General features: G+C 69.1%; 49 protein-coding genes (1 of these 49 cut by a window edge). 24 read left to right on the top strand and 25 right to left on the bottom strand.

What is annotated here, in order from left to right; genetic code table 11:
* The 10 genes from IBL26_RS09720 to IBL26_RS09675 form a co-directional block, all read right to left on the bottom strand.
* Window positions 1-627, bottom strand: partial view of an ATP-binding protein gene (locus IBL26_RS09720; RefSeq protein ID WP_187784278.1) — the beginning only. The gene continues 855 nt to the left of window position 1, outside the view; 627 of the gene's 1,482 nt are visible here — the first part of the coding sequence; it begins with the start codon at window positions 625-627; its stop codon lies beyond the left edge, outside the window.
* A complete protein-coding gene (locus IBL26_RS09715; RefSeq protein WP_367615401.1) occupies window positions 624-1,442 on the bottom strand; it encodes a substrate-binding domain-containing protein in 819 nt (272 codons plus the stop codon). Before IBL26_RS09715 ends, IBL26_RS09720 begins: the two co-directional genes overlap by 4 nt.
* 142 nt (window positions 1,443-1,584) lie before the next feature.
* A complete protein-coding gene (gene arsJ, locus IBL26_RS09710; RefSeq protein WP_187784276.1) occupies window positions 1,585-2,811 on the bottom strand; it encodes an organoarsenical effux MFS transporter ArsJ in 1,227 nt (408 codons plus the stop codon).
* Window positions 2,811-3,860, bottom strand: coding sequence for an ArsJ-associated glyceraldehyde-3-phosphate dehydrogenase (locus IBL26_RS09705; protein ID WP_187784275.1), 1,050 nt, complete (start codon window positions 3,858-3,860; stop codon window positions 2,811-2,813). Before IBL26_RS09705 ends, arsJ begins: the two co-directional genes overlap by 1 nt.
* A gap of 1 nt (window position 3,861) precedes the next feature.
* Complete coding sequence (locus IBL26_RS09700; RefSeq protein ID WP_187784274.1) at window positions 3,862-4,722, bottom strand: metalloregulator ArsR/SmtB family transcription factor; 861 nt, start codon at window positions 4,720-4,722, stop codon at window positions 3,862-3,864.
* Window positions 4,723-4,769: 47 nt separating this feature from the next.
* Window positions 4,770-5,591 (bottom strand): phosphonate ABC transporter, permease protein PhnE, encoded by an 822-nt coding sequence (gene phnE / locus IBL26_RS09695; protein WP_187784273.1) that lies wholly within the window; start codon window positions 5,589-5,591, stop codon window positions 4,770-4,772.
* Window positions 5,591-6,418: a phosphonate ABC transporter, permease protein PhnE gene (phnE, locus tag IBL26_RS09690; RefSeq protein WP_187784272.1), complete on the bottom strand. Its 828-nt coding sequence runs from the start codon at window positions 6,416-6,418 to the stop codon at window positions 5,591-5,593. The genes phnE (IBL26_RS09695) and phnE (IBL26_RS09690) overlap by 1 nt, the downstream gene beginning before the upstream one ends.
* A complete protein-coding gene (phnC, locus tag IBL26_RS09685) occupies window positions 6,415-7,281 on the bottom strand; it encodes a phosphonate ABC transporter ATP-binding protein (protein ID WP_241749205.1) in 867 nt (288 codons plus the stop codon). Before phnC ends, phnE (IBL26_RS09690) begins: the two co-directional genes overlap by 4 nt.
* Window positions 7,282-7,290: 9 nt before the next feature.
* A complete protein-coding gene (gene phnD / locus IBL26_RS09680; protein WP_187784271.1) occupies window positions 7,291-8,262 on the bottom strand; it encodes a phosphate/phosphite/phosphonate ABC transporter substrate-binding protein in 972 nt (323 codons plus the stop codon).
* 27 nt (window positions 8,263-8,289) lie between these two features.
* Window positions 8,290-9,435, bottom strand: coding sequence for a substrate-binding domain-containing protein (locus tag IBL26_RS09675; RefSeq protein ID WP_187784270.1), 1,146 nt, complete (start codon window positions 9,433-9,435; stop codon window positions 8,290-8,292).
* 680 nt (window positions 9,436-10,115) lie between these two features.
* On the opposite strand from IBL26_RS09675, the gene IBL26_RS09670 reads away from it, so the two are divergent.
* The 3 genes from IBL26_RS09670 to IBL26_RS09660 all read left to right on the top strand — a co-directional run bounded on the left by IBL26_RS09670 (window position 10,116) and on the right by IBL26_RS09660 (window position 11,687).
* Entirely contained in the window at window positions 10,116-10,649 is a 534-nt protein-coding gene (locus IBL26_RS09670) for a hypothetical protein (protein WP_187784269.1), read from the top strand.
* 77 nt (window positions 10,650-10,726) lie between these two features.
* Window positions 10,727-11,245, top strand: coding sequence for a hypothetical protein (locus tag IBL26_RS09665; protein ID WP_187784268.1), 519 nt, complete (start codon window positions 10,727-10,729; stop codon window positions 11,243-11,245).
* A 148-nt stretch (window positions 11,246-11,393) separates the two neighbouring features.
* Complete coding sequence (locus IBL26_RS09660; protein ID WP_187784267.1) at window positions 11,394-11,687, top strand: hypothetical protein; 294 nt, start codon at window positions 11,394-11,396, stop codon at window positions 11,685-11,687.
* Between the two features lie 444 nt (window positions 11,688-12,131).
* Here IBL26_RS09660 and IBL26_RS09655 read toward each other — a convergent pair whose 3' ends face one another.
* Both IBL26_RS09655 and IBL26_RS09650 read right to left on the bottom strand, forming a co-directional pair.
* Window positions 12,132-12,479 (bottom strand): hypothetical protein, encoded by a 348-nt coding sequence (locus tag IBL26_RS09655; protein WP_187784266.1) that lies wholly within the window; start codon window positions 12,477-12,479, stop codon window positions 12,132-12,134.
* A 102-nt stretch (window positions 12,480-12,581) separates the two neighbouring features.
* A complete protein-coding gene (locus IBL26_RS09650) occupies window positions 12,582-14,441 on the bottom strand; it encodes a competence protein CoiA family protein (protein ID WP_456316406.1) in 1,860 nt (619 codons plus the stop codon).
* 286 nt (window positions 14,442-14,727) lie between these two features.
* Here IBL26_RS09650 and IBL26_RS09645 point away from each other — a divergent pair, with 286 nt between their 5' ends.
* The 8 genes from IBL26_RS09645 to IBL26_RS09610 all read left to right on the top strand — a co-directional run bounded on the left by IBL26_RS09645 (window position 14,728) and on the right by IBL26_RS09610 (window position 26,536).
* Window positions 14,728-15,054, top strand: a complete 327-nt coding sequence (locus tag IBL26_RS09645; RefSeq protein WP_187784264.1) for a hypothetical protein — start codon at window positions 14,728-14,730, stop codon at window positions 15,052-15,054.
* Window positions 15,055-15,227: 173 nt separating this feature from the next.
* Window positions 15,228-16,703 carry a serine/threonine-protein kinase gene (locus IBL26_RS09640; protein ID WP_241749203.1) on the top strand — a complete coding sequence of 492 codons (1,476 nt, stop codon included), beginning with the start codon at window positions 15,228-15,230 and terminating at the stop codon, window positions 16,701-16,703.
* Window positions 16,704-17,368: 665 nt separating this feature from the next.
* On the top strand, window positions 17,369-17,740 hold the full coding sequence (locus tag IBL26_RS09635) for a DUF6634 family protein (protein ID WP_187784262.1): 372 nt from the start codon (window positions 17,369-17,371) through the stop codon (window positions 17,738-17,740).
* A gap of 4 nt (window positions 17,741-17,744) precedes the next feature.
* Window positions 17,745-19,925: an AAA family ATPase gene (locus IBL26_RS25900; RefSeq protein ID WP_187784261.1), complete on the top strand. Its 2,181-nt coding sequence runs from the start codon at window positions 17,745-17,747 to the stop codon at window positions 19,923-19,925.
* Between the two features lie 259 nt (window positions 19,926-20,184).
* On the top strand, window positions 20,185-20,985 hold the full coding sequence (locus IBL26_RS09625) for a BAR domain-containing protein (protein WP_187784260.1): 801 nt from the start codon (window positions 20,185-20,187) through the stop codon (window positions 20,983-20,985).
* A complete protein-coding gene (locus tag IBL26_RS09620) occupies window positions 20,982-23,210 on the top strand; it encodes a DDE-type integrase/transposase/recombinase (protein ID WP_187784259.1) in 2,229 nt (742 codons plus the stop codon). The genes IBL26_RS09625 and IBL26_RS09620 overlap by 4 nt, the downstream gene beginning before the upstream one ends.
* Window positions 23,203-24,126 carry a TniB family NTP-binding protein gene (locus IBL26_RS09615; protein WP_187784258.1) on the top strand — a complete coding sequence of 308 codons (924 nt, stop codon included), beginning with the start codon at window positions 23,203-23,205 and terminating at the stop codon, window positions 24,124-24,126. The genes IBL26_RS09620 and IBL26_RS09615 overlap by 8 nt, the downstream gene beginning before the upstream one ends.
* A gap of 1 nt (window position 24,127) precedes the next feature.
* A complete protein-coding gene (locus IBL26_RS09610) occupies window positions 24,128-26,536 on the top strand; it encodes a TniQ family protein (RefSeq protein ID WP_187784257.1) in 2,409 nt (802 codons plus the stop codon).
* A gap of 47 nt (window positions 26,537-26,583) precedes the next feature.
* On the opposite strand, the gene IBL26_RS09605 is transcribed toward IBL26_RS09610, so the two are convergent.
* From IBL26_RS09605 to IBL26_RS09590, 4 genes are all read right to left on the bottom strand, one after another.
* Window positions 26,584-28,119 carry a YaaC family protein gene (locus IBL26_RS09605; RefSeq protein WP_206684182.1) on the bottom strand — a complete coding sequence of 512 codons (1,536 nt, stop codon included), beginning with the start codon at window positions 28,117-28,119 and terminating at the stop codon, window positions 26,584-26,586.
* 166 nt (window positions 28,120-28,285) lie between these two features.
* Window positions 28,286-29,668 (bottom strand): nucleotide-binding domain-containing protein, encoded by a 1,383-nt coding sequence (locus IBL26_RS09600; protein WP_187784255.1) that lies wholly within the window; start codon window positions 29,666-29,668, stop codon window positions 28,286-28,288.
* Window positions 29,669-29,676: 8 nt separating this feature from the next.
* Window positions 29,677-30,792 carry an SAVED domain-containing protein gene (locus IBL26_RS09595; protein ID WP_187784254.1) on the bottom strand — a complete coding sequence of 372 codons (1,116 nt, stop codon included), beginning with the start codon at window positions 30,790-30,792 and terminating at the stop codon, window positions 29,677-29,679.
* Between the two features lie 552 nt (window positions 30,793-31,344).
* On the bottom strand, window positions 31,345-32,274 hold the full coding sequence (locus IBL26_RS09590) for a LysR family transcriptional regulator (RefSeq protein ID WP_187784253.1): 930 nt from the start codon (window positions 32,272-32,274) through the stop codon (window positions 31,345-31,347).
* A 92-nt stretch (window positions 32,275-32,366) separates the two neighbouring features.
* Here IBL26_RS09590 and IBL26_RS09585 point away from each other — a divergent pair, with 92 nt between their 5' ends.
* Together IBL26_RS09585 and IBL26_RS09580 are read left to right on the top strand one after the other, a co-directional pair.
* Complete coding sequence (locus tag IBL26_RS09585) at window positions 32,367-33,515, top strand: mandelate racemase/muconate lactonizing enzyme family protein (protein ID WP_187784252.1); 1,149 nt, start codon at window positions 32,367-32,369, stop codon at window positions 33,513-33,515.
* A 32-nt stretch (window positions 33,516-33,547) separates the two neighbouring features.
* Window positions 33,548-34,528: a tripartite tricarboxylate transporter substrate binding protein gene (locus tag IBL26_RS09580; protein WP_187784251.1), complete on the top strand. Its 981-nt coding sequence runs from the start codon at window positions 33,548-33,550 to the stop codon at window positions 34,526-34,528.
* Window positions 34,529-34,780: 252 nt separating this feature from the next.
* Here the strand turns inward: IBL26_RS09580 and IBL26_RS09575 are convergent, their stop codons facing one another.
* Window positions 34,781-35,077 (bottom strand): hypothetical protein, encoded by a 297-nt coding sequence (locus IBL26_RS09575; protein WP_187784250.1) that lies wholly within the window; start codon window positions 35,075-35,077, stop codon window positions 34,781-34,783.
* Between the two features lie 245 nt (window positions 35,078-35,322).
* A complete protein-coding gene (locus tag IBL26_RS09570; RefSeq protein WP_187784249.1) occupies window positions 35,323-36,276 on the bottom strand; it encodes a LysR family transcriptional regulator in 954 nt (317 codons plus the stop codon).
* Between the two features lie 148 nt (window positions 36,277-36,424).
* On the opposite strand from IBL26_RS09570, the gene IBL26_RS09565 reads away from it, so the two are divergent.
* The 3 genes from IBL26_RS09565 (at window position 36,425) to IBL26_RS09555 (ending at window position 40,123) form a co-directional block, all read left to right on the top strand.
* Window positions 36,425-37,078: a hydrolase gene (locus IBL26_RS09565; protein ID WP_187784248.1), complete on the top strand. Its 654-nt coding sequence runs from the start codon at window positions 36,425-36,427 to the stop codon at window positions 37,076-37,078.
* 547 nt (window positions 37,079-37,625) lie between these two features.
* Complete coding sequence (locus IBL26_RS09560) at window positions 37,626-38,531, top strand: dihydrodipicolinate synthase family protein (protein WP_187784247.1); 906 nt, start codon at window positions 37,626-37,628, stop codon at window positions 38,529-38,531.
* Window positions 38,532-38,647: 116 nt separating this feature from the next.
* Window positions 38,648-40,123 (top strand): phospholipase D-like domain-containing protein, encoded by a 1,476-nt coding sequence (locus tag IBL26_RS09555; protein WP_187784246.1) that lies wholly within the window; start codon window positions 38,648-38,650, stop codon window positions 40,121-40,123.
* Between the two features lie 296 nt (window positions 40,124-40,419).
* On the opposite strand, the gene IBL26_RS09550 is transcribed toward IBL26_RS09555, so the two are convergent.
* The 3 genes from IBL26_RS09550 to IBL26_RS09540 form a co-directional block, all read right to left on the bottom strand.
* Complete coding sequence (locus IBL26_RS09550) at window positions 40,420-42,021, bottom strand: ABC transporter substrate-binding protein (protein WP_187784245.1); 1,602 nt, start codon at window positions 42,019-42,021, stop codon at window positions 40,420-40,422.
* Between the two features lie 103 nt (window positions 42,022-42,124).
* The gene (locus IBL26_RS09545; RefSeq protein WP_241749202.1) at window positions 42,125-43,393 is read right to left on the bottom strand and encodes an MFS transporter; all 1,269 of its coding nucleotides are present in this window, start codon (window positions 43,391-43,393) and stop codon (window positions 42,125-42,127) included.
* A gap of 303 nt (window positions 43,394-43,696) precedes the next feature.
* Window positions 43,697-44,452 carry an SDR family oxidoreductase gene (locus IBL26_RS09540; protein WP_187784244.1) on the bottom strand — a complete coding sequence of 252 codons (756 nt, stop codon included), beginning with the start codon at window positions 44,450-44,452 and terminating at the stop codon, window positions 43,697-43,699.
* Between the two features lie 132 nt (window positions 44,453-44,584).
* Here IBL26_RS09540 and IBL26_RS09535 point away from each other — a divergent pair, with 132 nt between their 5' ends.
* From IBL26_RS09535 to IBL26_RS09520, 4 genes are all read left to right on the top strand, one after another.
* Entirely contained in the window at window positions 44,585-45,529 is a 945-nt protein-coding gene (locus IBL26_RS09535) for an AraC family transcriptional regulator (RefSeq protein WP_187784243.1), read from the top strand.
* Window positions 45,529-45,867, top strand: coding sequence for a hypothetical protein (locus IBL26_RS09530; RefSeq protein WP_187784242.1), 339 nt, complete (start codon window positions 45,529-45,531; stop codon window positions 45,865-45,867). Before IBL26_RS09535 ends, IBL26_RS09530 begins: the two co-directional genes overlap by 1 nt.
* Before the next feature lie 117 nt (window positions 45,868-45,984).
* Complete coding sequence (yghU, locus tag IBL26_RS09525; RefSeq protein WP_187784241.1) at window positions 45,985-46,863, top strand: glutathione-dependent disulfide-bond oxidoreductase; 879 nt, start codon at window positions 45,985-45,987, stop codon at window positions 46,861-46,863.
* A 212-nt stretch (window positions 46,864-47,075) separates the two neighbouring features.
* Window positions 47,076-48,284, top strand: coding sequence for an MFS transporter (locus IBL26_RS09520; protein WP_187784240.1), 1,209 nt, complete (start codon window positions 47,076-47,078; stop codon window positions 48,282-48,284).
* A gap of 118 nt (window positions 48,285-48,402) precedes the next feature.
* Here IBL26_RS09520 and IBL26_RS09515 read toward each other — a convergent pair whose 3' ends face one another.
* Window positions 48,403-49,395, bottom strand: coding sequence for a GlxA family transcriptional regulator (locus IBL26_RS09515; protein ID WP_187784239.1), 993 nt, complete (start codon window positions 49,393-49,395; stop codon window positions 48,403-48,405).
* Window positions 49,396-49,530: 135 nt separating this feature from the next.
* Here IBL26_RS09515 and IBL26_RS09510 point away from each other — a divergent pair, with 135 nt between their 5' ends.
* From IBL26_RS09510 to IBL26_RS09495, 4 genes are all read left to right on the top strand, one after another.
* On the top strand, window positions 49,531-50,424 hold the full coding sequence (locus tag IBL26_RS09510) for an MBL fold metallo-hydrolase (protein ID WP_241749200.1): 894 nt from the start codon (window positions 49,531-49,533) through the stop codon (window positions 50,422-50,424).
* Between the two features lie 21 nt (window positions 50,425-50,445).
* A complete protein-coding gene (locus tag IBL26_RS09505) occupies window positions 50,446-51,339 on the top strand; it encodes a nitroreductase family protein (RefSeq protein ID WP_241749198.1) in 894 nt (297 codons plus the stop codon).
* Between the two features lie 202 nt (window positions 51,340-51,541).
* Window positions 51,542-52,825, top strand: coding sequence for an MFS transporter (locus tag IBL26_RS09500; RefSeq protein WP_187784238.1), 1,284 nt, complete (start codon window positions 51,542-51,544; stop codon window positions 52,823-52,825).
* A gap of 126 nt (window positions 52,826-52,951) precedes the next feature.
* On the top strand, window positions 52,952-54,634 hold the full coding sequence (locus IBL26_RS09495) for a coiled-coil domain-containing protein (protein WP_187784237.1): 1,683 nt from the start codon (window positions 52,952-52,954) through the stop codon (window positions 54,632-54,634).
* Between the two features lie 387 nt (window positions 54,635-55,021).
* On the opposite strand, the gene IBL26_RS09490 is transcribed toward IBL26_RS09495, so the two are convergent.
* From IBL26_RS09490 to IBL26_RS09480, 3 genes are all read right to left on the bottom strand, one after another.
* A complete protein-coding gene (locus IBL26_RS09490) occupies window positions 55,022-55,456 on the bottom strand; it encodes a chemotaxis protein CheD (RefSeq protein WP_187784236.1) in 435 nt (144 codons plus the stop codon).
* Window positions 55,453-56,535, bottom strand: a complete 1,083-nt coding sequence (locus tag IBL26_RS09485) for a protein-glutamate methylesterase/protein-glutamine glutaminase (RefSeq protein WP_187784235.1) — start codon at window positions 56,533-56,535, stop codon at window positions 55,453-55,455. Before IBL26_RS09485 ends, IBL26_RS09490 begins: the two co-directional genes overlap by 4 nt.
* Window positions 56,536-56,537: 2 nt before the next feature.
* The coding region (locus IBL26_RS09480) for a CheR family methyltransferase (RefSeq protein ID WP_456316405.1) at window positions 56,538-57,384 on the bottom strand (847 nt) is incomplete at its 5' end.

Genomic DNA, 57,384 nt, shown 5'->3' with positions numbered 1-57,384 from the left:
GATGCGCCGGACCAGCAGCGCGCCTGCGGCGGCGAACAGCGCCGCAATGCCCATGTTTGCCAGGACCAGCGTCCTGACCACCGCGTCTCGCTCCGCCAGCAGCGCGCCGATGTCTGCCTCGGCCACCAGCCGACCGACCGGCACGCCACCTTCCAGCAGGACCCGCGCCACGACAGCCCGCCCGGCCCGCTCGTCGATGGCGGGCGACCCTGAGGCGATGGCCCGGTCAGCCTGGCCGGAGAGGGACTGCGGCAGCGCGGCGCCGGTGCGCAGCACCCGCGGATTCGAGGATGCCAGGACCGAGCCGTCCGGCAGGACCACAACCGATAGGGTGGGACGGAGGGCCTCGTACTGCCCGCTGGCACGGTCCAGGGCATCGAAAGCCTCCCAGACGTCGGCCCGCACGGCGGCTGGCTGGGCGGCTGTCGCCAGCCCGTCGAGGAAGGCCGCCCCCAGCGCCGCCAGGTGGCGCCCCTGATCCGCCTCCATACGCGACAGCACCGCCTGCCCGGTGACGGTGGCCACGCCAGCCACCAATGCCGCAACCGTCAAGGGAACGGTGAGCAGCAGCGGCCAGTGCCGTGGATCCAGCTGACTCCGTAGCCGCCGCTGTGCCGCATGCTTCATGCCCGGCTCTCCAGGTCTTGGGACATCGCGCGGATGCCGTCGTAGAGGCCGGGGCTCTCGGGCATGAAGCCGTCCAGGCGGAGCGCGCGGAGGATCTCGGTGCCCGCCGGGGAATCCGCCATCGCCAGCAGGGCCGCCTCGATGCCGCGCGCCGCGGCGCCCTGCCGCGACGCGGTGAGGCAGCAGATCGGCGGGAAGCCCTGCCACGCGGAGCGGGCGACGACATCGGTTGTCGAGGTGAGCCCAGGCTCCGTCTCGGCCATGGTCTCCCAGACGTAGCCGTCGACGGACCCGCTTTCCGCCAGTCCGCTGCTCACGGCCCGTATCACGTTCCGGTGGCCGTAGGCGAAGAAGTTGGTGCCGAAGAACGTCGCCGGGGAGAGATCTCGGCCCGCGAGCAGCCAGCGGGTCGTCAAGCATCCGGAGTTGCTGTCCGGGTCCGAGAAGGCGTGGCTGCGTCCCCTGAGGTCGGCGAGCGACCTGGCCCGCAGGCTGGGGTCCGCGATGAGGTAGGACTGGTAAAGGGGGTGCCCACGGTGCACCGGCACGGCGAGAACCGACAGCTTGTCGGCGTGCCGGACGTAGGGGAAGCCGCAGATCCAGGCGGCGTCGAGCTGCCCGGCAAGGAGCAGGCCGACGACCTCCTGGTAGGTTCGCCGCTTCACGAGCTCAACAGGGGTACCGAGCGCCGCCGCCATGTGGCTGGACAGCGCCCGCAGCAGGGCAAGGTCGGATTCGAGGAAGACTGGGGTCAGGCCGAAGCGGACCGGGGTCAGAGAGGTCGCACGGGCCCTGCGCGGCCCTGCCAGGGCCACGGCGGCCAGGACGGCCCTCCGGCCTGCGGGGCACGCTGGAGCCATTCGTTCCACCCCTAGGCGACCCACTTACGGGTTCTACCTGTACCCCTGCATTCGGCGCTCCTTTCGCCGGATTGTCACGTGCTTTGCGAGCGGGCCGTCAGACGGGGGCGTGACGTGCCACAAGGCCCTTGGGGAGCAGGAAGGTCAGGAGGGCGCAGGCGGTGAGCATCGCGGCCGACCCCCAAAGGCACCCTTCCAGACCGGCGTACTGCGTCAGGACGCCCGAGAGCAGGATGCCGCCCAGCCGCCCGGCAGCGTTGGCGGCGTAGTAGAAGCCAACGTCCTCGGCCGCCTTCTCGGAACCCGCGTAGGCCAGGATGAGGTAGGAGTGCAACGACGAGTTCACGGCGAAGGCAAACCCGAACACCGCCAGCCCGGCGACCACCACAAGGTCCGGGCGGCCGACAGTGCCCATGGCCAGCGCGATGCCGAGGGCAACGGGGACAATGGCCAGCCCGACGCCCCAGAGGCGCGCCTCCGGCACCTCGCGCGACAGCCCGTCGGGGCTGCGGCGGACCACCTGCGGCGCCAGGGCCTGCACCGCGCCGTAGCCGATGGTCCAGGCAGCCAGGAAGGTCGAGACGCCGACGTAGTTCCAGCCCTGGCTGTAGAGGAAGACAGGCAGGCCCACGACGAACCAGACATCGCGGGAGCCGAACATGAAGACCCGGGCGCCCGCCAGCAGGTTGACGCCGCGATTCTTGGCGAAGAGTTCCTTGAAGCTCTTGGATGACTTGGCCTTGCCCAGCTCGCGGGGGAGCGACAACAGCACACCCACCAGGGCCACCGCCAGCAAGGCCACCAGTGTCCAGAGAGCCGGACGGAAGCCCACGGCCTGGAGCAGGAAGCCGCCCAGGAAGAAGCCGAAACCCTTCATGGCATTCTTGGAGCCGGTGAACCACGCGACCCAGCGGAAGAGCTGTCCGGCACCCTGCTGCGAGGATGCCTTGATGGCCGACTTCGAGGCCGTCTTGGTCAGGTCCTTGGCCACGCCGGAGATGCCCTGGGCGCAGACGACCCAGGCAACCGACGCGGCGGCGCCCCAGGCCGGATCCAGGGCCGACAGCATCAGCAGCCCGCCGATCTGCAGTGTCAGGCCGATCGCCAGCATCCGGGGGATGCCGAACCGCGCCGCCAGCCACCCGCCGCCGAGGTTGGCGAAGATGCCCGCCGCCTCGTAGAGCAGGAACAGGAAAGCCAGGGTGAACGGCGTGTAGCCGAGCTGGTAGAAGTGCAGCAGCACCAGCATCCGCAACGCGCCATCAGTGAGCGTGAAGCCCCAGTAGGCGCCGGTCACGATGAGGTAGTTGCGGACGGCGGACATCAGACGCCCCGCTCACGGACAATGCAGGCCAGGTCGACCATCCGGCAGGCGTAGCCCATCTCGTTGTCGTACCAGGCGTAGACCTTCAGCATCGTCCCATCGGTCACCATGGTGCTGAGCGCGTCGACAATGGCGCTGCGGGTGTCGTTGGCATAGTCCGCCGACACCAGAGGCCGCTCCTCATAGCCCAGGATGCCCGCCAGCGGCCCGGCGGCAGCCGAGCGGAACAATTCATTGATCTCGGCCGCTGTGGTTTCGCGCTGCAGCTCGAAGACGGCGTCCGTCAGCGAGGCGTTCAGCACCGGCGCCCGGACGGCGTGGCCATTCAGCCGCCCCTTCAGTTCCGGGTAGATGAGCGCGATGGCCGTGGCGCTGCCGGTGGTCGTCGGCTGCAGGGACAGCATGGCCGACCGCGCGCGTCGCAAATCCTTGTGGGGCGCGTCCACCACGACGTTGGTGTTCGTTGGGTCGTGGATCGTGGTGATCTGGCCGTGGCGGATACCGATGGCCTCGTGGACCACCTTCACCACCGGCGCCAAACAGTTCGTCGTGCAGGACGCCGCCGTCAGCAAGCGGTGCTGCACCGGGTCGTACTGGTGGTCGTTGACGCCCACCACGATGTTCAGGGCGGCCGCTGCCGGGTCCTTCACCGGCGCCGCCACGATGACGCGCTTCACACCGCGGTCGAAGTACTGCTGGAGCTGCTCCTGCTTCAGGAACTTGCCCGTGCACTCCAGCACGACGTCGCAGCCGAGGTCGCCCCAGGGGACGTCGCCCGGCGCCGCCGCGGCGCTGAAGCCGATGCGCCAGTCGCCGACGACGATGGCTTCCTCGCCTTCAACGGCAATCCGCTCCCGCCAGCGGCCATGAATGCTGTCGAACTCCAGGAGGTGGGCCGTCGCGGCGGCGCCACCCTTGAGCTCGTTCACGTGGACGATGTCGAGGCGGTTCGCGCCACGCGGGTCGCTCGCCTCCCGGAACACGCCACCCAGGGCGGCCCGGAACGCCAGCCTGCCGATGCGGCCCATGCCATTGATACCGACGCGCATGTCAGTGCTCCTTGGCGACGGTGAGAGGGGCCTCGCTCAGGTCGTCCAGCCGGTGTCGCAGCGACATGCGATCCAGGGCTTCCATCTTGAGGCTGGTGAAGATACCGAGGCGCCGGTACAGGCTGGCATAGAGCTCATTGAGCATCAGGGTGCGCTCGTGCGAGCCAGACGCGAACTGGCCGGGCCCGGGAAGTGGCCAGGAAGCCGTGATGGCATGGCCGCCAAAGTCCGGGCAGTTCTGACCCTGAAGCTCGTCGCAGAGCGTGATGACGAAGTCCATCCGGGGCGCGTCAGGCTTTTGGAACTCCCGGTACGACTTGCTCCGAACACCAGAGATGTCGTGCCCCAGGCTTTCCAGTTTCTCGAGCACCTCTGGCATCGGCTGCGGCGCCGGATCCGACCCCGCCGAGTAGGCTCGGAAACGCTCGCCGCCCAGCTTGTTCAGGATGGCCTCGGCCATCAGCGACCGAGCGGAATTGCGCGTGCACAGGAAGAGGACATTGTAGGCCGGGGTCATGGGACCGTTCTCCGGAGGGCTGGCGGGCCAGGCTTGCATCAGGTCGCCGCAGAGCTCAGGGCGTCCGCCGCAGCAGTCCTGCGACAGGAAGGTGACCAGGTGGCGCAGGCGCTCGATCTGCGCGGCGTAGATCAGGCTGCGGCCCTGCCGGGTCGGGCGGACCAGCCCAACCTGCTCCAGCGCCCGCAGGTGGAACGACAGGGTCGAGGGGACGATGCCGAGGGCCGTGCCGACCGCGCCCGCGGAAAGGCCGGTTGGCCCCGCCTCCAGGAGGATGCGGAGGAGGTCCAGGCGGGACTCCTGTCCCAGGGCGGCAAAGACGGCAGCAGCGTCATTCGATTCCATGATTCCAGTTTAATCGAAATATGTATGTGTGTCGCGTGACATCTTGCTCAGGTGATGGCCTTTCGTACTCGGGCACTGACCCATTCGCTGACGACCACGGTCGCCAGGATAAGCAGGAGGATGACGCTGACCTGGGGCCAAGCGAGCGTTGCTACTGATCCTTCCAGTTGAAGGCCAATGCCACCAGCACCGACCAGACCCAGCACGGTGGCCTCACGGATGTTGATGTCCCAGCGGAAGACCCCGATGCCCGCGATGGCGGGCGCCACCTGGGGCAGGATCCCCCAGCTCAGGACCTGGGCGCGGGTGGCGCCGGTGGCTTCCACCGCCTCGACCTGGACCGGATCGATTTCCTCGATGGCTTCGTAGAGCAGCTTGCCGATGAAGCCGACGGAGCGCAGCGCGATGGCCAGGGTGCCCGCCAGCGGCCCGGGGCCGATGATGACCACCAGGACCAGCGCCCAGATCAGGCTGTTGATGGACCGGCTGGCAACGATGACGAACAGGGCCAGGGGCCGGACGAGCAGGACACTCGGCGTGGTGTTGCGTGCGGCCAGCACGGCAACGGGAATGCCGAGGATGACGGCCAGCAGGGTCCCCAGCGTGGCCATGTTGACCGTGTCCCAGAGCGGCTTCCACAGCACGCTGGCGTAGCTCCAGCGTGGCGGCACGGCGCGGGAGAGCAGGTCGGCACCCTGCTGGGGCGCGTCCCAGACGAAATCCCAGATGGTCGCGTCCGAGATCTGCCGGAACGAGAGGACCGTCGCCAGCACGATGGCGAGCCAAGCGCCCCAGGCCAGCAGATCACCCATCGGTGTCCGCCGACGCCACACCACATCCTGCGTCCGGGCTTCGGTGTTGGCACTCATCAGAGGGCGGCCCTGCGAATGACACCGCTGGCGTACTCGCACGCCATGACGATGAGGATGATGAGCAGAAGGATGGCGGCCGCCGTGTCGAACTCGTAGCGGTCCAGCGAGGTGTTCAGGGTCGCCCCGATCCCACCCGCGCCGACGATGCCGAGGACGGCCGACTCCCTGAAGTTGATGTCGACGCGGTACAGCGAGAGGCCCAGGAGCCGCGGCTTGACCTGCGGCAGGATGCCCCAAGCCAATCCTTGCAGCCATGAGCCTCCGGTTGCCCGCATCGCCTCAAGCTGTGCCGGATCCGTGGCCTCGATGTCCTCGGCCAGGAGCTTGCCCACGAAGCCGATGGTGGCGAAGGCGAGCGTCAAAGTGCCAGCCAGCGGGCCGAAGCCGAACATCGCGACGAACAGGATGGCGATGAGCACCTCCTGAAAGGTGCGGCTGACCACCAGGACCGCCCGGCAAAGAAGGTAAACCGGGCGTGGTGCCAGGTTGCGCGCGGCTCCGACGGCCACCGGCACCGACAGCACGAGACCGAGCACCGTGGAGACGACGGTCATCATCACGCTTTCCAGCAGCCCCTCGGCGATGTCATCCCATTTCGAGACGAAATCAGGAGGCACGAAGGCCGCCAGAAAGCGCGCCCCGCGCTGCCATCCCTCGGCCGCCCGGGCCCAGTTGATCTCCATGGTCACCAGGGCAGCCACGAACCAGGCCAGGCCGCCCAGCAGCAGGGCCCAGCGCAGCGCCCGGCTGCCGATGAGAGGCGGCGGGCGCCAACCAGCGGCCTGCGCCGCGTATGGGTTGGACGTGGCGTGGGAGGCGCTCATGCGAGCCCCGCGAGACGCTCGACGTCGGGGACGGTCGAGTGGTGCTCCTCCTCCTCGTCCGTGGCCTTGCGGCCCTGGCCCAGCGTGGCCGACCAGTCCTCGTCGCCGTAGATCGCGGTCAGGGCGGCGGCGTCCAGGCTGTCAGGCGGGCCGTCGAAGACAATGGCGCCCGCGCGCAGGCCGACGATGCGCTGGGCGAACTGGCGCGCCAGGGCGACGTCGTGGATGTTGATGATGGCCGCCAGCCCCCGCTCGGTGCAGAGCTCGAGGATAAGCCGCATGATCTGACGGCTGGTCTTGGGGTCCAGGCTGGCGGTGGGTTCGTCCACCAGCAGGAGTTCCGGGCGCTGCATCAGGGCGCGCACGATGCCCACGCGCTGGCGCTGGCCGCCAGACAATGCATCGGCCCGCTTGTTCGCCATCTCCTTCAGGCCGACCCGGTCGAGCAGCGCGAAGGCTTCCGCAACGTCGGCCTGGGGAAAGCGGCGAAACCAGGAACGCCAGAAGCCGGTGTAGCCAAGGCGGCCGGAGAGCGCGTTCTCCATCACGGTCAGCCGCTCGATGAGCGCGTATTCCTGGAAGATCATGCCCATGCGCCTGCGCTCCCGGCGCAGCGCCGTGCTGCCGAGGCCCGTCACCTCGGCACCATCCAGGCGGACAGAGCCGGATGTCGGCTGCACGAGCCGGTTGACGCAGCGGATCAGGGTGGACTTCCCGGCTCCCGAGGGACCGATGAGCGCCACCACCTCCCCGCGGCCGATCCGGAGGTTGACGTCGCGGAGGGCAAGGTCGCCCGTGGGGTAGCGCTTGACCAGGCACGCCACCTCCAGGACAGCCGCGGGCAAGACTTCCGGCATACTCATCCCGGGCACTTAGCGGCAGGCGTAGGAGACGTTGGTGGCCTGGTCGATCTGCCGGATGACGCTCCACTGCTCGCTGTAGGTGATGGGGATGAACTTCTCCTGCGGCGGCTCGGACTTGCCGAACTCCTCCAGGAGAGCCGAGCCTTCCCAGTTGAAGGAGAAGAACGCCGCCCGGATCTTCTCGGCCAGCTCGGGCTTCAGGTTGTGCGCGATGCCATACGCCGTGGTCGGGAAGCTGTCGCTCTTGTAGATGGTGCGGATGCGAGCGGCATCGATCGCGTTGCGAGCGATCATCCGGCGCATGACGCTGTTGGCGACGGCGGCCGCCTCGTAGTCCCGGTTGGCCACCCCGATGACGGAGTTGTCGTGGCGACCCGAGAAGTTGGAGCGGTAGTCGGTGCCCTCACGCAGATTGAATTGGCTCTGCAACAGGGCGACCGGCGCCTTGTAGCCGGAGTTCGAGGTCTGTTGCGAGAAGGTCAGGGTGCGGCCGCGCAGATCCTCGAGCTTCTGGATCGGGCTGTCGGAGGGTACGATGACCTCCATCTCGTAGCCGAACTCGCCGGACTTGGAGGCCATCATGGCGAAGGGCACGAAGCCGGAGCAGTTGACCGCCAGGGGAGTGGATCCGGTGTTGAACCCGGCGACGTGCAGGCGCCCGGCGCGCATCGCCTCGATCTGGGCGGCGTTGTTCTGCACGGCGAAGAACTGGACCCGCTTGCCCGTTTCCTTGGCCAGGTGCGCCAGGAAGCCGTCCCAGACCTTGCGGTAGACAGCGGGGTCCTCCACCGGCGTGTAGGCGAAGATCAGCGTGGACGGGTCCACCTGCTGGCTGGCGTCCTGTGGGGTGTCTGCGACCATGTCACCGCCGCGGTCCGTGTAGCGGGAGTCCAGGGACGTCGCCGCGGGTGCCTGCTGCGCGGCCACCGGCGAGGCGGCGAGGCTTGCCAGAGCCAGAAGCGACGTGCGTCTGCTGATCATAGTCCAGTCTCCTGTCATCGTAGAAATTCAGCCGTTCGGCCGACGGGTCATGACGGCGCGCTCGCGCACCGCATCCTGGATCGCGCGAAGCCGGTCCGCTGGTGGCGGCACCAGCCCGATGCGGGCCAGGTAGCCGCCCTGACCCAAGGCCCGGTCGGACACGTACTCGGCGAGAAATTCCTTGAGGCCGGGCACCCGGTCGAGGTTCGGCCGCTTCACGTAAAGGAAAAGCGGGCGGGAGAGAGGGTAGCGCCCGGAGGCGATGGTCTCCGCCGTGTCATCGACGCCGCCAACCATGGAGCCCTCGATGCGGTCGCGGGCGGCGTCCAGGAAGCTGTATCCGAAGATGCCCAGCGTTCCGTCCTCGCCTTCCACGATGCGCCCGACGATGGCCTGGTCGTCCTCACCGGCGTCCGTCCACCGTCCGTCCTCGCGCACGGTCGAGCAGACCCGGGTCCGCTCGGCGGCATCGGCGATGGCCTGGATCTCGGGAGCCGCACGGCACCCGGCCACCATCGCCATGTCCGTGAAGCTGTCCCGGGTGCCCGACGTCGGCGGCGGCCCGATAACACGGATCGGCCAGTCCGGCAGCTCCTGGGAGATCTGGCGCCAGGAGGTGTACGGATTCGGCACGAGGCGCCCGTCCTTGGGCACTTCTTTGGCCACGCCGAGCCAGAGCTGGGTCAGCGTGAAGTTCGGTGAGGCGAGGCCCTTCCGGTGAGCGACGACGATGCCGTCGAAGCCGATGGGGATCTCCATGACCTCGTTGACGCCGTTCCGTAGGCACAGCGCGAATTCACCGCCGGTGATTCGCCGGGAAGCATCCTGGACATCCGGGCTGCCCATGCCGTTGCTGCGGCAGAACTGGGCGAAGCCGTGCACCGTGCCGGTGCTGGCCACCTGCACGCGCTCGCCGCCCGCAACCATTGCGACCGCCGCCGCGACCGCCCGGCTGAACGGGGCCACCGTGGAACTGCCGGTGACCTGCGTGACTTCACGCGCCTGCGCCAGGGCAGCGCCGGGCGAGCCAAAGGCGGCCAGTCCTGCTCCGGCCAGCATGAGCAGCCCACCGGCACGCGACGCCAAGCCTCTGGCTGAAGCTCGCCCCTTGCTACCTGCCAATGCGGCACCGGATGTAGGCTTGAGCACCATCGCCGTGAACTCCTGCTCCACGCATATCGAATATTATTTCGATACTTGCAGAAAGGCCGTATCAGCTTACCGCGACATAGTCCCGTTGCAGTTCCGTGAACTTTGCTGTCCCGGCTCGGCCAGGGCTGTCATCGGCTCCCTTGCTAGCCGGGGTGCTCCTCCTGGCCATACGGCGACGCCCCATCCCGGCACAGTATTGCGGGCGGGCAGGTGCACCCCCCCAACGAGCCGCGACGGCCTGGCGGCCACCGTGGCTGCCGCTGTGATCGAGCCGACCAGGGCTGCTCCCAGGGGATGCCGACAGGCTACAGACGTTACCCGCCTTTGCTCGCAGTTGGACGGTGCCCAGTTTCCAGGGATGAACGCCGCTGCCCTGCCGCAGGACTGCGCAAGCGGGCAGCGCCACGTCCCCCTGGAATCTATTCAAGATTCGGAGCCAAATCAGCACCTGAAATCAGCAGGTTACGAGGCTCTTCCCCTACGATTCGCGCGGAACTTCACTACGGAACGCGCCCGGAACGGCGGACCTGCCACGCTGGCGCGGGACGGCACATGCAATCGCTCCAGGAACCAGTTCAAGCCAAGCATTTACCGTGGAACTCCACGCCAAATGGTCGTACCCTGGATTGGCCGTGGAGTTCCACGGTATTTTTGTCAGTCCTTTGTCACTTGGATGCGGACGAACAAGGATTGGACGCCGCATGGCCACGCGACCGACCGATGATCGAGACAAGAACCTGCTGCGGCTGCTTCGGTCGGAGTTCGGGCGCGACCTCGAGGGCTGGCTGCGGGCGCACGGCGCCATGTTGTACTCGGACGCTCTCAGAGGCGTCCTGCACGCGTACTCGCGCTTTCCGGCTGCTGGCGGCGGCGGGTCGGAGCCGATAAGCGAAGCCACCAAGCAAAGATTTCTCCGGTCGCGCCAGCGCCACGAGGACGACTGGCTGCTGCGCCACGTGCTGGACCCGACGTCCCCTGACTGCCTGCTCCCGCCGGTTAGGGCAAAAGTGTTGCGCGCCCGGCTGCTTGCCAAGCTCCGCGACCGGGCGCGGAACGCCCGTGGCCCTGTGATGACGGTCCGCGTTTCCGAGGAGACGGCCCTCGGGCTGGACGAGATCGGCCGCAGGCTGTTCGGGTGCACGAGCCGTTCCGAGACGGTGAAGGCGATGGCCCGGGTCGCGACCACGCACCTCCGGGCAACGGAAGGAAAACCGGATGGGTGGGGCGCCGGGTAGCCGGGGCTGCCCGCCGCCACGTCATCTGGGAAAGGACAACCACCATGGGTCGCCGCACTACGCCGAGGCGCGAGAGGATGGCCGCCATGCTGCTCCAGCGGGAGGTCGGTGACGAATGCTTCGCGTGGATGGTAAGAGCTGGCGTGTCCGCCCGGCATCCGATCTTGGCAAGGCGCGTCCGGCAGTACCAGGAAGCTGGCGGCCCGGAACCCGTGCTGTCCTTCCCGCCCGAGGCGTCCGACGAGGAGCACGAGGCGCTCGCGGCCGGATTCCCGGCTCGGCGCGCGGAGTGGCGCGGCCGCCGGAGCGCTGCGCAGGCGGAGTGGTTGATCCGGCACGTGCTGGATCGATACTCGCCCGACTTGCTGGTGACCGAGAAGTTCGCCGCGGCCACGCGGGCACGGATGCTGGCGAAACTGCGTGACGAGGTCCGGCGGGCAAAGGATTTCCGCACGATCCGCATCGACGTCGAGTCGGCCGGATGGCTGGACGCGCTGGCTCGCCACAACGGGCTGGGCAGCCGGTCGGAGGCCGTCGAGATGATGGTCCGTGTTGTCATGGAGGTGTCCGGCGGCAAGGCGGCGGCGAAGGATTGACGCGCGGCCGTCGCTGCCGTCGCCCTGCGCGGCGCCGTTCCTGTGATTGGACCGGCGATCGCGTCGGCGCCACCTTCGCCGCCGCATGCCAGCAAGGCTTGGTCGTTGGTCACCAAGGACGGCGTGCGCGGAAGCAGAAGGAATGCGCATGCCCGGCAAGGACACGACGTTCATCGGCCACACCCCTGCCCCGCTGGCACGCCCGGAGGGACAGCCGCCGATGGTGCAGGGCGCCGACGCGTCCTGGATGCTGGAGCTGGCGCGTGGGGCCAATGGCACGTTCGCCTTCGCCTACGAGCGGGTCGGCGGCATCGTCCGCGTGACCGGCCAGGCTGTGCTGCGTCACCCAGCCGGTCATGTGCTCCAGCCGGTCACCGTCGTTCTGCGCGAGGAGGACGCCGGGAAGCTGGGAGCCGGAATCCTTGGCATCATTGGTTCATGAGGGCCGCAGTCAGCCATGGCAGCCGGTTGGGGCGCTTCGCTGGTCTGGGCTCGCCAGGCCGGGGGCATTGCGGTAGTCGAGGATTTCCAACTCGCGGTGAACTGATGCAGCCTGAACTCAGCGATGCTGGCCAGCCCAGCTACCTAGAAGAGGATTACCTCCTCCAGGCGGAGGTCGGCTCTGAAGCCTCCGTCGTGCAGTTTTGCGACGCAGGCGAAGGCGTCGTCGTCGTCGCCGTCACCCCACCGGCCGGTCGTGGGCCGACGCGCTACATTGTCTTGGTCGACGGCCGCGCGGAGCCCCCGTCGCATTCGGACCCGGGCTCCGCCCGGGGGGCGTCGGCCCGCACCGCCGCCAGAAGCAGGCTCGCGCGAGGAACGCAGGAGCCGGATGAAACGCCGGAAGGCCCGACGGGACCAGGTGGACGCCGCGGCTGACCACGCCTCAGTCGTGATGCCAGCCCCGATCCATGTTCCACCGTGGGGCGGGCAAATCCTTCGGCGTCATGTGCTCACCAGCCGCTTGCCGATCCAGGATAGGCAAGAGCTCGCGATTGAAGCGGTGGCTTGGGTCAAGGAAAGCCCCCTCCCCGTGCTCGGCCTCATGAGCCTCGGCCCTTGCCAGCCAAGCAGAGAGGGTCCCATCCGGGAACAGCCGCTCGCATTCGGCCATCCCATGCCGGTCGGCCAGGTAACGCACGACGAGCAGATCACCCCGCTGCATGGTGAACTCAAGGTCTTCCCGCTTCTCCTCTTCTGTAGGTGCTGGTGCTGGCTTCATGACTCTGGTCATTGCGCGCTCCCGACCGGGTGACACCGCGACGGTGCGGCCTCGTCCATGCTGGATCGCAATGCTGCGAATTGGAGCCCGTCAGGAGGCCAACGGCAACCGCGCCTAGCGCCGCCTGCCCTTGGGCCGCGCCGCGTCGAGCAGGCTCCTGCAGCGTTCGAGCGACCGTTCGTCGACGCACTGTTCCCAAGGCGACCGACCCAGTGCGGGGTGCTTGCCGCGCAGCCACATCTGCGCCCAGTCCGGCTGGCCGGGGAAGCGCGCGATCACCTCCGCCTCGAGCCTGCTCCGGCAGCCTGCCACAACGGCGGCGGCCTCCGCCTCCCGGTCCAGGCAGCGCCGCTCGGCTTCCCGGGCCGCCATGATGCGGCCTCGCTCACCCGCCATCGCCTCGTTGATGCGGTTCCTCGCCTGCCAGTCCAGCGCGAACCGGCCCTCGTCGAAAGGCAGCCCGGTTGCGGCGCCGACCGCTTCCCTGACCCAGGCCGTGCCCGCGTCCTCGCCCATCAGGGCAACAGCGTCCAGCACCAGGGTGGCAACGAAGTCCCCTGACTCCTTGCGGCGGCGTTCCGCAGCCTGCCGCGCGAACTCCTCGCGCTCGAGGCGTGCGGCCTCCTGCCGGGCACGCGCCTCGTCCCGGCGCCTCAGCCGCACCGCATCCAGCGGCAGGCTCAGCAAGCCGCCCTCATACGGGCTGGCGTGCGGCTGGGCCATCCTCTCGAGCTCATCGAGCCTTCGCATGAGCCGTTCGAAGCCCTCACCGCCCTCCTCGGCCAGCACACGAGGCGCCACACCGAACTCGGGGACAGCCCTGTCAAGCCAGCTTGCCGTGTCCGTCCAGGGCAACTCGGCCGCCCGCAGCAGGGTGCCCAGCTTGTCCTGGAGTTCACCTTGGCGGCGCCTCGCCTCACTCGCCGCCTCCATCCGTTGCCTGGCTTTCCACCCAACGGTCTGGGCGGCCACCCAGCCATGGCGGACGCGCATCAGCAGGCCGCGCTCCGCCAGCCAGTCGGCGTAGTCGGTGATAACCTCATGGGGCGGGCGGAAGCCCGGCACGCGCTCCTGAATGTGCGTGACCAACTCCGGCTCCCAGTTCCGCCGGATCTGGAACGGCGCCTTGAGCATCTGGCGCTTCTGGAGCGTCCGGAGCGCGGCGTCACCCGTCACCAGGTGGCCCGCGGCGCTGATGGCGACATGGTCCAGGAAGGCCGCCTGCCACGTCTCGGCCGCCACCGAGAAGCACCCGGCCCCGGGAACGCTGCGGCCGACGAACCCGCCGAAACCGGCGTCGATGGCCCTGATGCGCCAGCTGGAATGGCCGGGACTCGCGGGCTCAATCCAGGCGCCCGCTACCTCGTCGGCGATCCGGCCATGGAGCCGCTGCAAGCGCCGCTTTTCGACTGCCGCCCGCTCCGCCGCGATGCGCCGCAGGCGCGCCTCCTCAGCGACAACCTTGGCGTTGTGCAGCCAGTGGCGTGGCGCCCCGCGCAAGACCAGCTCGGTGTGCTCGGCACGGGACGCGTGCCGGGGAACACGCGAGAGGTCGATCTCGACCGAGGGCAGGTTCCGCTCCCGCAGGAGGACTAGCTTCTCGGGGCCGCAGGGATGGCGGACGTGGAACTCGAGGAGCAGCTCCCTGCCCCGGCCGCGAATGATGGCATCGGGACGCAGGCCACCCATGTTGACCTCGGCCTCCGCCGCCTCGTAGGGGAATACGGTGGCGAAGGCGACGTCGTGGCGCAGGCCGTCGACCTCGGCCACCGCGTCCGGCAGAAGGATGTCGCGGGCCTCCAGCACGATCTCCTTGGCCAGCCGGTGCAGGGTGGTCTCCCAGGCGCCGACGCAGGCGCGGTCCACGTGGTGGGCGAAGTGGTGGACCTTGATGGCACCCTTGCGGGCCACCAGCCGCTCGCCGCAGCCGGGGCAGCGGCACCGGCACCCCAACCCCGAGGCCACCTCCGACACATGCGCCAAGCGGCCGTCCTCGGCGAGGCCGTAGGGGAGCTTGGTGCCGTCCCCATCGGGGGGCGGCGGCGTGGAAGGGTGGCAGCTGGCTGGTCCGTCCATGGCGCCGGTGAGGTTCAGGAAGGCTGCAGCTTAGCATCAACTTGCTGGCTTGGAGCCCCGCCGGACGAGCAGGTCGGCCCCCGCGATGGCTTTGGTTGCCTCGCGGCGGCCATCGTTCAGCCCAACAGCCGACAAGCTGTCCTGCGACTTTGCCAGCCTCGAGGTTCCCACCCCGGAGGTTCAGATGCGTCGGATCGTAGTGGCGGCAGCAGCCGCAATGACAGGGAGCCTGCTCACGCTGGCGGCGCACAACGCGTCCGCTGCCCCAGCCGCCACTTCCGTCGCCGCGCCGCCAGCGGTGGCGCAGACTGTGCAGTACTGGGACCAGCGGCCGTACGATGGCAACTGGGAGCGGCGCCAGCAGTGGCGGGAGTGGCGCCGGGAGCGGGACGAGGCCCGCATCGCCGAGGCCGCGCGGCGCGAAGCCTGGCGCATCGAGCAGGAACGCGAGCAACGCCGGGCGTGGCGGCATCAGCAGGGGTATGGCCCGCGCTACGAACGTGGCTGGTGACGGGAGGCCGTAGCGGCTGGCGATCTTCCGACCACCAACATGGCACCGGATCCTTGGATCCGGTGGGCCGCGCCACACGTGCCGCGAGGCGTAGCCGGTCCGGTTTGGTCGGGCTGGTCCCCTTCGGCAGGCGCCGCGCTATGATGCACCCCGCCATCGGCTGGAGATCGAGGATGCGGCTGCGCCTGAATCACGAGTGGATGCTGGGAGATCGGATCGGGGCCGGTGGCTTCGGGCAGGTGTTCGAGGCTCGGTGCATCTCCGGGGACGTTGGCCCCGCCGTGGCGAAGCTCGTTTCAAAGGCGTCGGGCGCCCAGCGCGAGATGCTGTTCACGGACCTGGACGGGATCCGGAACGTCGTCCCCATCATCGACAGCGGTGAGACCGACGGCCACTGGGTTCTGATTATGCCGCGCGCGCAGGCGTCATTGCGGCAGCACATCACGGACGCCGGGGGTACGATGCCCCTTGAGGATGCGCTGGCCGTGATGGCCGACATCGCCCTGGCGCTATCCGACATGAACGGCAAGGTCGTGCATCGTGACCTGAAGCCAGAGAACGTCTTGCTTCTCGAAGGCAGGTGGTGCCTCGCAGATTTTGGCATCTCCCGGTACGCCGAAGCGACCACGGCGCCGGACACCCTAAAGTACGCGATGAGCTTCGCGTACGCCGCCCCGGAGCGGTGGAGGGGAGAGCGTGCCACCGGAGCGGCCGACGTGTATGCCCTGGGCGTCATCGCCCAGGAACTTCTGTCCGGCTCCCGCCCGTTCCCGGGGCCTGACATGCACGATTTCCGGGAGCAGCACCTGCACGCCGATCCGGTGCCGCTGGCAGGAGTCTCCACTGCCCTGGCGTCCGTCATCGCAGAATGCCTCTACAAGTCGGCCGGTACCCGGCCCAGCCCCGCGAACCTCCTCGCACGCCTCGAGGCAGCCCAACGTGTCCCGGCCTCCCAGGGCAGGAGCCGCCTGCGTGAAGCAAACGGGATGAACGTCGCGCGCATGGGCCAGGAAGCCCGCCAAGCGTCATCCGCGCGTTCAGATGCGGACAGGCGCCGGGAGCTCGTCCGCGACGCGCAAGCTTCCTTCAGGCGGCTGAGCGAGCAGGTGCGCGACGCCATCAAGACGGATGCTCCGACAGCTACCATCCGCCCTGCACGGGACGGCGGTTGGTCCGCGTCGCTTAACGGGGCGACCCTGTCCTTGAGCGGCCTTGTCGCCGTGGCCGAGAAGCCGTGGGAAGGCTGGGAGGCGCCCGCCTTCAACGTGGCTGCCGCTGCCTCCATTGAGGTGCGGGTGCCCTCGAACCGCTACGACTACGACGGCCGCTCGCACGCCCTTTGGTTCGGCGACATCAAGGAGGCGGGCCGGTACGGCTGGTACGAGGCCGCCTTCATGCTGAGCCCTTTCTCACGCCAGCGTTCCCGGCTCGCGCCGTTCTCCCTGCCGCCCGGCGAGGCAGCCGCGAAGGCGCTGTGGACCGGGCTGGCGGAGTATCAGATGGCCTGGCCGTTCACCCCGTTCTCCTCGGAAAGCCTCGAGGACTTCATCGACCGATGGCTCGGCTGGTTCGCCGACGGGACACGCGGGAGGCTGCACCACCCGAACACCATGCCGGAGCGGCCTTCAGAGGGATCCTGGCGGCGTTAGGTGCCAACTCCCAATGCTGACTCCGCTACCCGCGAAGGCAGAGTATCGCCAAACCCAGACCTCCGCCGGGCAATGGCTGTAACACCCTGACGAACTGTTCACGATTTGCGGAGCTATAGGCCGCATCCAGACGACGGCGGGCAGCTCGGCACGGTTTATTCAGTGCTTTTTTCAACCCTGTGGTTTTATCGGCTTCCGGTACGTGGTCTCTGGAATGGCATGCTCGGCGCCCAGCGTTAGGTATCTGATCCTACGACATTTCAGGCGTGACCATTGGCAGCCAACCACGGCAAACGTACCATGGCCATCCTGCACCTACCCAATGTTGCAAGGAAATCCGAAAGGATTCAGCACGGTAGATCCAGCCACCTGAGGGACTGGCGGGCCTTCGAAAGGCAACCTCGGGTGCTTCCCTTGCTGGCAAATCACACCGGCGCATGCCTATTGCGCCGGGCCAGATGTTCCGCTTCTGTTCTGCGCATGACGACCGCCCTTTCTTTCCCCGAGGCGACTGAACCGGGTCCCCCTGGCCCAGCGGGGTACGTCGGCGGGTGCGGAAACGGGCACTGGGTCGTCATCCCCGCGCCCGCGTAGGGCGCCCGGCGGCCGCACCCGCAGGCCGCCACCAACACCCCGACAACCACCCATCAGAGACAGGAGGCACCATGCTTATCATCGGTGAACGAGGAACCGTGCGCGGCGACGTCGAGGCGGAAGCCAGCAGGTTGGAAACGCTGGCCGCGGACCTGCGGCGCCTGGCCGCTGTCGGGATGCCGTCTGCGGAGGAGCTGTCCGAGGCGCCGCTGCTGGAGGGGTGGGCCGTGACCTCGCGCCCGGTCTTGTGCCTCGTCGGCGCCGTCACTGGCCATCCGTTGCTGGACGGCCCCTTCTGCCGCACCTCCGACCTGTGGGCCTTCGCGCCGACCGTTGGCTGGGCGCGTACGTTGAACCGCCTCTACCGGCTCGGCGCCCCGCGCGCGCCCATGCCGGTCGTGCCGCCGCCCGCCGACCGGACCTGCTCCCTGGGCCTGCGGTGACGCCATGCCGAACCCCATCCCCAACACCTCCGCATCCGCCCCCTCACCTGCCCTGCCGCCCGGCAGCATGGGTGGCGCCGCCGCACTGACCGGCGACGCGCTGGACCTCGCCATCGAAGGGCTGGCCGAGGCCGTCGAGGAGGAGATCGGTGACGAGCCGTTCCACCTCGGTCCGAACCCGCCGCAGGCGCGGGAGCCGCAGCCGCCGCCCGCGCACCGGCCCTCGCGGGTGCGCCTGGAAGACCCTGCCGAGGCCGCCGCATACGCCATGGTGCGGCGACTGCTGATGGCCGACCCCACCCTCCACGGCAGGGCGCGGGAGCCGGGCGCGGTCCTCGTGATCGAGGTGCCGGACGCCGAGTGGGTCGTCCCCGTCGCCGAGACCTGGCGCATGCTGATCCACGGCACGGACGAGGTACCTTTCGACGGCGACGACGCCCAGGATCGGCCATACCGTCGGATCAGCAAGATTGAACCGAGCTGGGCTGAGTTCCGCCGCGACGGCTCCGACCGTTGGCACCGCCCCGAGGACGGCAACGGCGCCGTTCGCACCATGGTCGCCAGCGGGCGCCCGGTCTACGGCTTCAGCCCGGCGCCCGCCCGCTGCCTGCCATCAGACCTGCTGCGGGCCGCCACGGCGACGGTGACAGTCGGCCCGCTCGATCCGGCCGCGTTGGCCGAAGCAGCGACCATGTTGACGGGTGCCGCGCCGGTCAGCGCGTCCGTCCCGCCGGAGGTGGCGCGGCTGGTCACCGTCGGCGACCTGTGGCTGGCCCGGCTGCCGCACCAGGACGCCGACGACTACCTCCGGCGGCTGGCGGAGCTGGCGTCGTCGCGGATCGGCGCCCGGCCGCTGACGCTCGACGGCCTGCACGGGATGGAGGAAGCCGCGCGCTGGGGCAAGGACGTCGCCCGCGACCTCGCCGACTACGCCCGCGGCGCGTTGCCGTGGCGCGACGTGGACCGCGGCGCCGTGCTAGTCGGTCCCACCGGCACAGGCAAGACGACCTTCGCCAGGGCGCTGGCCGCGCAGTGCGGAGTGCCGCTGGTGACCGGCTCCCTGGGGCAGTGGCAGGGTGCCAAGGACGGCCACCTCGGCACGACCCTGGGCGCCATGCGCGGGACCTTCGAGGCCGCGCGCAAGGCGGCGCCCTGCATCCTTCTCGTGGACGAGATCGACAGCTTCGGCAACCGCACCACCTTCCGCCACCACGACCGCGACTACTCGGTCCAGGTGGTCAACGCCTTCCTCGAGGAGCTGGACGGCGCCGCCGGGCGCGAGGGTGTCGTCGTCCTGGGCTGCTGCAACGACGCCAGCCGCATCGACCCGGCCATCCTGCGTCCGGGGCGCCTGGAGCGCCTGATCCGGGTGCCGCTGCCGGACCAGGCGGCGCTGGCCGCCATCCTGCGCCACCACCTTGGCGGCGACCTGCCCGGCGCCGACCTGTCGCGCCTGGCGCTGCTGGGTCTCGGGGCCACCGGCGCCGAGGCCGAGCGCTGGGTCCGCGGCATGCGGCGGCGGGCGCGGCACGACCGGCGGGAGGCGACCCTGGCGGACCTGGAGGCGGAGCTGCGCGGCGGCGGGCCCCGCCCGGCCCCGGAGGTGCTGCGCCGCGTGGCCATCCACGAGGCCGGGCACGCGGTGGTGACGGCACTGGAGCGGCCGGGTGCCGTGGTTTCCGTGACCGTCCTGGCGGTCGGCGAACACGCTGGCCGGGTGCTGCTGGCGGATCCGGCCGGTGGCCAGCCCGCGTTCACCCGCGCCGCCCTGTCAACTCTGCTGCGCGAGGCGCTGGCGGGCCGGGCGGCCGAGGAGGAACTGCTCGGCGAGGCATCGGCCGGGAGCGGTGGCGGAGCCGAGAGCGACCTCGCCACGGCAACGCGCCTCGCGACGGCGGCTGTGACCGCGCTCGGCCTCGACGAGGGTGACGGCGCCTTAGTCTGGCGCGGCCTGCCCGACGCTGCCGGTGTTCCCGCCCTGTTGGCGATGCGGCCAGAGGTCGCGGCCCGGGTCGGCGAGATGTTGGACGCCGCCTACGCGGAGGCGCGGTCGGTGGTGCGCAAACATGGATTTGCCATCTGCCGCCTAGCGGACCTGCTCGCCACCCAGGAGACCGTCTCGGGCGCCGATGTCGAGCGCCTGCTCACCGCAGGCACCCCTCCCCGCCCGCCCCGCAAGCCCTGACAGGCGCACCCCTGCGTCGCGCCGCATCAAGGCGCGTATCTATGTCAACATTTCCCAAATAATCTATGTCAACACTCGAAGTATTCAGAGGATAGACCATTAATCCTTCTGGAGTGAATTTTCCAGAATCGCCGCTAGAGGCACCCGCCTCTGGAGCAAAACGTCGCATGCCGATTGTAGATTGACAAGTAACCGATTCGTCTGATCTGAATCGCATCCACCGTGAGGCGGCCTTGTCGGTCACAGCCAGGGGTCAAGCATGGGCACCGCTCACACATCTTCTCGCAAGGACTTGCCGAGCGGCACCGCCGCGCCCGCAGGCCAGCCAAGACGGAAGCGCGTTCAGGCGGCACCCCCGGCGGCGCCCGTCACGACCCTCGACACGCCGGACGGCAAGATCACCTACCGGGTCGAGCCGATCCCGGCCCCGGAACGCGCCCGCCTCGCGGCAGGCTCGCCGGGCATCGTCAACGGCATCTGCAGCAGCCCGAAGAACGGGCGGCCGATGGCCTATCCCAACCGCTGGATCGGCAGGCTGATGGTGCTCCTGGAGATCAACCGGGAGGTCGCCGCCTACGAGACCTTCCCCGAGCGCGTATTCCTCGCCCTGAACGGCGAGCCGCGCTCATACGCGCCTGCCATCAGGGCGCGGCGCCGCGGCGGCGGCACCGCGGTGATCGACGTCGTCGACGGCGAGGTGCCACCCGAGGGCACCCCGGGAAGCCGCGCCCTAACCGCCATCTACGCCGAGCGTGGCTGGCGTTACCAGAGGCTGTCGCGGGCGCAGGTGTCCGTGGAGCCGCGGCTCGGCAACGCGGCCGAGATCCTGGCGCACGCCTACTACACACCGCCGCCCGCGACGGAGCGGGCGGTCGTCGGGGCACTCACCGGCCGCGGCTGGCAGGCCATCGGCGACCTCGAGGCCACTCTCCCGGCAGAGACCTTCGTGCGGGCGACGGTGCTGGCACTGGCGCTGCGCGGCGATCTGCGGGCGGATCTGGCAGCCGCCAGTCTCGCGGCCATGCGGGTACGGCTCGAGTCCTGGAGGCCGCGCGGGTGAAGTCCCTCGGCAAGCTGAACCTCCAGTTCCAGCTTGAGCACGGATGCATCGCCGTCATCAACGACACGCCCAGGCGTTACCTGGGCCGGAGCAAGGACAAGCACCGGCGGCTGCTCTTCGAGTGCGATGGTGGGACCCGCCTCGATCTCACCGACATCCAGCTGTTGGAGATGCAGCAGCGGGGCGAGCTCCGGCTACTGACGGCCATCGAGGCTTTGGCCTACACCGCCGAGGGCAAGCGCATCCGCGTCACGCTGGACGTGTTCAACCAGCAGGACGAGATCGACCGGGCGCGCTGGGAGGCGTACGGCGCCGAGACCATGCGCAAGGCGGCCTACTGCCAGGGGTGGGAAGACGCGGGAAGGCCGTCGCGCACGGCCCTGATGATGGCGCCGGTGGTCAGGCGGGTTGCAGAGGCGACCGGAGATAGAAGGCCGCCATCCGCGCGCCACGCGGTGCGCTGGGTTGGCGAGTGGTTGAACGGCGGCTGCGTGCCCGACGCCGTGGTTCCGCAAATCCTGAACCGCGGCAATCGCACCGACAGGCTGGCGCTGCAGCGCGAGCTGCTGACCGCGACAGTCGAGAGTGAGTACCTGGTGGACACGCGGCCGTCCGGCGCGGCCGTCTACCGGGCGGTGAAGACAGCGTTCGACGATCACAACGCCCCGCTGCCCGAGGGGCAGAAGCTGAGATGCCCCAGCCCCACCGCCGTCTACGCCGAAATCAAGAAGATTGACCTTTATACGCTGGCCCACTGCCGCGAGGGGGCGCGGGAGGCGAACCGCAAGCATCGTCCGATTGGCCCAGGCCCGGTCGCCGATCGGCACAACGACGTTTGGGAGATCGACCACACCAGGGTCAACGCCATTGCGGTCGACGAGACGACCGGAAAGCCGATTGGCAGGCCATGGGTGACGGTCATCCTCGACCGCGCGACCCGCATGTGCGTCGGCTTCTTCATCACCTTCGCGCCGCCCGGCACATGGAGCGTCATGGAGTGCATGGCCATGGCGCTCCTGCCGAAGGACGAGGCACTCAGGCGGGTCAAGGGTCTGAATGTCCCCTGGCCCTGCTTCAGCGGCCCCAAGATCATCGTGCCCGACCGCGCCAAGGAGTTCCGCTCCTTCACATTCGTGGAGGCCATGAGCGGCCTGGGTGCCCGCGTCGAGTACGCCCCCGTCCTCAAGGCTTGGTACAAGGGCACCATCGAGCGGTTCATCCAGACGCTGTCTAGGAACACCTTCGAACGGATCGAGGGCACGACCTTCTCCAACTGGTTCCTCCGGAACAAGGAGGCCATCCCGGAGAAGGTGGCGCGCACGACCCTCACCCAGCTGAATGAGCTCGTCACCCGCTACATCGTCAGCGTCTACCACCAGCGCACGCACCGCAGCCTGGGGAGCTCGCCGCTCCGCGCCTACGAGGAGAGCGTGACCCGCCATGGCATGCGCCCGCCGCTCGGCCCCGAACAGGTCGCCGTGCTCACATCGCCCCCCTCCTGGCGCAAGGTTCAGCGGTCCGGCATCCGCTTCGAACTGGTCGACTACGCCGACAAGGACGGCATCCTGGCCGACCTGTCGATCCACCCGCTGCACCGCTACGTGCAGTTCAAACCGAACCGGCTGGACGTTAGCGTCGGCCACTTCCGCGACCCGCGCGACGGGCAATGGAAGGAGGCTCGGGCGCGGGGACGCTGGCGCGAGCGCCTGCGGGGCCGGTCACTCGAGTGGCACCTTCGTGTGCGGGCGCTTCAGCGCGAGAACCCGGAGGCGTTTCCGGACGACGAGGACGGGCACGATGCAGCGGCGGCCGAGTTGGATGGCCTGTTCAAGAAGCGTTTGACGCAGAAGGGCTTGAAGAACCGCGAGCGAGCGCAGGCCGCCTGGGAGAAGGCGCGGATGCGCATGCAGGCCGAGGAGCCGAGCTTCGACGAGGCGGCCAGCGGACTGGACATCGCCGAGGACATCTTTGGGAACGCTGGGGATGAGACGTTGCCGGAGGGGGATGGCGCCAGCACGGCGCCGTCCGCGGACCCGGAGGCGCCGCCCGCGCCGAAGCGCAAACGCTCTCCCGGCATCCGACCAAAACCAGCATCGAAGTCAACGGCCGAGGCATCACCTGCTTCCGCTGCCGAGGGTCGCGACCTCGACTGGGACGCGGACGACGACATCGATTTTGCCGCGGCGGTTCGCGGCAAGGTTCACAGGGATGGGCAAGATGAGTGATCAGGATGACAGCGCTGACTTCGACGCGAAGGCTATCGTCAGTTCGGTCTTCTACAAGACCAAGCGGGCGGAAAAGGCGTTCGAGTATCTCGACATGCTGGCGCAGTACGGACGGGAGCGAAACTACCACAAGGCGGTCATCATTCTTGGCTTCCCTCGTTCCGGAAAAACCTTCCTGCCAGAGAACTGGGCCAAACTGCGCTATGGGGTCAACGGAACCCACAACCTCATGGCGCGTCTGCCATACGTGGAGGCGGTGCCGAACAGCACCCTGAACAAGCTCGCGGGCACGTCGCTCGAAGCCATGGGCGACCCGGATCCCAGTTACGGGAACGAAGCGCAGAAGACACAGCGCGTTATCGACGAGCTGAAGCGCCGGGAGCCGATCTTCACGATCTTCGACGAGATCCACAACCTCATTAACTCGGATACCGACACCGTGGTCGAAAGCGGGGGAAAGTGGCTGACGCGGGTCCTGAACGGCAAGGTGTCGCCCCTCCTCCTCATCGGAGAGCCTAAGACCATGCGGTTGATCGGCCAGAACAACCGCCAGCTCGCGGGTAGAATTATCGGGGCGTACGAGGTCAAGCCGTACGACTGGGCGGACAAGGCGGATCGGCACGAGTTCCGGGCGCTGCTGTATGCCATCGATGAGGGCCTTGGTTTACCGGAGCGCGCGCAATTCAGCGATGCCAACATGGCGCTCCGCATCTACGCCTTCTGCGAGGGCCTCATTGGACTTGCGGCCAACCTCATCGCGGCGGCCCTCGCCTTCGCCCGCATCCGCAAGCTCCCGAGGATCACCATGGAGCTGATGGCCGAGGCCGCCGATGGCCAGCTGCTCGGTGAGCGTCGCCGGGCCAACCCCTTCCGGGGCCCGGCGCCCCGCTCCGTCCGCCCGGCCGGGAACGACTGAGATGTCCTCAGACGGCGTTCGCGGCGACGCGCGCAACGCATCCGCCCGCGCCCGCCGTCGCAGCAGGATGGCCGGGCGCAGGCGCCCCGCGGGGTTCTTCGCCAACCATGGCACCGGCTACTCCTTACCGCACCCGGAGCATCTGAACCCCGGGGAGAACCTAGCCTCGCTGGTTGTCAGGAACGCCAAAGTCTATGGCTTCCGGGATCCGGCGCGCGTGCTCGGCCGGATCCGCCTGCCTGGCCAGTCGCTGCAGACCATCCTGTCCGAACCACCGGAGCCAGGGTTCCGAGGCGCCCTCGCCACCCTGCTCGGCTTGGACCAGGCGACACTCGACCGCATCTCCTACCCCACCTCGGATCCGACGCGCCTCCAGTTCACGGGGCACCTGCTGCCCCGTGAATTTTTCCGACTGACCTACCGCCGCTACTGCCCAGAGTGCCTGCGCGAGCACGGCTTCCACTGGATGGCATGGGACCTGGCAGTCGTCGCAATATGCCCCTGGCACGCCCTGCGCCTCGTCGACGGGTGCCCGGCATGCAACAAGCCCCTGAGTTGGCAGGCAGGAACTCTGACCTGTTGCCCCCGGCGAGGGTGCGGGGCGGACCTGCTGGAGGTGCTGGCGCAGCCGGTCCCCGCCGCCGAGGTGGCTGGCACCGCGATGACGATCGATGCCCTTGGCGACGCCATCCCCGTCGGTGCCGGTCCGCCCGGCCTCTCCGGCGGCGAGTTGGTCCGGCTCGCCTTTCAGCTCGGCGCCTTCGCCTGCGGGTTCGAGCGGGTGGGCCGCCCCATCGACGTTCTCGAACGCCACCCCGAGACGATGCACCTAGTCCTCGACGAGGGCTGGGCGGCGCTGGCCGATTGGCCGAGGGGCTTCCATGTCCTGCTGGAACGGCTGAGGGCCCGGGCTGGCGGGCGGCGGGGGCGGTACGGCCTCAGGAAGGAGTTCGGCTACCTGACGCACTGGCTGTTCCGCTTCGGCGGGGAGCCCTGGGTCAGGCCGGTGGCGGAGGCGTTCGCGGTCTTCGCCGCGACCCAGCTCGACTTCGCCACCACGGCGGCCGGGCTGCGGCGCTACGGCTCGCTCGAGGCGCTGCGCCACCGGCACATGACCATGTCCGAGGCCGCCCGCTTCCTTGAGGTCGCCCCTGAGACCATGATTGAGCTCGCCGACCGCGAGGGCCTGTACCTGGTGCGCTCCACAGGACAGGGCGCCCCGTCCCTGTTGAGGGCGGACTTGGTGAAGCAGCTGCACGCGACCAAGGCAGCGACGCTCTTCAAGCAGGAGGCGGAGCAGACCCTTGGCGTCGGACGCCCGGCGTTGCGGGAACTCACGGCCGCAGGCCTGCTGCCGGTCGTCCCTCCCGGGGAACGGGTCATTCACCAGCGCATCTACCGCGTGGCCGACGTTGAGGCCCTTGTGGCGTCCCTGGAGGCCAAGATCCCCAGCGGCAGGGTGCGCCGCAAGGGCATGGCCTTTGTGTCCCTGGCGGACGCGCCCCAGCCCCACCGCTCCCTGGTGCAGGTCTGCCAGGCCGTACTCGACGGCAGCCTGGTTCCGGTGGCCCTGCAGGCCAGGGCGAAAGGTCTCGGCCGAATAATGCTCGACCGCCGCGACATTTTGACGTCCATCCGGGTGCCGCGTACGACCTTGTCAGTTGTCGAGGCGGCGCATGCCCTCGGTGTCGCGGCGGAAACCGCCCGCCTCTGGGTCAAGCGCGGCCTGCTGGCGACGGTGGTCCTCGGGACGCGGGAGGAGCGCGGGCTGCGGGTGACCCAGGAGGCGCTGGACGCCTTCAGGCGAGATTTCGTCCAGGCGGGTGAGGTAGCGGCCATGACCGGCGTCGGCACGGGTCGGTGGGCGGCCGAACGCCTCGCCTTCCTGGGGGTGCGGGCGGCGTCAGGCCCGGCCGTGGACGAGGGCGAGGCGCACCTGTTCCGGCGTGCCGACCTCACGCCGAACATCCTCGCCCGCCTGCGCCGGGACGTGGTCGAAGGGACACCCAAGCCCTCGACGCAGCAGGCGTTCGACGCGGCCGACCGCGCTGGCAAGGCTGCAGCGCGCGTGCTCGGCGTGACGCTGCGGCGGGCGTGGAACGGCTTCGCCGACCAGCATGGCGGCATCTACGTGCAGGCGATCACCGGGCGCAGGCCCCGCTTCAAAGCCAACTACGTCTTCCGGTTCAACGCACCCATGCGCAAGCGCCTGGAAGCCGCCCGGCGGGGCTGGCTGGTGCTTGCGTTCTGCGATCAGGCGTTCTTCCTGCTCGTGCCCTGGGGCGTGGCCGAGCCGATGATCGGCCGCGACGAGGGAGACCGGCACCACATCTACGTGCCGGTGGATGGCCAGGGCCGGGTAGGCGGTGTCTTCGCTGAGTTCCTGCGGCCGCTGGGAAGCGGCACCTGAGCCTGTTGCCGAGCCGCCATCGAGACAACGGGGCGGCTTAGGTCAGGTCAGCCGAGCAAGGAAGCGGGATGGCCCACCGACATCTTCTCGCCGGTGATGCTCTCCAGGAACTGCTCCGGAAGGACGCGCTCCACTGTCGTGAGGAACGCCTCCACCAGAGCACGCATGTGGTCTAGATCCCCTTCCTGGATGCGGCGCCACAGGCTCGGACGGTAGCGGACGACGATCGACAACCCGTACAGGATGACGAAGCAGATTGCCCGATACTGGGTCACGGACCCGAACAGGGGCAGGATGAGTCCGCCCATACCGAACGGGCTACGGTGCACGTCGAGGGTGCTAAACCAGTATTCTGCATCCGGATGATCGACGGCCGCGCGGAAGTGGCGGGCCCGGCTACCGGACGGAAGTGGGGTGATTTCTCGAATGGGGCCCCGGAGGCCGACCAAGGTTTCAGCGGTCATCCGCCCGGAATCATCGGCGAGCAGTATGTAGCTCGTTTCCGCGCGGTCATTGCCGCCGAACAACCCCGTCCGCTGATTGGCGCGATGTTCTATACTGGGCGACACCCAAGCAGGAGAACCAGAGAAGACGTCCTCGAAGAGGTCGCCAACCTCTGGGATGCGGGCGAACAGCTGCTCCATCGTGGCCCAGCTGCCTTCCGGTGCCGCTAAGAGGTCAGACGCCTGCCTCGGCTTCTTCTTCATGGTGGCCACGGGGCTGACACCCATGGACTGCGTCCAGTTAAGGAAGAAGCCGGACCCAGTTGGCCCGACGGCCAGGCCGCCGAAGCCCTCATCCTGGCCGTCGTGCGTCCACAGCCCATGCCCCTGCTTCGTCATATCCTCGATGCTAGACAGCTCGGCTGGGCCGTCGGACGCGGCAAGCATCTCAGCGAAGGCAAACGCCAAGCAGCCGTAGTAGAGGTTCAGGATCCGCTGGCTCAGGTTCCCGACGTCCTTCAGCGCGAAGTAGTCGGCCGCGTTCCTGACCGCGTAGGCCAGCCCGTCGCCCTTCGTTTGCAGGGAGGCAGCGGCAAGCTGGAAGCCGCTCGCGGCGGCCCGGGCATCTACGGCTTTCCTCGCCAGCGTGGCGCTCTTCAGGCGCGAGAGACGTGACCAGATCGCGTCGATAGGCACCTCGGACAGGAGCCGCCTCTCCCGTGGCCCAGCAGGCGCCTCCTCCGCCACCTCCGGATGAATCGCAGCCGGTGCTATCTTGTCGGGAATGCTGAGCTGGTTCCATTCGACAAGATGGTGGTGGAAGTCGTCCGCCGACCGCACTGGTCTCGAAACGCCACGGGTGAACTCATCAAGCTTGTACGGCTGACCGTTGAAGAGGGTCAGGTCGACTTCCTCATCAAGGCGGCGGAACACACGGTTGTCGGTGCCACTGCTGTAGACAAGCGCCAAACGCCGCTTGAAGCCGTTCCTTTCTGCCGTGATGACGACGTACTCGCCTTCCTCCACCACCCGCTCGATCTCGGCCGTCCAGCGGTGTTCCCGCAGCGGAACGAGCAGCTTCTGCTCGGCATCGCGCCGCAGGATGTCAGCGCGCATCTTCCAACCGAAATCCTTGGTCACCCTAGCCCTCATCTCGCTGCCACGACTGTGGAAAGGGTAACCGTCAGCGGCATTCGGCCAAGTGGAAATCGGCTGCTAATGGCGGCGGCTCGACTGCGGCTCCGCATAGTTGACAAGACCCTGTCACGCTCACTGAGCTCCTGCGGCTGCTTAGGAGCCGCCCCGGCTACCTGAGCAGGCCGCGTATGCCACGCAAACCGCGAGCGATGCGCACCACGTGGGAGGTCTCGGCCAGCACTCGTTGGTTGGCCGAGATCCGGCAGGTGAGCCGATGGACACCCGAGAAGGCCGTGCTGGTCCAGATCTCCGGCCCACTTTGCTGCCAGCCAATCTGCTCGGCTTCGGCAGCCTCGTCGCCCTCGTTCGTGCAGTGCCAGGTGATGTCGTACGGCGGGGGCACGTTGGTCCTGACCATGTCGAACCTGAGATGCAGGTCCTTCGGCAGGAAGCCTTTGCCGCTCGTGTAGTAGCGGTAGACAAGGCCACCATGGGTTTTCGCCAGCCCGCAGGTGACCTCTACGAAGTATGGCAAGGCGATGGCCCGGGCCTCGACGAGGCTCTTCTGGGCGGTCTCCTTCTTAGCCCAGAAGTCGTGGTTGAAGATCCAGTCCCAGGCGGAGCGTGCCTTCTCGCGGGTGCAGGCGCCTTGGTCGAATAGGATGTCGAGCTTGGGCAGGTTCTCGTCGAGCCGATCGCGCAGGCGCTTCACTTGGTTCAGCACCTCAGTACGGCCGGTCAGCTCGGAGCCGTCCACGGGGCTGAACACCTGGCAATTGACCTTGAGGCGGTCCCGCAGTGCGACGAGCGTGTCATAGAGGGCTCGGTCGTCCCGGTTGTCGTTGGCCTTATAGACGCCCGCCTCCTCCAGGAGGGCCGAGACCACCATGCCGCCAGGCAGCGTCCAACCGGAGCGCGAGCGGCAGAACCATTTGGTGAAGCGCACAATGCGCCGGAACTGCCCGGGCGCCACTGCGGGCTTGTAGCCGAGCCACGAGTTCTCCTTTGGGCTCAGCCGGTCGGCCGCGCTCTGGAACCAGTTGGTGACCTTGGCGGGGTCCCGTTCTGTCCACTCCCGGCTGGCGTGCTCGGTATGCGTCACGCCCGCGTCGTCCACGTAGGTCCGGTAGACGGCGAAGTCGATGTGGTAGCCGTCCGCATAGTAGATGGTCACGACATTGGTGCGGGCTTCCGGCTCCGTGGTGAAGTTGACGCACTTCTTCGCCAGGGCGTCCCGCACGCGCTTCCGCGCCTGCAGTGGATCCACGCAGATTTCGGACTTCTTGAAGATTACGGCGACGTCGATGTCGTAGTCGCTCTCGTCCGACGGGTCCTTGTTCAGGGTGTGCATCGCGTAGCCGCCCTGGTTCCGCCAGTCGCACCAGTGCGGGTGCGGCTTCCCTGTCTCGGTGGCCAGCGCGTCCAAGCCCGCGTTGAGCCGGTCGAGGTTGAGGTCCCGCTTGGCAGCCAGATTCGTGCGGAGGTCGCCTCCGAGCCTGATGTGGCCGTGGTAGAAGCTCGACAGGTCCGCGGACATGTCGAACATGAACATCCAGGAGGTCATTCTGCTGCCTCGTCGTCGAGTTCGGGGATACCGGCCTGCTGGGGTCTGACGACCTGACGCCGCCCCAGGTCGTTGACGTTGATGCGGATGCCCCACGCATAGCGGGGTGTGCTCTGCGCCGAATAGTTGTAGGCGACCACTTCCGGGTGAAGGGTCTTGGTGATCATCCTACCGAGTGAGAAGCCGACGCACATCGGCACGGCGGCGAAAACGTGGATGATACCGCCCTTGGGCACCCTGCCCAGCGCGCTGTCGAGCGCGTCGCGGAAGGCGTCTGCGATGGCCTCGACCTGCCCGTAGTGCGTGATGATGTCCCGCTTCGGCTCGGCAACGGTGATCAGGAACTCGTCGAACGGCCCGGACACGACCTCGCTGACGTCAGCCAGCGGGATGCCATAGCTCACCGCCACGCGGATGACGGCCGAGACCGGTGGTTCGGCAGAGGGGCTGGGCTGCATCCGGACGCCGAGGTTGGAGCCTTTCCCCTGTGCCAGCTCGCGCCAGGTGCTGTTCGGCCGGTCGAGTTCGAAGAGCGCGGCGCGGACGGCCGTCGTGGCAGTGTGCCCGGCCAGGATCTGCAGCGGCACGTGAGCGACGCCGTAGTAGCCGACGGCCAGCCGGTCATCATTCCGGCGCTGAACCGTGATCTCGTTAAAGGCATCTTCCTGGATACTGAGCGCCCTAGTCAGCTTGGTGGCGCCGAGCGACAGGCACCTAGTCTGGTCGCAGTCGGCGTGCCGCAGATAGCGGCGGCCAAGCCATCCTGGGATCGACACTTCCTCCAGCTTCGGCGGCAGCGACAGGTCCAGGGATACATGGCGCAGTGCGAGAAAGGCGCGTGCGGGCTCGTCTGGACGCCGGGCGTCCCGAAGCTGGCGCACGAAAAGGGGCACCAGCAACCAGACGCCAGCTGCGACGAGCGGCACCCCAGTCCACCACGGCGCGTCCAAGGATAGGCCGAGGTCGAACGCCTTGTTCACGGCCGACAGCAGGGCATCCTTGAAGCCCGGGCTCATCAGCGCAAGCCCGGCGGCGACAAGCGTCACGCCGGTCAAGGTCAGCGTGCGAGAGCCCGTCGGGGCTTCTTCTGTATGCTTACGGAACCAGGGCATCGACCGGCATCCACGGGTTGAACCCGGCAGCCGGGCGTCACCTGGAAATTATATGCAGGTCGAGAACAAAAGAGGATTCGATTTTCTGCCGAGGCGACTGGTTCACTCGTTGCGGCACCACTGGCGTGGAGCGGCCAAAGTTGACAGAGATTCGCGCAGATGCTGCCACTTCGGACATGGCCAGCCCTCGTTAGGTGAGCTATGGCCAGTGCCAACTTATGGCTAATTTAGGGTCGGCTGGTGCCAAGTTATGGTTAAAGCCAGTGACATGATTTGCTGAAATGGGCATCGGCAAATCAATGACTTAGGTTGGTCCCTGGGACAGGTTTTGCTGGGATCCACAGGTGCCCGGCCGGGCGGAGCCCGGCTCTCACCGCTGGCGGCCTGCCGGCATTGCGGCAACAACCCGACGCCTTGCCGTAGCGGACCGCTGAGCGTCCGCCGGATACGCCGCTGAGCCTTGCAGAGACGGAGCGTTGGCGCGACATCGCCGCCACCGTGGGGATTGAGCGCCGCAGAGATGCGGCTGGGCGCTCCTGCATCCTGTCCGGCTCAACGCTCCCCGTGCTCATTCACCCCGCGCCCGCCTGCAAGCGCCCGCTGCGCCGCCTCCTTCAGGAAGGCGGTGAAGCTGGCGGCGGGGATGGATTGGGCGTGATGGCGGGGGCGCAGCAGGCAGACTTCCAGCGGCATCGCGGGCAGTAGCGGCCGCACCAGCAGCCCCTGGGCATTGGCCTCGCGCAGGCCGAAGCCGTCGAGCACCGCTACCCCTGCCCCGGCCCGCACCAGGGCGCAGGCGATGCTGGATTGCGATACCTCCACCACCACCTGCCCCATGCGGGGTTCCTGCGCCATGGCCTGGCGCAGCATGGCGCCGACCGGCTGCTGCGCCGAGAGCGAGATGACCGGTTGATCGGCCAGATCCATCAGCCCCAGCCGCCGATGGCGGGCCAGGGCGTGGCGTCGCGGCAGGACGCAGCCGATCGTCGAGGTTCCGAGGCGTTCCGTCTCGACCCGCAGGTCCGCCGAGTGGCCCAGGATCACTGCGAGGTCGGCACGGTGGTCCGCCACCAGGTGCGCCGCCTCCAGCGCCGTGCAGGCCCGCAGGGAGACAAGGACCCCCGGATGCCGGGCACGGAAGGCCTGCACGGCATCCGGCAGCAGGGCCGTGGCCAGCACCGGCACGGCGGCGACGGCCAGCCGGCCGCTGCGGCCCTTGCGCAGGGCATCGGCCAGGCGGCTGACGCCGTCCAGGGCCGCCGCGGCCCCGAGCCATTCGGGCAGCAGCGCATGTGCCTCCGCCGTCGGCACCAGCCGCTTGCCATCGCGGAGGAAGAGCTGGAAGCCGAGGCGTTCCTCGGCCTGCCGGAGCATCTTGCTGGCGGCGGGCTGCGACATGCCCAATTGCCGCGCGGCCTGGGTGACGCCGCCGCATTCCATCACGGCGCGGAAGACCTCGAGGTCGCGGAGTGTCGGGTTCATAACCATTTGTCTATGAAATCAGGAAAATCAGATATTTGACAGCATGATGCGGCCCGACCAGCTTTGGTGGCAACGAATAAGCCGGAGGAAGCATGACGATCGTCGCCATCAACGGGTACCATTGCGGCTTCGCGCCCAGCCCGCCGCTCGGCAACGCATCGACCTTCATCCGCAGGCGGGACTTCCTGCTGCTGGAACTGGTGGCGGAGGACGGGACGAGAGGCTGGGGCGAGGTGTTCTCCTCCCCCTTCGCGGCGGCGGCATTCATCAAGGCCAAGCTGGCGCCGTTGGTGCTGGGCCAGCCTGCCGGCGACATGGCGCGGCTCTACGGCGCGATGATGGCCACCCTGTCCTACGACCGGCGGGGCGCGGCCATGATGGGCGTCTCCGCCATCGACATGGCGCTGCACGATCTCGCCGCCCGCGAGCGGGGCATCAGCGTGGCGCAGCTGCTGGGCGGTGCCTCCCGCCAGCGGATGCTGGCCTATGCCAGCGGCCCCTTCATCGCCGAGGGGCCCGAGCCCTACGGCGCCTATCCCGCGCAGGTCGAGGCGCTGCTGCGGCGCAACTTCCGCGCCATCAAGCCCCGCGCCGGGGTCTCCCCCCGCCAGGACGGCGCCATGACGCGCGCCCTGCGGCGCCAGGTGGGCGACGACGTCGCGCTGATGGTCGACATCAACCAGGGCTACACGGTGGGGCCGGCCCTGGCCTCCCTCCGCGCCATGGAGGAGGCTGACCTGCTGTGGGTCGAGGAACCGCTGCAGCCTGAGGATACCGGCGGCTACCAGACCCTGGCCGGCGCCGCGCGCTGCGCCATCGCGGGGGGCGAGGCGCTAGGCAGCCTGGCCGCCTATCGCGACATGCTGCAGGCGCGTGCCTTCGGCGTGTTGCAGCCGGACCTGACGGTGTGCGGCGGCTTCACCGGCCTGCGGCGCGTCGCCGCCCTGGCGGATGCCTTCGACGTGCCGGCCATGCCGCATGTCTTCGGCACGGTGGTGAACTTCCACGCGGCCTTGCAGATGGCGGCGCTGCTGACGGCGCGCCGCGGCGGCGGGGCGCTGCCCTATCCCTTCATCGAATATGACGTGACGCCCAACCCGCTGCTGACGCTGTGCGGCACGCCGGAGCTGGCGGCGGATGGCACCATGGGCCTGCCGGAGGGTCCGGGCATCGGCCTGGAGTTGGAGCCGGCTCAGCTGGCGCCCTGGATGACCGAGCACTGGCGCCTCGCGCGCGACTGAGGCCGCCCAACACAAGAACGGGGAGACGACATATGACCCAGGCATTCCCGACGCGTCGCGGGCTTCTTGCGCTCGGTGCCGCGCTGGCGCTACCGGCGGGCGGCGGCATGGCCCAGGCGCTGCCGCGCACCGTGCGGCTGATCGTGCCCTACCCGCCGGGCGGGGCCAGCGACATCACCGCCCGGTTGCTGGCGCAGGAGATGACGGGTGCCACCGGCGCCGCCTTCGTCGTCGAGAACCGTGGCGGCGCCGCCAGCATCACCGGCACCCAGGCCATCGCCACGGCCGCGCCGGACGGGGCGACGCTGGGCGTGGTGGACACTGCCTTCCTGGTCAACCAGGGGCTCTTCGCCACGCGCCTGCCCTATGACACGCGGCGGGACTTCACCTTCGTGTCCATGCTGGTCCGCTCACCACTGGTGCTGGTGGTGCCGGTGCAATCCCCCTGGAACAGCGTGGCGCAGCTTGTGGAGGCCGCGAAGGCGAAGCCGGGTGAGCTGGCCTTCGGCTCCGCCGGCAATGGCTCCGCCGTCCATATGGCGGGGGAGCAGCTCAGGCTCGCAGCCGGCTTCACCTATGTGCATGTGCCCTACCGGGGCGGCGGCCCGATGATCACCGACCTGCTGGCGGCCCGGGTGCAGATGGCCTTCGGTACCGTGCCCGCCATGGCGGAGCATGTGCGGGCCGGACGGCTGCGTGCCCTGGCGGTGACCGGCGCGACCCGGGCGGCGCTGCTGCCGGACGTGCCGAGCATGGCGGAGGCCGGGCAGCCCAAGGTCGATGCCGCGCTGATGAACGGGCTGGTCGGCCCGGCCGGGCTGCCAGCGCCGATGGTGGAGACGCTGGCGCAGGCGGCACGGAAGGTGCTGACGGGCGATGCCATGCATGCCCGCCTGACGGAGCTCGGCTTCGAGCCCGTGGCCTCGACACCGGAGGCATTTCGCGAGCAGGGGCTGCGCGAGATCGCGCAATGGGAAGAGGTCGTGCGGATGAGCGGCATTCAGCCCGAGTGAGCCAGTTGCCCGCACGGGGCTGGCCATCTGCCGCGCGCGGCGCTTTTCGCGGATCTGGCCGTTGGCCGCCGGGCCGGTCTCCGATCGTGGTGAATCGCCGCTGTTGCCTGTGGTTCTTCGCTGTCCCTGCGCGTTAGAGACTGTTTCAAGCCTGCCGGGTCGGGCGCGGCGGTCGCTTCCGCGCCAGCCGCCTCCGTGCCGGCACGAACACTTCGGCCGCGCCCTCAGCCAGCAGATTTCCGAAACAGTCTCCTAGTGCCTGATCGGTTCCAGCCAGAACAACACTGCCAGGCAGAGCGCCAGGCCCAGAAGGACCAGTGGTACGCCCATCACCACCCAGGCCCAGGCGGAGCCGTGCGAATGGAGCCTTGCCGCCCAGGCCGCCCCGCCCACACCGAGCAGCAATGGCAGAAACAGCAGCGCGGTACCGACGACATCGATGTTGCGTTCGCCGCGAAGCATGGGCGCGATCTCTCCCCAGGTTGCGAGGAGCGCAAGGGCCTGGGCGACAATGCCGAGGGTGGCCAGGAAACGGAGAGCGTGCTTCATTCCATAGGTCCTGGCTGCGACCCATACGATCCGCCCCATCCGCCGGCTTTGCAATGCGGTTGTTGCAATCGGCCATGCGGGGTCGCCGGCACGGGCGCCCCCGCCGTCCCACAAAGGGATGGTCGGAGCGGGATGGTGGGGAACGGCGCGGTTTGGCGAGTCGTCCGCGTGACGGCCATCCGCGAACTGCTCAGACGTTAGCCGAGATCGTATCGAAGCCGGGATGCCGCGAAATGGCGCGACTTCTATGGGGCGGCTTTGGGCCGCGTGTGCCGCCTGGTCGGCGCGGCGGGCGCAGGTTCTGCCTGGGCCTTTGCGATGTCCAGGCTCGGCGCCTTGTCGAAGCACGCGACCAGGAGTTCCGTGAGGACCCGTATCTTTCGTGCGGGGAGGTGGCCGGGTGGGCGGATGACGTACACGGCCGCCGGCGGCGGCGGGTAGCGCGTCATGACCGGAACAAGCGCCCCGGAGGCCAGGTGCTCGTGGGTGATACCGTCCGGGATCCAGGCGATGCCGAGGCCTGCCAGTGCGGCGGCGGCAAGGGCAGTGCCGTTGTCAGCCTTGAAGCGCCCCTGCGGGCGTACCGTGATGGTCTTGTCGCCATCCATGAGCTGCCAGGCTTCGGTTCCTTGCATGAGGGCCTGATGCGCGGCGAGGTCCTCCGGCGACTCAGGGGACCCATGTGCCCGGATGTAATCCGGGCTTGCAACCAGCTTGCCGTAGATGGGCCCGACGCGTCTTGCGACCAGATTGGAATCCTGGAGATAGCCAATCCGGATGGCGCAATCGAAACCTTCCGCGATGAGGTCCACGAAGCGATCGGTGTAGGACGTGTGGACGTGAAGTTGCGGGTGCCGCCGTGCCATGTCGGCCAGCACGGGGGCGAGGTGGGTGGGCCCGAACGTCAGCGGAACGGCGATTCTCAGGCGGCCGCACAGGTCGCCGGCGGGCGAGAGCGTTTCCCGCGCCAGGTCGATCTCCGCGCATGCCTTGGCGGCGTGGTCGCGGAACGTGCTTCCGGCTTCGGTCAACGCGGCGCCACGGGTGGTGCGTGCGAGAAGCTGGACGCCCAGTTCCTCCTCGAGCCGGAGCAAGGCGCGGCTGACGATGGATTTGGAGACGCCGAGCCGCCGCGCCGCGGACGACACGCCCCCGGCATCGGCAACCTCCACGAAAATCCGCAGGTCCTCGATGTTCAAGCTGGTGTTCCCCGATGCGCGACACAGCTTAACACCGTGGAGGGCTACTGCACCGCAAATCGGAACGGCAATCTCCGGCCCGGACATCGCTGCATCTGGCGCGTGTCCAGGAAATCGTCCCATTCGCAACAGTGGCAGAGGATGTCTCATGACTTTCCGCAATGGCCTCAATTCGCTTCTTCGCCCCGAGGATTCGGTGCTCCTGCTGATCGACCATCAGCCCTACCAGCTAGCGAACGTGAACAGCCACGAGCCGCAGATGGTGATCAACAATACGGCCGGGCTGGCGAAGGCCGCCAAGGTCTTCGGCGTGCCGACCATTCTGACCAGCGTGCTTGCTGAGCGGGGTGGTCTTCTGTTCCCGCAGATCACCGATGTCTTCCCCGGCCAGGAGGTGATTGACCGGACGTTCATCAACACCTGGGAAGACCGGACGGTGGTGGAGATGGTCAAGGCAACCGGCCGCAAGCAGCTGGTCATCGCCGGGCTGTGGACGGAAGTGTGCGTGGCGATGCCGGCCATCCACGCCCTGGGCGAGGGCTGGGATGTGACGGTGGTCACCGATGCGTCCGGCGGCGTCTCGGTCGAGGCCCATGAGGTCGCCATCAAGCGCATGGTTGCGGCGGGCGCGAACATGATGACCTGGCTGGCGGTCGCGGCCGAATGGCAGCGCGATTGGGCCCGGGCCGAGCAAGCCGCCGCGCTGACGAACGTCATCACGCAGCATGCCGGTGGCAGCGGCATTGCTTATCTGTGGGAGCAGCAATTGCTCAACACGCCGGTTCCCAGCACCACAGGCTGAATCATGCGGGGGATGACGAGGCATCAGTGATGTGCCACCCGGCAGGCTGGCGCGCGCGGTGCATCGTCATCCCCATGTTCGCTGCCCGGGGAGGGTCGGAATGGGCAGGCGAACCGGAGCGCGCCGTCGCGGTGGGCCGTTGCATGTTGCAGCGGCATTCTGCCTGGTGGTCGCTGCTCTTATGGCCGTGACGGCGGGGGTCTCGGCGCCATCGCTTTCGAGGCAGCGTGATTGACCTGCCGGTGTTCAAACCTGGCGCGTCGACTGGTATGCCGGTGGCGGCCTGTGCTGGAGACCGAATGGATTGCCGTGCCATCCGGCGACCCGACAAAGGTGTGGCCAGGATTCTCGGCTGAAGGCGACGAGGTGGTACGGCTCCGTTGCGCGCTGGATGATTGACGGCGCGGCAAGTTGCGACTTTTGGCTTCGGTGACATTTGGCGGCGGGCCGGGCATAACCCGTACACGTCGCAGCGCGACGGGCAGGACCCCCGGCGGCACTGTGCCCAACCGTGGCCGTCCCAGGCCGGAACCGGAGCCAGGAAACGATGCTCTCAGCCATCAAGGGCAGCTTCATCATCGCGCAGACGCCGTTCGACGAACGCGGCGCCGTGGATCTCGCGAGCATCGACAGCCTGACGGAATTCTACCTGGGTCATGGTGCCGACGGCTTCGTGGTACTGGGGGTAAGCGGCGAGGGGGGCAAGCTGACGCCTGAGGAAGCCCAGCAGGTCAGCGGCCGTTTCATCGCGCGCGCGCAGGGCAAGCCGGTGATCGTCGGCGTCAGCAACCCGAGCACGGCGCAGCTGGCCCTGCTGGCGAAGCAGGCGATGGACCAGGGCGCCTCAGGCGTCATGATCGCGCCGCCGGGCGGCCTGCGGACGGAGGTGGAACTGCTCGGCTACTTCGCCACCGTGTTCGGCATGATTGGCGACGTGCCAACGGTGTTGCAGGACTTCCCCGGCTCCACCGGGGTGTGGATGTCGGTGCCGTCCATCCTCAAGCTGGTGGAGAGCCACGCGCAGATCCAGGTGGTGAAGGAAGAGGACCTGCCGAGCCTGGAGAAGATCACCCAGCTGCGGGCCGGCGGCGGGCGGCGGGTGGCGATCCTGACCGGCAATAACGGCTTGTATCTGCCGCAGGAGATGGGGCGCGGCATCGACGGGCCGATGGCCGGGTTCTCCCACCCCGAGATGCTCTCCGGCGTCTACCGCCTCTTCACCCAGGGGCGCGAGGACGAGGCGCATGACCTGTTCGACCGTTACCTGCCGCTGCTGAACTACGAGGCGCAGGGCTTCTGGGGCGTCGCCGCGCGCAAAGAGGTGATGCGCCGCCGCGGCGCCATCCGCCACGCCACCATGCGGATGCCGGGGCCGAAGCTCTCGGCGATCCATATGGGCGAGATCGACCGGCTGCTGCGCAACCTGGAACGCACGCTGGCGGCGCGGCGCTGAGGCCGTACAGGGCTGAACGGAGATGCGTCACCACGCTGTGGCGCGGCCGCGCATGGCCGGGCGCCGCCGTGATCGTCAAGGGCCGGGTTATCTGATTAAAGGGGCGCATGGATCAGATGGCGTCCCCTCCCCGTCCCGCGTCCCTGCTTCGGCCGGGCGACAATTGCTGGCGAGTCGAGCATGCCGGGAAGCTTGCCGTCATCGTGGATGCCGACGAGTATTTTCGGATTGCCCGGGCGGCCATGCTGGCAGCGCGCCATCGCATCCTGCTGATTGGCTGGGACTTCGATGCCAGGATCCATCTGGGGGTCGGCAGCCAGGACGAGGCGCCTGGCCAGTTGGGCGAATTCATCCTCTGGCTTGTGAAGAACCGGCCGGAGCTGAACGTCTATCTGCTCCGATGGGATCTGGGCGCCGTCAAGACGGTGTTCCGCGGCAGCACCATCCTGACCCTGGCACGCTGGATGTGGCATAGCCGCATCCATACCAAGCTGGACGGTGCGCACCCGACCGGGGCCTCCCACCACCAGAAAATCGTCGTGCTCGACGACCAGACCGCCTTCTGCGGTGGCATCGACATGACCGGCGAGCGCTGGGATACGCGCGAGCACCGCGACCAGGACCCGCAGCGGGTCAATCCCGGCGGGAAGCCCTACCAGCCATGGCACGATGCCACCACGGCGCTGGAGGGACAGGCGGCCGTGGCGCTTGGCGAGTTGGCCATGGACCGCTGGCATGCCGCCGGCGGCAGACGGCTGCCGCCGATCCCATCCGGCAACCGCTGCTGGCCGGAGGCGCTGGCGCCGCAGTTCGAGAATGTCGAGGTGGCTGTCGCCCGCTCCTACCCGGAGATGCCGGACAGGCCGGCGGTGCGGGAGGTGGAGCAGTTGCATCTCGACCTTATCGCCTCCGCCCGCCGCTGCATCTATGCAGAAAGCCAGTACTTCGCCTCCCGCCGCATTGCCGAGGCCATCGCCAGGCGGTTGCGGGAGCCGGATGGGCCGGAGATCGTGCTGATCAATCCGGTGAGTGCCCAGGGCTGGCTGGAGCCCCTGGCAATGGACACGGCCCGGGCACGGCTGCACGAGGCGCTGCGGCGGCTGGACACGACGGGACGGCGCTTTCGCCTGTACCATCCCTTCACCGCCGACGGCGAGGCGATCTACTGCCACGCCAAGATCATGATCGTGGATGACCGGGTTCTTCGCATCGGCTCCTCCAACCTCAACAATCGTTCCATGCGCCTGGATACGGAATGCGACGTCGCCATCGACGCCGGGGAGCGGGCCAGGCCGGACCTGTCCGCGCGTATCCTCGGCACGCGCGACGACCTGCTGGCGGAGCATCTCGGCGTCCCGAAGCAGGCGGTGGCGGATGCCATCGCGGCCGAGGGCTCGTTGATCGGGGCGATCGAGGCGCTGCGCGGCCCCGGCCGCTCGCTGCGGCCTTACGAGGAGCCGGACCTGAACGCCGTGGAGGCGTGGCTGGCGGACCATGAAGTGCTCGATCCCGAGGGGCCGGAAGAGATGTTCGAGGCCCTGAGCAGGAGGGGCCTGTTTCGTGGCCGGCTGCGGAGATTGAAGCCCTGGTAAGCGGCGGATCCGGGTGCGGGTGGTCACGGCGGCGTGGGTGGCGGGGGTGAAGCCGGCTGCGTGACAGGCCGGCCGGATGACCGGGGGCGGCGGGGCGGTTCGGCTTCCCTCCATGGCCGCCTGCGGGTCAGCAAGGATGGCGGCATGGCCGGGATCGGATTTTGGTCAGGCTGACACGTTGGCCGTGGGCGGGGCGGACCCCGCTGAGCTTATCGATCGCTTCCCGCCCGGGGTCGGGCACAGATGGCCGGGCCGGCGATCCGCGCCAGCCACCCCGGGCAGGGCGTTGCCCGCCTTCAACTCCGCCGCACGTTCCAGAACAGGGACGGGCCGCCCTTCAGGACGCCGGTGATGCTGCGGCGATAGGCTTGCTGCGGCCGCTGCAGGCCGAGTGGGATGAAGGGGGCTTCCTCCCACACATTGAGCTGCAAGGCCTCGGCGATGCGCTTTTCGGCGGCGGGGTCGGTGGCCTCGAACCACTGGTCGCGCAGCGCCTCTCGCGCCGGGCTGGTGGGCCAGCCGGACCAGGCATTGGCGCCGTTGCCGCGCAGCGGCTGGTGGCTGCCGGGGACGGAGGTGTCCATCCCTTCCCAGGTGGTGCAGAAGGCGCTGAAGCCGCCTTGCTCCACCGGGCCACGATTCGTGCGGCGCTGGATCTGCGTGCCCCAGTCCATCGACAGCAGGTCCACGTTGAAGCCGACGCGGCGCATCAGGTCGGCCGCCACTTCCGTCATGGCCTGCAGGTTGGGCAGGTCGGTCGCCGAGAGCAGCACCACGCGCTCGTTGTTGTAGCCGGAGGCGCGCAGCAGTTGCCGCGCCTTCTCCAGGTCCCGCGGGCTGGTCAGGATCTCCATCCCGGCGTCGTTGGCCAGGGGTGCGCCAGGGGTGAAGGCGCCGGCGGGGATGCGGTACAGCTCGGGGTCGGTGCCCATCGCGGCCTGCATGAAGGCTTCCTGGTCCACGGCCGGGAACAGGGCGCGGCGAACCGCCGGATTGTCGAAGGGCGGGTGCAGGTGGTTGAAGCGCAGCACGCCGAAGGCGCCGAAGCTGTTGATCGTCTCCACCACGATCTGCCGGTTGCGCCGCAGGACCGGCAGCAGGTCCGGCAACGGCGTTTCCCACCAGTCGATCTCGTCGTTCTGCAGGGCGGCGGCGGCGGTGGCGGCATCGGGCATCACGCGCCATTCGACGCGGTCGAAATGCACCGGCTTGCCGCCGGCCAGCAGGTCCGGCGCCTCCTGGCGCGGCTGGTAGGCGGCGTTGCGCTCGAACACCGCCAGGCTGCCGGCCACCCATTCGTCGCGCAGGAAGCGGAAGGGGCCGCTGCCGACGATGTCGGTGACCTGGGTGAAGGGGTCGGTCTGCGCCGCGCGTTCCGGCATGATCGCGCAGATATTGGCGCCCACCTTGCCCAGCGCCCAGGTCAGCCCGGCCCAGGGCCGCTTGATGCGGAGGGTGAAGCGGTCGTCTGACACCGCCGCCATCTCGTCCAGCAGCACGTCGAGGCGCTGGCCGAGCACGTCGCGCTTCGACCAGCGGCGGATGGAGGCGATGCAGTCGCGGGCGCGCACCGGCTCGCCATCATGGAAGCGCAGGCCGGGGCGCAGGGCGATGGTGTGGGTCAGCCCGTCGGCGGAGACCTCGTGCCCGGCGGCCATCTGTGGCCGGACCTGGAAGTCGGCGCCGATGCCGAACAGCGTGTCATAGATCATCAGCCCGGCGTTGCGGGAGAGCACCGAGGTGCCCCAGATCGGGTCCACGCTGGCCAGGTTGCCCTGCGGGGCGAAGCGCAGCGTCCGCGCGCGGCCCTGGGCCAGGGCGGGGGCGGCGATGTGGCCGGCGCCGAGGGCAGTCGCTGCGCCGGCGGCCGTCTTCAGAAGCGTTCTGCGGTAGGTCATGCCGGTGCCCTCTGCCTGGACGCCCGAGCCGGGACGGTCCGGCGGAAAGAGTGCCTGCCGGAATGTTCCGCGACAAGGGCGTGCTCGCACCGCCCTCCCTTGCCTATGCGGTGGCGAGGCGCGCCCGGCGGCGCAGCAGCAGCGTCGTCACGATCAGCACGTTCGCCATGTTCCACGCAACGCCGTTGAGGAAGGCGGCGGCGTAGCTGCCGGTCGCGTCGAAGATCACGCCGGACAGCCAGCCGCCGAGCGCCATGCCGACCAGCGTCGCCATCAGCACGATGCCGACGCGCGTGCCGGCCTCGGAAGCGGGGAAGCTTTCCCGGACGATGACGGCGTAGGAGGGGACGATGCCGCCCTGCACCAGGCCGAACAGCGCCGAAAGCGTGTAGAGGGAGGCGAGGCCATCGAAGAACAGGAACAGCGACAGGGCCAGGCCTTGCAGCACGGAGCCCAGCAGCAGCGTGCGCAGCCCACCGATCCGGTCCGCGATCAGCCCCGAGGCGAGGCGGGAGGCGATGCCGCAGGCCAGCATCAGCGAGAGCATCTGCGCCCCCCGGGCGACGCCGTAGCCGAGGTCGCCGCAATAGGCGACGATATGCACCTGCGGCATCGCCATGGCGACGCAGCAGGCGATGCCGGCGGTGGAGAGGACCACCGTCGCCCCGGTGGGGGAGAGGCCGAAGGGCCTGCCCTCCCCTGCATCCTTCTGCAGGCCGCCACCATGCGTGCCGGGGGCGCGGGCGCGCAGCAGCAGGGCGAGCGGCAGCATCGTCACCAGGCAGATGGCGCCGACGACGAGATGGGCGGTGCGCCACCCATAGGCACCGATCAGCCAGCTGAGGACCGGGGGCCAGACGGCGCCGGCCAGGTAGTTGCCGGAGGCGGCGATCGCCACCGCGATGCCGCGCCGCCGGCGGAACCACAGCGACGCCTCGGCCACCAGCGGCGCGAAGGCGGCGGAGGCGCCGAGCATGCCGATGAGCAGGCCCTGCGCCACGGTATAGACGGTGATGGATGGCGCCAGCCCCGCCAGGGCATATCCGGCGGCCAGCATCAGCGTCGCGCCGAGCAGCGGCTTCATCGGGCCGAGACGGTCGGTCAGGCGGCCCATCAGGATACCGCCGGCGCCGAAGCCGAGCATGGTGAGGGTGTAGGGCACCGAGGCGGCGCCGCGGCTGATGCCGAACTCCGCCTGGACATAGGGCAGCGCGACGATCACCGACCACATGCCGACGCCGCCGATGGTGGAGAGTGCGACGATGGCGGCGAGCCGCAGCCAGGCGGTGCGGGAATCCAGCAGGTCGGCCTGGCTCATGACCTCGCCCCTGGCGTGGGGAGAGGCGCCGCCGGGCCGGGCGGGGCGCGTCATGCTGGGCGCCTGCGCGCGGCCATCCTGCGATGGTGTCGGGTCGGAATGGTCACGGAGCGCCTCACCCTGCGGTGGCCGGTCATGGGGCGTCGCCCCGGATGGGTGCGGCCGCCGGCCTTTCCAGACGATGATGCAGGCCGCCGGGCGGGCCGTCCATGCCCCCCCCCTGCCCCGGCCGGTGTGGTGGCGATGGGTCCGGGCGGCCCAGGGCGGCAGGGGCGGTTGCCCCTGTCCGTGGGCGAGTGAGGATGCGGTGTGCCGGCGCAGATGCACCGCCGCCGGACGGTGCCCCGGGCGCGGCGGTCAGATGCCCTGGCCGCCGGAGACCTCGATGCGCTGCGCGTTGACCCAGCGGTTGTCGGGGCCGAGCAGGCTGGCGACCATCGGGCCGATATCGTCCGCCACGCCAACGCGGCCGAGTGCCGTCATGTCCGCGAAGTGCCTTTTGAACTCAGGCGTATCGCGCACCGCGCCGCCGAAGAAATCGGTCTCGATGGCGCCCGGCGCCACGGTGTTGACGGCGATGCCGCGCGCCCCCAGCTCCCTGGCCATGTAGAGGGACAGCACTTCCACCGCGCCCTTCACCGCCGCGTAGGCGGCCCAACCCGGCGCCGAGACCCGCGTCAGGCCGGAGGACAGGTTGACGATGCGGCCACCATCGGCCAGCAGCGGCAGCAGCGCCTGGGTCAGGAAGAACACGCCTTTCAGGTGCACGTCGACCAGGCGGTCGAACTGCGCCTCCGTCGTGTCGGCGATCGGCGCGAAGTCGCCGTAGCCGGCGTTGTTGACCAGGTGGTCGAAGCTGTCGCGGCCCCAGGTTTCGCGCAGGGCCGCCCGCAAGGCGGTGGCGAAGGCGGGGAAGGTAGCGGCGTTGCCGACATCGAGTTGCAGGGCAATGGCCTTACGGCCCATCGCGGCGATCTCGGCGGCGGCCGCCTGGGCGTCCCCGGCGCGGCTCTGGTAGGTGATGACGACGTCGCCGCCGCGGGCGGCGATGCTGCGCGCCGTGTTGCGGCCGAGGCCGCGGCTGCCGCCGGTGACGAGGGAGATGGTGGTCATGGCTGGGCTCCTTGCCTGGTGCCCTGATCATCGCCCCCGGCCGGGCGGGCGTCCTTACCGGAACCTCGGACTTGCTTGCTTGATCCTCCGAAGCCGGATGCGGCCGGGGGGCGCGGCGGGTAGCATGGCGGCATGAGCAGCCTTCTCGACCTGGTGCGCCGGCATGGCGAGGCGCATGCCGATGGCCACGGCATCGCCCGCACCTTCATCCTTGGCCTGAGCACCGTCCATGCGACGGCGCCGAGCGAACTGGTGCACGACATCTCCCGCCCCCTCGCCTGCCTGGTGATGCAGGGCGGCAAGCGCGTCACCATGGGAACGCGGGATGTCAGCTTCGGCGCGGGGGATTCGCTGCTGATCACGGCGGATGTGCCAACCATCAGCCAGGTGACGCAGGCAAGCGCGGCGGTACCCTACATGTCGCTGGTGGTGGAGCTGGACCCGGCCGTCATCGCCGAGTTGAGCCTGCAGATGGAGGGGGCCGATGCCGCCGATGCCAGCGCGGTGCAGGCCGACCCGACCGCAGCCGAGGTGGTGGAGGCGGCCACCCGGATGATGCGCCTGCTGGACCGCCCGGCGGCGGTGCCGGTGCTGGGGGCGGCGCTGATGCGCGAACTGCATTACTGGCTACTGACCGGGCGGCATGGGGCGGCGGTACGGCGGGTCGGCTGGCCAGGCGGGCCTGTGGAGCGGGTTTCGCGCGCCGTGGCGGTGCTGCGGGCCCGCTATGCCGAGCCATTGCCGGTGGAGAGCCTGGCGGCCGTGGCGGGGATGAGCCCGTCCTCCTTCCATCAGCATTTCCGCAGCGTGACCTCGCTGTCGCCGCTGCAGTTCCAGAAGCAGTTGCGGCTGATCGCGGCGCGGCGGCTGATGCGGGGCGAAGGCTGCTCGGCCAGCAGCGCGGCCTTCGCGGTGGGCTATGAGAGCGTGCCGCAGTTCACGCGCGAGTATGGGCGGATGTTCGGCGCGCCGCCGGCACGGGATGCGGAGGCCGCGCGGCTGGCCGCCAAGGCACCAGCACCAGCACCAGCACCAGCACCAGCACCAGCACCAGCTAGCGGCGGGAGCCTGCGCTGATGGGCAAGGGTCCGGTGACGCCCGATGGCCGCTACTTCATCGTCCGGGGGCGCTTGTGGCGCTGTTCCGATCCTGGCCTGCCGCCTGGGCGGCGCGATGAGCTGGTGAAGGAGCTGATGGCGGCACGGCGGGCCAAGCAGGCGGCGATGCGCACCGCGGATGAGGTGGCGCGGGAGGCCGCGCGAGCCAGGGTGGACGCGGCCAAGCACCAGTTGGGCGAGCGTGGCCCGGTCTGGTGGGATGACGGCGCGCCTGACTACAACCGGCGCATGGCGCGGACGACGCCCTACGCGGACTGGGCCGCCAGGCTGAACGCCGACGAGACTGGCCAATCCTGACGGCGGGCGGGCGGGGGTGGAGCGAGGGGGTGGAAGGCGACTACTATGGCGGCTGGCCAGGGCGTCCTGGCGCTGCCCGGTTTCGGGCGCCGCTGGCGAGATCATCGGAGAGACGAGATGGATCAGGCTTCCAGCTATTCCCCGCCCAAGGTCTGGGTGAACGACCAGCAGAACGGCGGCGCCTTCGCCGGCATCAACCGGCCGACCGCCGGCGCGCGGCAGGAGAAGGCGCTGCCGGTCGGGCGGCATCCGCTGCAGCTCTACTCGCTGGGTACCCCCAACGGCGTGAAGGTGACGATCATGCTGGAGGAGCTGCTGGCGGCCGGCCATGGCGGCGCCGAGTATGACGCCTGGCTGATCGAGATCGGCAAGGGTGACCAGTTCGGCAGCGGCTTCGTCGAGATCAACCCCAACTCCAAGATCCCGGCCCTGGTGGACCGCAGCGGGGCGGAGCCGGTGCGGGTGTTCGAATCCGGCGCCATCCTGGTGCATCTGGCGGAGAAGTTCGGCGCCTTCCTGCCGCAGGCGGGCGCCGCGCGGGCGGAGTGCCTGTCCTGGCTGTTCTGGCAGGTGGGCAGCGGGCCGTTCCTTGGCGGCGGCTTCGGGCATTTCTATGCCTATGCACCAGAGAAGCTGGAATACCCGATCAACCGCTTCGCCATGGAGGCCAAGCGGCAGCTCGACGTGCTCGACCAGCGGCTGGCGGTCAGCGAGTACATCGCGGGCTCGGACTACACGGTGGCGGACATGGCGATCTGGCCCTGGTACGGGCTGCTGGCCAAGGGCGAGCTGTATGGCGACGCCGGGACGTTCCTGCAGGTGGGCCAGTACCAGCACCTGCAGCGCTGGACGGCGCTGGTGGGCAGCCGGCCGGCGGTGCAGCGCGGCGCGATGGTGAACAAGGTCAATGGCGACCCGTCGCGGCAGCTGCGCGAGCGGCATGATGCCAGCGACTTCGCCGCCGTCGCGCCGCAGGCGGGTTCGCCGCCGGCCTGAGGCGGCGGGTCCGGGCGACCGGCCGGCCGGGGAGTGGCGTGGCCGGTTGTCCGGGTTCGCGGGCCTTGTGGCCAGGGGGGGGTGTGCCGTGGGCGGCGGTGATGCTGCCGGCGGCGGGTTGCTTGTCCGCCGCGCGCGATGGGGCGGCGTACGTTGTGCCGAAGGGTGAGCCTGGGCATATCCCCGCGGAGCAATCCATAAGGCGCTGGCCCATGCATCATCCCCATTCCGGCACGCCGCCTGGTGCCCGGCGCCCGGCCATCCCGGTGACGGTCTGGATGCTGGGCGTCGTGAGCCTGCTGATGGATGTCTCCTCCGAGATGGTGCAGACCCTGCTGCCGCTCTATCTGGTGGGCAGTCTGGGCGCCTCGGCCATGCTCGTCGGCTTCATCGAGGGCTTGTCGGTCGCCGTGGCGACCGCCACCAAGTTCCTGTCGGGGCTGTTCGTCGACTGGAGCCGCCGCAGCAAGCCGCTGGCGGTGCTGGGCTACGGCCTTGGGGCGCTCTCCCGGTTGTTTTTTCCGCTGGCGGCCAGCGTCGATCTCATCATCCTGGCCAAGGCGATGGACCGGGTGGGCAAGGGCATCCGCGGCACGCCGCGCGATGCGATGGTCGCGGCGGTGAGCCCGCCGGAGATCCGTGGCGCCAGCTTCGGGCTTCGCAAGTCGCTCGACACCGTGGGCGGCTTTGTCGGTCCCCTGCTTGCCGTATTGGTGATGATGCTGATGGCCGGGGATATCGTGACCGTGTTCTGGCTGGCGGCCATTCCGGCCGCGCTGGCCATGGCGGTGCTGATCTTCGGTGTCCGGGAACCGGCCGAGAACGGCGCGGCCAAGCGGGCTGGATTCCGGCTTTCTCAGGCATTGCAGCTGAATCGCGCCGTCTGGGGGGTGATCGGCATCGCCTCAGTCATCATGCTGGCGCGGTTCAGCGAAGCCTTCGTGTTGCTGAAATCGCTGGAGGCTGGCTTCTCCCCGACCTGGGTGCCGCTTTCGATGGTGATCATGCACGCGGTGTACGGGCTGGCGGCCTACCCGGTCGGCAGGCTGTCCGACCGCATCGGCACCACGGGGCTGCTGCTGTGGAGCCTGGCCTTCCTGGCCGCCGCGCATCTGGTCCTGGCCTTTGCCGGCTCGGCCTGGGTGTACATCCTCGGCACGGTTTTCTGGGGGCTGCATATGGGCTTCTCCCAGGGCCTGCTGGGCGCGATGATCGCAGGGGCCACACCGGACGGGTTGAAAGGCAGCGCCTTCGGCGCGTTCAACCTGACGACGGGTGCCGTGGTCCTGCTGGGCAACACGGCGGCGGGCTGGTTCTGGCAGAGCTTCGGGTCGGCGGTGCCGTTCCTCGTCGGCGCGGGATTGTCGCTGCTGGCCATGCTGTTACTCGCGATCGGCGGGCGGCGGAGGGTGGCGGCCTAGCCCGCGCCAATGTCGGCTTCGTAGAACTGAAGCTGCGCACGGCGTTGTTCGGGAGGGTGCCCGGCAAGGCCCGCGGAACCAGCGGATGAGCGGGCCGGTATGCGTGGGCAACGCCTTTCTATAGCAGGTGCGGGGATCGGGCCTGGAAGCGCTTGCGGTATTCGGCGGGCGTCAGGCCGACGATCTTCGCGAAGACTTTTCGGAAGGCACCGGGATCGGAGTAGCCGACATCCCATGCCACCTGATCGGCGGTGCATGCGCCCGACTGGAGCAGTTCGCGCGCGCGGCTGACGCGGATGCGCTGGGCGTATTCCGTGGTCGTCAGGCCCGTCGCCTTCTGGAAGCGCCGCAGGAAGGTCCGCTCCTCCAGCCCGGCCCTGGCGGCCAGGGCGGCCAGGTCGGCCTCCTTCGCGCCCGTCGCCTGCAGCCAGTGCTGGACCTTGAGGATGGCGCCGTCGCCATGGTTCAGCCTGGGCGCGAAGGCGCTGTAGTAGCTCTGCTCCCTGCCAGGCGGGTCGACCAGGAAGCGCCGCGCCACCTCCAGCATGACCACCAGCCCGAGATAGCGGTCGATCAACTTCAGGACGAGGTCGGTCCAGGCCATCACGCCGCCAGCCGTGATGATGTCTCCATCGTCGATGATCAGGCGGGCGGCATCCATCTTCGCTTCGGGGAAGCGGGCCTCGAAGGCCTCCTCGAACGTCCAGTGCGTGGTGATGCTGCGGCCGGCCAGCAGGCCGGTTTCCCCCAGCAGGAACGCGCCGGTGCAGATGGAGCCGAGCACGGTGCCGGTGCCGTGCGATTCGCGTAGCCAGCCGACGAAGGGCGCGGCCTCCGCGGGTTCGATCAGCGGCCCGAGCCGGGGCGGCAGGATGAGGACGGAGGGCGCGCCGGCCTCGTCCGGCGCGGTGTCGAACACCCGGCGCGGAGCAGCCTCCCCCTCATGGAGCTGCCAGTGGCTGACCCGGAGCGCGGGAGCCTGCCGGTGATCGGTCGCCTCGGCGGCGATGCGGCCGGCGAGGAGCAGGAAATCCGTCATACCCAGCACGGCGGCCAGCTGGGCGCCTGGGTAGAGCACCAACCCGACCTCGATACGGTCCGCGCCGGTCATGTCGTTTTCAACCCTGATAATGTCGACACCGCCACTCCTACCCTGGCCGCCGCTGGCCTATCCAGGGGTCATCATATCTCCCGCGTGGGCATGCCGGCGATCAGCGTGGCGCCCCGGTGCTGAAAGGAACCAGCCATGACGGACCAGGACGGGTTGCCGATGACCCGCCGCGAGGCGCTTCCGGTGATGGGTACGCTCGGGGCGCTGTCCGCCGGAGCGCTTGGGATGACGGTCCGGCCCGCAGCGGCGGCCGCCGGGCAGGCGACGGTCAGGCAGATCCGCAACGCGACGCTCCGTGTCGATTTCGGCGGCGTGCGCTTCCTGGTGGACCCGATGCTGGCGGACCAGGGCGCGGCGCCCGGCTTCCCCGGCTCGGCCAGCAGCCAGGTGCGCAACCCGATGGTTCCGCTGCCCCTGCCTGTCGCCGAGCTCATCGACGTCGATGCGGTGATCGTGACGCATCTGCACACCGACCACTGGGACGACGCCGCCAAGGCGCAGTTGCGCAAGTCTCTGCCCATCTTCGCGCAGAATGACGCGGATGCGGCCGCGATCCGCCAGGCCGGCTTCACGGATGTGCGCGTCCTGAGCGGGACGTCGGCGTTCAACGGCGTGACGCTGGCGCGGACGGATGGGCAGCACGGCACGGACGCGACGCTGCAGGCCATCCCGGCCCTGGGCAAGGTATGCGGCGTGGTGTTCCGCCATCCCGCGGAGAAGACGCTGTATGTCGCGGGCGACACCATCTGGAACCAGCACGTCGCGCAGGCCATCGCCACCCACCGGCCGGACGCGATCGTCCTGAATGCCGGCATGGCGCTGTTCATTGGGCTGGACCCCATCATCATGGGCATGGCGGATGTCCGCGCGGTGCATCAGGCGGCACCGGGCGCGATGTTGATCGCCAGCCACATGGAAGCGGTCAATCACTGCATCCTCAGCCGCGCCGATCTGCGGGCCTTCGCCGCCAAGGAAGGCTTCGCGTCCAGCCTGCGCGTTCCGGCGGATGGCGAGTCCGTTGCCCTCTAGGAGCCATCCCGTTTCCCTGGGATGATCCGTGGCCATGGCGGCGCCGATGCGGGTTGCCGCGGCGCGGCGTTGATGGAGGTGGTGTTGCTCGATCGACTGTTGGAGATCCTCAGGGCGCGGTTCGGTTCCGCGCCGGCGCTGCAGGCCGCGCCGGAAGGTGCCGAGGTGCTGGCGGCCATGGCGGACCGCCGGGTCATGCGGCGATACACCGACAACCCTGTCGACCCCGCGTTGCTGGAGACGCTGTGCGCGGTGGCGCTGGCCGCGCCGTCGAAGTCGGACCTGCAGCAGGCGGATATCATCATCATCTCCGGCCAGGCGCAGCGGGAGAAGCTGCATGCGCTGATCCCGGACAACCCCTGGGCCAGGGAGGCGCCGGCGTTCCTGGTATTCTGCGCCAACAACCGGCGGCACCGGCTGGCCTTCGAGTGGCGCCAGCAGCCTTTCGTGAATGACCACCTGGACCCGCTGTTCAATGCCTCGGTCGATGCGGGCATCGTGCTGGCGACGTTTATCGCCGCGGCGGACCGGGTTGGGTTGGGGGCCTGCCCTGTCAGCGCCATCCGCAACCGGGCGGCGGAAGTGTCCGAGCTTCTCGGCCTGCCGGACCATGTGTTCCCGGTGGCGGGGCTGGGGGTGGGGTGGCCGTCCTTCGCGGGGGTCATGAGCCCGCGCCTGGGGCTCGACGTCACGGTCCATCACGACCGGTATGACGAGAGCGGCCTGCGGGACAAGATCGCCGATTACGACCGGCGGCGCGCCGCCGTGCAGCCCTACGCGACGCAGCGGTATACGGAGCGGTTCGGCCAGGCCGAGGCGTATGGCTGGTCGGAGGACAAGGTCCGGCAATACTCGGTGCCGGAGCGGGCGGATTTCGGCGCCTTCATCCGCAGGAAGGGGTTCAAGGCAGATTGAGCTTGCAGCAAGCGTGGGTATCCAGGCCCGCTGATCATGGTGGTCCGGCCGATCCTGCTTCGATGGTTCCCGGTACGGGGCGGCAGGAACCATGCGGTGCCGCTGCCGCGACGGGCGCCGGAGCAGGCGGGCCGCGGAGAGGCGGTGGCAATCCGTAGGAGGCGGCTGGATATTTCAGCCGGCGCGGATCAGGCTGCAACGCATGAGACCAATCGAAGCCGACAGCCTTCCGCGTGGGGGTGAGAGCGTGGCGCCGGGGACAGACAGTGGCCGGCAGGGTGCGAAAGTGCCCAGGCGGGTGCTGCCGACCCTGGTTCTGTCGCAGTTCTGCGGCACCTCGTTGTGGTTCGCCGCTAATGCGGTGATGCCGGACCTGCAGCGCGACTGGGGCCTGCCGGCGACGGCGGCGGGCAGCCTGAGTTCCGCGGTGCAACTGGGCTTTGTCTGCGGCACGCTGGTCTTCGCGCTGTTGATGCTGGCGGACCGGCTGCGGCCGACCTGGCTGTTCTGCGGCTGCTCCCTGCTGGGGGCGCTGGCCAATGCGGGGATCGTGCTGCTGGACGGGGCGTGGTGGCCGTTGCTGGCGCTGCGCTTCACCGTGGGCTTCCTGCTGGCGGGGATCTACCCGGTCGGCATGCGGATTGCCGCCGGGTGGTACCGGGAGGGGCTGGGCGCGGCGCTGGGCGTGCTGATCGGCGCGCTGGTGCTGGGCACCGCCCTGCCCCACGGCGTGCGTGCCCTGAGCGGCGGCGAGCTGGGGGGCGGCGCGGCCTTGCCGTGGCAGGCGTTGTTGCTGGGCGTATCCGCCCTGGCGGCGCTGGGAGGGCTGGCAACCTTGCTGCTGGTGCCGCCCAACCCGGATGCGCCCAGCGGTGCCGCCATCCGCCTGCGCGGCCTGGCCGCCACCTGGCGGGATGCGCGGCTGCGGGCCTCCGTCTTCGGCTATTTCGGCCATATGTGGGAGCTTTATACCCTCTATGTTCTGCTGCCGCTGATCCTGGCCACGCGGCTGGCGGGCACCGCCGTCAGTGCCGGGGCGTTCTGGGCCATCGCGGCCGGCGCGGTGGGCTGCGTGGCGGGCGGGCTGCTGGCGCGGCGCTTCGGCAGCGCGCGGATTGCCGCCTTCCAGCTGGGGGCCAGCGGGGCCTGCGCGTTGGCGGCGCCGCTGCTGCTGGGGGCACCGTTGCCGGTTTTCCTGGCGTGGCTGCTGCTGTGGGGGATGACGGCGGCGGGAGATTCGCCGCAATTCTCCGCGCTGACGGCGCGGAACGCGCCGCGGGCGGCGATGGGCAGCGTGCTGACGCTGGTCAATTGCGTCGGCTTCGCCATCACGGTGTTCAGCATCGAGTTGTTCACGCGCCTGGCTGGGGTGGCGTCGCTGGCGTCGGTGCTGCCATGGCTGGCGGCGGGGCCGGCGCTGGGGCTGCTGATGCTGCGGCCGTTGCTACGGAGCGCACCGGCGCCGTCCGGGCCACAGGCTGGCTGACGGCCGGGCGCTTCGGGCTTCGGTCGTCGGCGCCCCGTGCATGGGCGAATGGCGCACGGCTGGTCAGGAATCATGAACCTTCGTGCGGGCATGATGCGCTGGAACGCTCGAAGAGAGACAGCCGCCATGATTCCGTGCCCCGGGCTGACCGCCATCGCCCACGACCTGCGCCAAGCCCATGCGCCGCTCGAGGCCGATTTCAGTGCCGCCGGGCGCCAGCTGGAACGCGCCGCGGGTTCCCTGGGCGGCCTGGGGCGCTGCTTCGACGAACTGGGCACGCAGTTGCGCGGGCCACAATTGCAGGACGCCATCGCGCAGCTGGAGCGTGCTGCCGGCCAGGTGCGCGGCATCGATGCCGTGCTGCGGGTGGAGCGGCAGGTGCTGGAGCGGATGGGCGGGCAGCTGGGCACCATCGGCGGCGCCCTGGGGCGGCTGGACAGCACCGTGCGGGCCGTGGGCATGCTGACCGTATCGGCCAAGGTGTGCGCGTCCGGCCTCGGCGAATCGCGCGAGGACCTTTCCGCCTTTACCACCGAGATCGCCCGGCTGTTCGACCTCTCCCGCCAGAGCCTGGAGAAGTTCCAACACGTGGTGGTGCAGTTGCAGGAGCAGGTGCGCGGCGGGCTGGCGCGGCAGGACGGCTTCGCGCGCCAGCAGGCCGAGGCGCTGCAGGGCATCCCGGGTTGGCTGGCCGAGGGGGTGGGCGCCGTGGACCGCCGGCTGCGCGCGGGGGCGGAGGCCTCCACCGAGGTTTCCGCGCGATCCGCCGCCATTGCGCGGCGGGTGGCGGAATCGGTGATGGCGCTGCAGATTGCCGACACCACCCGCCAGCGGGTGGAGCATGTGGAGGAAGCGGTGCTGGCGCTGGCGCGGCACCGGATGCCGGATGATGCCGCCGATGCGGCGCTGGTACGGGCGCATGTGTGCCACCTGCAATCGGCCCTGTTGCAGAACGCGGCGCAGGAACATGCCGCGCAATGCGAGCGCGTGGACGGCGCGTTGCGGGCCATGGCGGCGGATGCACGCGCAATCTGCCAGCTGGGCCACGAAGCCTATGGCAGCAACGAGCGGCGCGGCAGCCTGCTGGGGCCGCTGGAAGCCACGGTGCGGCAAGCGCAGGCGCTGCTGCGCGAGTTCCGCACCGCGCAGGCGGAGGTGGATGGCATGGCGCGCGGCATCGCATCCTCTGTCACGCAACTGGTCAGCCAGATCGCCACGGTGCGGGGGCTGGAGACCGACCTGCGGTTGATGAGCCTGAACATGACGCTGAAATCCGGCCGGCTGCACGATGCCGGCCGTACCCTGCACACCATTGCGCGGGAGTTGCGCAGCTGCGCCGACCAGACCACGCAGATCGTCGCGCAGATTGCCGAGGACCTGACCAGCGTGACCGCCCTGGCGCAGGACCGCGTCGACCGTGGGCGGAGCGCCGAGGAAACGGCGCTGGACCAGCTCAGCGGGTTGATTGCCGGCGCCATGACGCGGCTGGAAGACACCGGCCAGCAGATCGGCCTGGCCCTGGTGACGCTGGAGGAAGAAGGCAACGGCGCGGCGACCGCCCTGGCAGCGGCCGAGACGGCCCTGAAGGCGGTGAACGTGCCGGAGATGCTGCGCGCTGCCGCCGCCCGACTACTGGCCCTGGCCGGCGGCCCGGCGCCAGACGAGGCCAAGGTGGCGCGAATCCGCCCGCTGCTGCCCGCCAGTGCCAGCTACACCATGGAAAGCGAACGCCAGGTACAGGCGCGGCTGGCCGGGGGCGGCGCGGCGCCCGCGGCGGCCCCTGCTAATCTGGAGGACATTTTGTTCTAGAGCATGATGCGTTCACACTTCTTCACACCTCGAGCTGTATGCCTTGTTTGGTCGCGTGATTCGGTCTTTCGGTGATTCCACCTCAAGCCAGTGCGCTTTGGAGCTCCGAATGGTGGAGGAAAGCCGGGGAAGGAATTCCCCGGACCCCTTCTTTTCCTTCTTCGAGTTTTCTCGCGTCGTTGCTGTTGAGGTGTTGGTTTGAATGAGACGGGTGCATTCTCGCCTGAGGTCCGGCACCTCTGCCGAGCGAATTAAACCCCTGTGGCCCGTAAGTTCAGAAGCGCCGCCTTGTTCTGGGCGCGCAACACCAAACTTGAAGAAAGAAGATGGGGCCTGGGGAATCCTTCCTCGGCCTTGTTTCTCCGACTGCCCGCAAGGGCCAAGCCTTCAGGCGAGCCGCAACCTGACTTCGGCTGTATCGGTGCGGTAATGCAGCAGCATACCGCGATTCCCGCCGGTGCGGCGTGCTAGGAGGGGGATGCCGTGGCGGTGCAGGGCCTCCAAGCCGGCCGAGATGTTCTGTGCACCGATATCACCAAAGGCCGAGGCGCCGCCGAACAGCTTGGCGCGCAAATGCGGGCGGTGGCTGCCGCCCTCCAGCATGGCCTGGAGCAGCAGGTCGTTGGCGACCTCGCCATAGCGGCCGGTGGTGCCGCCGCGTGGCAGCGCGGTGTGGTTGATGCCGCCGCGCTGGCGCACCGGGTCCCACAAGCAGAGCGAGACGCAGGAGCCGAGAACGGTGGTGATCCAGTGCGGTGCCGCCGGGCAGGCGACCTCGCCCACCGCCAGGAACAGGCGTGGCAGCCTGGCCCAGCTTTTCAATGCGGCCTGGCGCGGAGGATCTCGGCGGCGAGGCTTTCCAGCGGCAGCACTTTTTCGACCGCGCCCAGGGCGATGGCTTCCTTTGGCATGCCGAAGACGACCGAGGTAGCTTCATCCTGCGCCACGGTGTGGGCGCCGGCCTTGCGCATTTCCAGCAGGCCGCGGGCGCCGTCATCGCCCATGCCGGTCATGATGATGCCGGTGGCGTTTCCGCCGGCGTATTGCGCGGCGGAGCGGAACAATACGTCCACCGAAGGGCGGTGGCGGGAGACCAGGGGGCCGTCCTTCACCTCCACGTGGTAGCGCGCGCCGCTGCGGCGCAGCAGCATATGGCGTGCGCCGGGGGCGATGAGCACGCGGCCGCGGAGGACGCTGTCGCCATCGGCGGCCTCCTTGACCTCCACGGCGCAGATGCCGTTGAGGCGATGGGCGAAGGCGGCGGTGAAGCGTTCCGGCATGTGCTGCACGACGACGATGCCGGGGCAATCGGCCGGCAGGGCTTCCAGCACCTCGCGCAGCGCTTCCGTGCCGCCGGTGGAGGCGCCGATGCAGATGACGGATTCGGTGGTGCGTGCCATGGCGTGCCGGGTGCTGGGTGGCGGCAGCATGGCGTCGGCGGTGAGTTTCTTCTCGACCGCGCGGGGCTCGGCGCGCGGGCGGGGGCCGCGGTTCAGCCGGGCGCGGGCGGCGCCCTTGATGGTGTCGCAGATGCGGATGCGCGATTCCAGCAGGCCCTGCCGCGTATCGAGCTTGGGCTTCAGCAGGATGTCGACGGCACCGGCCTCCAGCGCCTGCATCAGCGTCTCGGAACGGGCTTCGACCAGGGAGGAGCACATGACGACCGGGATAGGCCGCTGCGCCATGATCTTGCGGAGGAAGGTGATGCCGTCCATGCGCGGCATCTCGACATCCAGGGTGATGACGTCCGGCACCTCCTGCTGGATGCGCTTGGCCGCCACGAAGGGGTCGGAGGCGGCGCCGAGGACCTCGATCTCCGGGTCGGATTCCAGGATGTCGGTGAGGGTCTGCCGTACGACGGCGGAGTCATCGACGATCAGCACGCGGATCTTGCCGGACATGCTCAGATCCTGCGGAAGACGGTGGCGGCGGTGGGTTCCACCGGCAGGCTGAAGCCAGCCAGGGATTCCGAGTGGCCGAGGAACAGGTAGCCGCCCGGGCGCAGTTGCGCGCAGATGCGTTGCAGCACCGCCTGCTGGGTCGGCTTGTCGAAGTAGATGAGCACGTTCCGGCAGAAGGCGACGTCCATCTCGCCATCCAGGCGGTAGGCGCTGTCCATCAGGTTCAGCCAGCGGTAGCGGACCATCTGCCGCAGTTCCGGCGCCACGCGTACCAGACCGGCCGAGGCGCCGCGCCCGCGCCGCAGGTAGCGGGCGCGCATGGCGGGTGGTACCGGCGCCGCCATCTCCTCCGGATAGATGCCGAGCAGGGCGGTTTCCAGCACGCGGGTGGAGATATCCGTGCCAAGGACGGAGGCGGTGAAACGGCCCTGGCTGGCGGCGTCCAGCACCATGGCCAGGGTGTAGGGCTCGGCGCCGGTAGAGGCGGCGACGCTCCAGACCTTCAGCGTGGGCGTGCGGCCGCGCGGGGCGTCCTTCAGCAGGGACGGGATGACCTGGTCGGCGAGGATGCGGAAATGCTCCGGCTCCCGGAAGAACTCGGTCTTGTTGGTGGTGACGACGTCGATCAGCGCCACGGTTTCCTGGGCCAGGCCGTCGCGGTCGAACAGATGGGCGCAGTAGTCACGCAGGTCGTGGCAGCCGGTGGCGGCCACGCGCTTGCGCAGCCGCCCTTCCAGCATCGTTTGCTTGCTGCGCGGCATCTTGATGCCGCTGTATTCTTCGATGAACTTCGCCAGGCGCAGGAAGTCGGCGTCCCGCAGCCGGTCGAGGCCATCGGCCATGTCCTGC

The organism is Teichococcus aerophilus (assembly GCF_014490485.1).
In the GTDB taxonomy this organism is placed as follows: Bacteria; Pseudomonadota; Alphaproteobacteria; order Acetobacterales; family Acetobacteraceae; genus Pseudoroseomonas; species Pseudoroseomonas aerophila.
The sequence above is the reverse complement of the archived record's forward strand: the minus strand, read 5'-3'. Positions and strand labels throughout refer to the sequence as shown.

Coding starts and splice junctions, on each gene's coding strand:
- IBL26_RS25900 (WP_187784261.1), top strand. CDS start 17,745: ATGCCGAACCCCATCCCCAACACCTCCGCATCCGCCCCCTCACCTGCC.
- IBL26_RS09535 (WP_187784243.1), top strand. CDS start 44,585: ATGAGCAGCCTTCTCGACCTGGTGCGCCGGCATGGCGAGGCGCATGCC.
- IBL26_RS09530 (WP_187784242.1), top strand. CDS start 45,529: ATGGGCAAGGGTCCGGTGACGCCCGATGGCCGCTACTTCATCGTCCGG.
- IBL26_RS09510 (WP_241749200.1), top strand. CDS start 49,531: ATGACGGACCAGGACGGGTTGCCGATGACCCGCCGCGAGGCGCTTCCG.
- phnC (WP_241749205.1), bottom strand. CDS start 7,281: ATGAGTATGCCGGAAGTCTTGCCCGCGGCTGTCCTGGAGGTGGCGTGC.
- IBL26_RS09575 (WP_187784250.1), bottom strand. CDS start 35,077: ATGAAGCACGCTCTCCGTTTCCTGGCCACCCTCGGCATTGTCGCCCAG.
- IBL26_RS09520 (WP_187784240.1), top strand. CDS start 47,076: ATGCATCATCCCCATTCCGGCACGCCGCCTGGTGCCCGGCGCCCGGCC.
- IBL26_RS09580 (WP_187784251.1), top strand. CDS start 33,548: ATGACCCAGGCATTCCCGACGCGTCGCGGGCTTCTTGCGCTCGGTGCC.
- phnE (WP_187784272.1), bottom strand. CDS start 6,418: ATGAGCGCCTCCCACGCCACGTCCAACCCATACGCGGCGCAGGCCGCT.
- IBL26_RS09585 (WP_187784252.1), top strand. CDS start 32,367: ATGACGATCGTCGCCATCAACGGGTACCATTGCGGCTTCGCGCCCAGC.
- IBL26_RS09610 (WP_187784257.1), top strand. CDS start 24,128: ATGTCCTCAGACGGCGTTCGCGGCGACGCGCGCAACGCATCCGCCCGC.
- IBL26_RS09670 (WP_187784269.1), top strand. CDS start 10,116: ATGGCCACGCGACCGACCGATGATCGAGACAAGAACCTGCTGCGGCTG.
- IBL26_RS09655 (WP_187784266.1), bottom strand. CDS start 12,479: ATGACCAGAGTCATGAAGCCAGCACCAGCACCTACAGAAGAGGAGAAG.
- IBL26_RS09505 (WP_241749198.1), top strand. CDS start 50,446: ATGATCCGTGGCCATGGCGGCGCCGATGCGGGTTGCCGCGGCGCGGCG.
- IBL26_RS09700 (WP_187784274.1), bottom strand. CDS start 4,722: ATGGAATCGAATGACGCTGCTGCCGTCTTTGCCGCCCTGGGACAGGAG.
- IBL26_RS09495 (WP_187784237.1), top strand. CDS start 52,952: ATGATTCCGTGCCCCGGGCTGACCGCCATCGCCCACGACCTGCGCCAA.
- IBL26_RS09545 (WP_241749202.1), bottom strand. CDS start 43,393: ATGACGCGCCCCGCCCGGCCCGGCGGCGCCTCTCCCCACGCCAGGGGC.
- IBL26_RS09500 (WP_187784238.1), top strand. CDS start 51,542: ATGAGACCAATCGAAGCCGACAGCCTTCCGCGTGGGGGTGAGAGCGTG.
- IBL26_RS09660 (WP_187784267.1), top strand. CDS start 11,394: ATGCCCGGCAAGGACACGACGTTCATCGGCCACACCCCTGCCCCGCTG.
- IBL26_RS09665 (WP_187784268.1), top strand. CDS start 10,727: ATGGCCGCCATGCTGCTCCAGCGGGAGGTCGGTGACGAATGCTTCGCG.
- phnD (WP_187784271.1), bottom strand. CDS start 8,262: ATGATCAGCAGACGCACGTCGCTTCTGGCTCTGGCAAGCCTCGCCGCC.
- arsJ (WP_187784276.1), bottom strand. CDS start 2,811: ATGTCCGCCGTCCGCAACTACCTCATCGTGACCGGCGCCTACTGGGGC.
- IBL26_RS09705 (WP_187784275.1), bottom strand. CDS start 3,860: ATGCGCGTCGGTATCAATGGCATGGGCCGCATCGGCAGGCTGGCGTTC.
- yghU (WP_187784241.1), top strand. CDS start 45,985: ATGGATCAGGCTTCCAGCTATTCCCCGCCCAAGGTCTGGGTGAACGAC.
- IBL26_RS09560 (WP_187784247.1), top strand. CDS start 37,626: ATGCTCTCAGCCATCAAGGGCAGCTTCATCATCGCGCAGACGCCGTTC.
- IBL26_RS09540 (WP_187784244.1), bottom strand. CDS start 44,452: ATGACCACCATCTCCCTCGTCACCGGCGGCAGCCGCGGCCTCGGCCGC.
- IBL26_RS09615 (WP_187784258.1), top strand. CDS start 23,203: ATGAGTGATCAGGATGACAGCGCTGACTTCGACGCGAAGGCTATCGTC.
- IBL26_RS09600 (WP_187784255.1), bottom strand. CDS start 29,668: ATGTTCATGTTCGACATGTCCGCGGACCTGTCGAGCTTCTACCACGGC.
- IBL26_RS09590 (WP_187784253.1), bottom strand. CDS start 32,274: ATGAACCCGACACTCCGCGACCTCGAGGTCTTCCGCGCCGTGATGGAA.
- IBL26_RS09515 (WP_187784239.1), bottom strand. CDS start 49,395: ATGACCGGCGCGGACCGTATCGAGGTCGGGTTGGTGCTCTACCCAGGC.
- IBL26_RS09555 (WP_187784246.1), top strand. CDS start 38,648: ATGGCGTCCCCTCCCCGTCCCGCGTCCCTGCTTCGGCCGGGCGACAAT.
- IBL26_RS09645 (WP_187784264.1), top strand. CDS start 14,728: ATGCGTCGGATCGTAGTGGCGGCAGCAGCCGCAATGACAGGGAGCCTG.
- IBL26_RS09625 (WP_187784260.1), top strand. CDS start 20,185: ATGGGCACCGCTCACACATCTTCTCGCAAGGACTTGCCGAGCGGCACC.
- IBL26_RS09595 (WP_187784254.1), bottom strand. CDS start 30,792: ATGCCCTGGTTCCGTAAGCATACAGAAGAAGCCCCGACGGGCTCTCGC.
- phnE (WP_187784273.1), bottom strand. CDS start 5,591: ATGAGTGCCAACACCGAAGCCCGGACGCAGGATGTGGTGTGGCGTCGG.
- IBL26_RS09565 (WP_187784248.1), top strand. CDS start 36,425: ATGACTTTCCGCAATGGCCTCAATTCGCTTCTTCGCCCCGAGGATTCG.
- IBL26_RS09640 (WP_241749203.1), top strand. CDS start 15,228: ATGCGGCTGCGCCTGAATCACGAGTGGATGCTGGGAGATCGGATCGGG.
- IBL26_RS09635 (WP_187784262.1), top strand. CDS start 17,369: ATGCTTATCATCGGTGAACGAGGAACCGTGCGCGGCGACGTCGAGGCG.
- IBL26_RS09485 (WP_187784235.1), bottom strand. CDS start 56,535: ATGTCCGGCAAGATCCGCGTGCTGATCGTCGATGACTCCGCCGTCGTA.
- IBL26_RS09550 (WP_187784245.1), bottom strand. CDS start 42,021: ATGACCTACCGCAGAACGCTTCTGAAGACGGCCGCCGGCGCAGCGACT.